Below are 42421 nucleotides of genomic sequence, written 5' to 3'. Positions count from 1 at the left end.
TTAGTCAGCCCCGTGATGGCGTGCTTGGTAACTGCATAGGCCACCGACCGTGGTCGGGGCACTTGAGCGGAAATTGATCCATTGTTGATAATTCTTCCGCCGCCATGCAGCTTCATATGCTTAAAAGCTTCGCGGGCACAATTCATCGCTCCGGTCAGGTTCACCTGGCAGACTTTCTCCCAGTCCTCCGCGCTTAGCTCATCGATGGAGACCGCGGGACCGAACGTTCCGGCATTGTTGAATAGCGTATCGAGACGACCAAAATGCTCGGTCGCCTTCGCAAATAGGCATCGAACCTCTTCGGCGGAGGAGACATCGGCTTGGACCACTAGAGCGTTGCCGTGGCCTTGTGCTGCTTCCTGCAGTGTCTGTTCGGTGCGTCCGGCCAAGACCACATTCCAGCCCTGGGCTAGTAGCAGCCGTGCGGTGGCCCGACCTATGCCGGAGCCGGCTCCGGTGATCAGGATGCTGGACGTCGGCATGTTTGCAGATGGCATATTAACTCCTTTTGGCATCTAGCCTAGTCGCAGGTGCCATGGCAGCCGCGTATGTGAATCCGCCGGAGCATGCCTGAAGTTCGGCAGGTCCAGCGAAGCCGATGCAGGTTGCCGCGGGAAGGACAACTAGGCTTGGAAAGACTCAAAAATGAACTTTGAAGGAGTCTTGTGTTCCTCGACGTGCTGTTCGGTGTCCTGCCGCTGTTCTTCGTGATGCTCATTGGCTACGCGGTCAGTTATTCACCGAAATTCCCGCCCAGCGTGGAACCGGCTCTGAACGTTTTTGTCTTTTACGTGGCACTGCCTGCATTGCTGTACAAGGTGGTTGCCCGGGCCGATGTTAGTCGGGGAGTTCCGTTCGATTTCCTGTGGGTCAGCATCGTCTCGACGTTGGCATTCGCCCTCATCTGTTGGGTCCTTTTCCGCTATGTGTTGCGCGTAGAGCGCGGGCGGAGCCTGGCTGGCATGCTCAGCACCAGCTTTGGCAACGTCTCCTATCTGGGAATTCCGGTAGTTCTCGGGGTGCTCGGCAGCCAAGCCGGTCTCGCCGCAGGCATGGGGCAGCTGGTCCACAACGTTATTTTTATGGTGGGTTTTCCCATCTTGGCCCAGCTGATGATGCCGGCAGGCCCGGGAAACAGGCATAAGCCCAGCGGTCGCCGGATCGCGTTGACGGTTCGCAATGCACTGCTTTATAGCCCGGTTACCTGGGCCATGGTGTTTGGCGGAGCAGTGGTGATGTGGGGGATCCCCATTCCAAAACCGCTTGATGACACCGTAGACCTCATTGCCGCCGCGGCAGCCCCCGGAGCCTTGTTCGTAATCGGTCTATCCTTGCGGCGCACCGTTCAGCGCACCCTGGACCGGCGGGCGGGGACGGCGCATACCAAGGTGCGTGGAGCCAAGCGAACCATGCTGGTCATGGTGGTTGGCAAGCTGGCGGCATTGCCTCTGCTGACCGTTTCGATGCTCTGGATTTTCGCGCCGGATCTCGAATCGATGTGGTTCAACACCGCGGTGCTTATGGCAGCTATGCCGACCTCCGCCACGGCCTACATCATGGCTCACAATGACACCGGTGACGGTGAGCCGACGGCGCTGGCCATCGTGATTACCTGCGCCCTGTCGGTAATCGCGCTTCCGGTATTGGCGCAGCTGGTGCTCAAGTAGATCCTCGCGGGCAGCACTTCTCTTCATGGTTGAAGCTCGCGCCGAAGCGGGTTCGTGGAACGATCCCGGTGCCAAGCACGCAGCGCAATGATCTTTCGATGCCTCCCTTGAGCCCCACGTCCGTTTGACGTGGGCCATTTAAGAACATAAAGGCCATGCTCGGCGCCTCCGGAACATGGCCTTTATGAAGTTTTGCACCCCTAGGGGTCGGCGAACTAGTTTCTGCGCAGCAGGCGGTCCAGGAAGCTCGGTGCCGAAGTGTTGATGCGTGCCCGCGGGGACATGTCAGGGTCCAGATTCTCGATTGGCTGGAACATGCCCGTCTGGAGCGCCGCGGTCGCCGAGAGGACCCGCGCTTCCTTAGGTGAGTAGTTGATGCTTGCCGACTGGTTGGCGGTCATGGCGACCCTCCTTTTGCGATAAGTTGATTCCGTAATGCGGAAGTTTATTTTTGTCCTACGAAAACAGTATGTCGGGTGAGCGCGGCTCCTGGCAAGGGTTTCGGCCTAAAAACTTCCCTGCGACCGAAATTTCCGACAATAAATCACACTTCAAAAAATCTCCCTCGAAAACCACTTGACGGAGGTAGTGTGAGTTGGCTTACAGTAGTGGAACGAAGATTCCACGATCCAAAAACATCGAGTCGAAGCCGATAGAACCATCGGTGGTAAGGGTGTTCAGCCATCGGATCGTGGTGTAAGAAAAGAGCTGATCACCCGATGGACCTGCATGTTTTTAACAACTTACCCGAGGCAGACGCTGCCGCCGTCTTGCGGCCATGCCTCGATGTGGAGCGTTGGATCAACGAGCTTGTGGCCGCACGCCCCTATGCAGACAGTGCTGCGCTAACGGCCGCAGCCCAACGCAGTGCCGCGCCCTTTGGCGAGTCAGAAATCGCTGCGGCGCTGGCGCATCACCCCCGCATCGGCGAGCGGGCTCAGGGAGATTCCGCCGAAGCTTCGCTCTCCCGGGGCGAGCAAGCAAGCCTGCGGCTCGATGACGATGTCACCTCCCGTCTGGCCGAAGCCAACCGCCGCTATGAAGCCCGCTTCAACAGGGTTTTCCTCATCCGTGCCGCGGGGCGGAGCAGCAATGAAATCCTCGCCGAATGCGAACGCCGCCTCGGCAATGACGAGGACACCGAATTGCGCGAAGTAGCCGAGCAGTTGCGTGCGATTGCGCTGCTCCGCATGTCCAGCGCGGTCAGCGGCTAAAGCCAACCCTTGAGCTAAGGAGTACTTCATGGATGAATCGACCGCAGTACGCAGTCACATCACCACCCACATTCTCGACACCGGGACCGGGAGGCCTGCCTCCGGTGTCAAGGCCACGCTGGAAGCCAACAGGGCATCCGGCTGGCAAGAAATCGGATCCGGACTCACCGATGCGGACGGCCGCATCAAGACTCTGGGGCCGGCTCAGGTTGAAGCAGGACGCTACCGGATTTCCTTCGAAACCGGCGACTACTTCGGGAAGCAGGGAACGGAAAGCTTCTTCCCCGCGGTAAGCATCGACTTTTACGTCAATGACGTCGACCAGCATTACCACGTACCTCTTCTTATCAGCCCGTTTGCATATTCCACGTACCGAGGAAGTTAGAACCATGACTACCGAAATCAATGCCCCAGCAGGAACCAAGATCGTGCTTGGATCCAACCAGTATGGCAAGGCCGAGGTCCGCCTGGTAAAAATCACCCGCGACACCGATCGCCACCAGATCCAGGATCTGAACGTCACCAGCCAGCTGCACGGCGACTTCACGGCCGCCCACATCGACGGAGACAACGCCCGAGTCGTACCCACCGACACCCAGAAGAACACCGTCTACGGATTGGCCCGCAACGGCGTGGGCGCCATCGAAGACTTCCTAGTTCAGCTGGGAAATCATTTCACCGGCGAATTCGACTGGATCACCGGTGGCCGATGGGCGGCGCAGCAGTTCTTCTGGGACCGCATCAACGACCACGACCACGCCTTCTCGCAGAACAAGTCCGAAATTCGCACGGCCGTCCTGGAAATCGGGTCCGACGGAGAAAAGAGCATCGTCGCGGGGCTGGAAGGCCTCACCGTCCTGAAGTCCACGGGCAGCGAGTTCCACGGATTCCCGGTTGATCGGTACACGACGCTGAAGGAAACCACCGACCGCATCCTGGCCACCGATGTCACCGCCCGCTGGCGCTATAACCCGGAGGCCGTGGCGGCCGGCATCGACTACGACGCCGTATACAGCTCGGTGCGTTCGCTGATGCTCACCCAGTTTGCGCAGACCCACTCGTACGCGCTGCAGCAGAGCATGTACAACATGGGCCAAGCGGTTCTTGAGGCGCATCCGGAAATTGCAGAGATCAAGATGTCCCTGCCGAACAAGCACCACTTCCGGGTGGACCTGGAAGTCTTCGGCCAGGACAACCCAAATGAAGTGTTCTTTGCCGCAGATCGGCCCTATGGACTGATCGAAGCTACCCTCTCCCGCGAGGGAACCGAGGTCAACCATCCGGTGTGGGCCAATATCCCTGCATTTATCTAACCCGATGTGAAAAGGGTGTGCCGGTGCGGACACACCGGCACACCCTTTATGGCAGCGACTGACGTAGGAGGTCAGCCTTGAGCGCTACACCTGATGAATCTATCAAAGCACTACGGCCAGAGGACGCTAAATTACCATTTGGCAAGTCACTGGCCTACGGGCTTCAGCATGTCCTGACCATGTACGGGGGAATCATCGCCCCGCCCTTGATCATCGGCGGTGCGGCGGGGCTGAGCAGCGAAGAAGTCGGATTGCTCGTGGCCAGCTGCCTGTTCATTGGCGGGCTGGCAACTATCTTGCAGACTGTAGGAATTCCCTTCTTCGGAGCTCAGCTGCCGCTGGTCCAGGGAACCTCCTTTGCCTCGGTCGCCACGATGGTTGCCATCGTCAACGGGGGAGGAGGCATCCAGGCGGTCTTCGGCGCGGTTCTCGTTGCCGCGCTCATCGGGTTCCTCATCGCGCCGTTCTTCGCGCGGGTGATTAGGTACTTCCCGCCGGTGGTCACCGGGGTGGTCATTACGATGATCGGCATCTCGCTGACTCCGGTCGCGGCGAACTGGGCCATGGGAGGAAGCGCCGAGGCTCCCGATTACGGTTCCTTGCCGAACATCGGGCTCGCCGCCGGTACGCTGCTCGCCGTGCTGCTGCTTTCCAAGGTCGGCAACGCCGCAATTTCGCGGATGTCGATCCTTTTGGCTATCGTCTTCGGCACCGTGGCCGCGGCCCTGCTCGGGATGGCAGATTTCTCCGCGGTCGGTACCGGCTCGGTCTTCGCCTTCCCGCAGCCGCTGGCCTTTGGCATGCCGGTCTTTGAGCTGGGCGGAATCATTTCCATGACCATCGTGGTCCTGGTTATCCTGACCGAAACCACCGCCGATATTCTGGCAGTCGGTGAGATCGCCGGATCCCGGGTGGATTCAAAGCGCATTGCCGACGGGCTGCGTGCCGATATGGCCTCCTCGGCCGTGGCTCCGTTGTTCAACACCTTCACGCAGTCGGCCTTCGCGCAGAATGTCGGTTTGGTGGCCATCACCGGGATCACCAGCCGCTTCGTGGTCGCGGCCGGCGGCGGCATTCTGGTGGTGCTCGGCCTGCTGCCGATCCTGGGGCGTGTGGTCGCCGCGATTCCCACCCCGGTGCTCGGCGGTGCCGGAATCGTGCTCTTCGGCACCGTGGCCGCCTCCGGAATTCGAACCCTGTCCAAGATCAAATATGACGGGATGAACCTAGTCATCGTGGCAGCATCGATCTCCTTTGGCTGCGTCCCGATCGTCAAACCTGACTTCTATGCGAGCTTCCCAAGCTGGTTCGAAACGATCTTCCACTCGGGGATCTCTTCGGCCGCGATCATGGCGGTGCTGTTGAACCTGCTATTCAACGAACTGAAATTCGGGAATTCGAAGAACTCTTCGGTGTTCTCCGCCGCCCCGCCGCGCATGGTGAAGCGCGAAGAAATCTGCGGGCTGATAGAGGGAGACCACTATGAAGGTGGAAAGCTCATCGACAAAGAGGGTTACGAGATCCCCGTGGTCACGCCGGAAGAATTCGAGCAGATCCAGACGGGGGCCATCGAGATGCCTGTACCCAGAGTTGCCAAAACCGCGGAACACTGAGGAAACGGCTGAACCTGCCCCCAGCGTCGACGAAGTGCTCGATGACGAGAAATAACCATCAGCGGATAGTGCTCGCAAACCCCGGTTTGCGAGCACTTTCATTTGTGCTCCAACTATTCTCCGGCCGCACTTGCGCGGGCGATGATGCCCGCGGCAGCGAAGATGGTCTACCAGCGGACCCCGAGGGCATTGAATTCGGGCGTTCCCATGGAAACAAGCAATGCATTGAATTCCTTGGTCGATGGGCGCAGTGAACCGATTTCCTATGGAGGCCCTGGGACGGATCCTTCCGGTGCATGCTGCACGAATTCGAACCTGGTGCGGCCACGTTCCGCTCGACGTTTTCCGCACTATGAGCAGTGGGCATGGTAAGCGAGGGAAATCTCGGAAATGGTACAAACCCCAATTCAGCCCTTAGCCGTTGGGTGTCTTCCCGGACTGCGACATCTCGCGAGCGGATGCTACCTTGTAGCCAATCATTTAACCCGGAGTTTAGACCCTGAATCGTTCGGGAGCAGCCCGCTTGGCGGGGGCGGGTCGAAATGAATCGTAGTTGGCGGTAAATAGCCTGCATGAGTCCTGAATTCGCAGGGATGCCAGATGGTGGGCAACGCGTGGAAGGTCGCGCCTGCGCGTGAACAGTCCTAGGCACCAGCGGCGCATTGGAACTGTCGGCGTTTTGCGAGGGTCTAAGCTGGATGACTGTGAGTCCAGCAAATCTTTCCATCGGCGTTGACATCGGTGGCACCAAAATCCTTGCAGCCCTCGTCGACGAAGAGGGGAACGCCTTCGGGCAGATCCGCCGCGAGACGCCCGACCATGATGTGGCGGGGACAGAACGTGCCCTGGCTGAGATGATTCGCGAGCTCTCGGAGGGCAACGAAGCGTTGCCGGTGGGTATTGGCGCTGCTGGCTGGATGGACCGCAAGGGGCAGAATGTGCTGTTCAGCCCCCACCTGTCCTGGCGAAATGAACCGGTGCGCGACCGCCTGATGAAGCTCGTTGGACACGAGGTGACTCTGGTAAATGACGCTGACGCTGCCGGCTGGGCCGAGCACCGTTTCGGCGCAGGCCGCGGTGAGAGCGATATGGTGTGCCTGACCCTCGGAACGGGAATCGGCGGGGCAGTGATCCTCGGAGGGCAGATCCACCGAGGCAAGTCCGGCATTGCTGGAGAATTCGGGCACCAGGTGATCGTTCCCGGCGGCCATCGGTGCGCGTGCGGCAACCGCGGTTGCTGGGAGCAATACGCTTCTGGCAATGCCTTGGGCCGAGAAGGAGCCGAACTTGTGCGCAGCAAATCGCCGGTGGCCTTCCGGCTGCGCGAGGCCGTGGACGATGACCCGGAGGCCGTCACCGGCGCAGAGGTAACTCGACTTGCCGCAGAGGGCGACCCGGCCTGTGCCGATCTCATTGCGGATATGGGCGAATGGCTTGGTCTGGGCATCTCGAATCTGGTCTCGGTTCTGGACCCGGGAACCGTCGTTATCGGTGGCGGTTTGGGTGCTGCGTCGAAGCAACTGGTTTCCACGGCGGAGGAGACCTATCGCCGCACCCTGCCTGGCAGGGGATACCGTCCTTTTGCGAAGATCAGCCAGGCGGAATTGGGCCCGGTGGCCGGACTGATTGGGGCTGCTGATTTAGCGCGGTTTAATCAGCAACAATAATGAATAACATTGACAGGACATTAGGACTTATCTAGGCTCGGGTTGTTACGCAACATGGGAGCGAGGTCTTGGCATGGTCCTGCGCACAAAACCAAGCCGAATCCGCGGCTGGCCCTTGACTGTCGTTTTGGGGACCTATGCGGTCGCCATGTGCGGTACCACGATGCCCACCGCGTTGTATCCGATGCTTCAGGATGAATACGGCCTAAGCACCGCCGCCTCAACGCAACTTTTTGCGATATACGCCATCGTGGTGCTCGCGGTATTGTGCATCTTCGGTTCCCTATCTGATGCCATTGGCCGAAAACCCGTCATGATCCTGGGGCTTCTCGCTTCGGCCGCCAGCGGAATACTCTATGCAATGGCCGCCGAGGCACCCATGCTGTTCATTGCCCGCGCCCTTTCCGGGGTGTGTGCCGGGCTGGTCACTGGAACGGCGACCGCCTATCTGACTGATCTGGTCTCCAGCTCCGGACGCGGTGCCAGCATTTCCAGCGTGGCCAATATGGTGGGTCTGGGCAGCGGGCCAGCCCTGGCTGCATTTCTGACCTTCTTCTTCCCATCCGTCCCGATGATTGCTTTCAGCGTTCACGCAGTACTTTCAGGTCTGTGCATCGCATTGCTTGCCATGGCCCCGGACAGCGTGATGCACCGCGGACACGGATTGAAACTCAGCCTTCCGCTGGTGCCACGCGTCGCATTGCGCGACTTCTGCGTGGGCGGGCTGATGACCTTGGGCTTCGCGGTGATGGGCGGTTGCACCGCGATGACTTCCATTTTGGTGGTCCGTGCCTTCGGCATTACGGACCTGCGATTGCTGGGGCTCATCGGATCATTGATTTTTGTCGCCACGGCGGTGGGCCAGAAGGCCGGAGGGAAGCTGGTGAGCGAAAAAATTCACCTAGGGTATGCCGGCTTGGCGATTGGTGCGGTGCTGATAGCTCTAGCACCAAGACTTGGCGGAAGCTTGGCGATGGCGATGTATCTTGCCGGCTTGATCGTTGCGGGACTGAGCCACGGCGCATTGTTCCCGGTAGGCCTGGGAATCGTGTTGCGCCGCATTGAGCCGCGACATCGAGGCAGCGCCAGCTCAGCCTTTTGGGTGCTGGGCTACGCACTGACTGCACTGGGTGCCTTAGGGCTGGGCTGGGTAGGCCAGATCAGCGGCGAATCGATGGCGGTAACCTACTTTGGTGCAGCCATCGCGCTGTGTGCGCTCGGCTGTGCCAAGCTGCATCGCCGCTGGGCCGGTCCTGGGAATCGAGTGATCTCAACTAGTTTTTAGGGCCGGATTTGGCTCGGCAGGTGCTGGCCCAGAAGCCGTGGTTCACGCTTGCCGCTGTTCTCCATGTTGCATAGAACACGCTAATAATTGGAATGAGGCGAAGCTGTTCTTAGTTGGATATCGGTAGAAGAAGACCGAGCCCGGCAGTGGCCCAATCCAGTGGCCGCGGGCCGATCCGAAAGGTATGAGTATGACTATTGCATCTGACGAAACCCAGATCGGCTCCGGCGCGATCAACTCCATCTTTGGCGACTCACGCACCGCCAACGCCTTCGCCGGCGAAGTCACCGAGGCGCAGGCCCAGGAGATCTACGAGCTGGCCAAGTTCGGCCCAACTGCCTTCAACTCCCAGCCGCTGCGCGTGACCTACGTACGGTCCGACGCAGCACGCGCGAACCTGGTCGACGCGCTGTCGCATGGCAACAGGGCCAAGACTGCCGCAGCTCCGCTGGTGGCAATCCTCAGCTATGACACCGCATGGCACGAGCAGTGGGATAACTTCCTGCCAGGCTACAACGCACCCAAGGCCATGTACGACGCCGATGCCGACTTCACTGCCTCCACCGGCAACAACAACGCCCACCTGCAGGCAGGCTACTTCATCCTGGCTGCACGCAGCCTGGGCTTCGCCGTTGGTCCCATGACCGGTGCAGACTTCTCCGCCATTGATGCTTCCTTCTTCCCAGAAGGCGACCAGAAGAGCTTCTTGGTCCTGAATATCGGCCAACCAGCCGAAGGCGAAATCGGTGCACCAAAGGACCGCTTCGACTACGAAGCAGTCGTCCGCACTGTCTAGAGGCCGCTCGACGAACTTTAGCAACGCACAAGCGAAGCCCGGAATTCATTTTCGTGAATTCCGGGCTTCGCTAGTTGTTGAGCCAGTTTGCTAGCGGGTAGCCAGCGAAGACCTCAGCGCAGCATCGGCGTCGAGAAGTACCTTGGCGGCCACCTCAAGCCCCTCAACTGCACCCAATTCGGTATCCTCGTGCTCGATATTCACCAGCATCTCTGGGTCCACTTCGTGCAGGGCACGCAGGAACTCGGTCCAGAACGCGGTCCCGTGTCCCTTGCCCAAGGCCACGAAGTCCCAGGCCGAGTTATCCGGCCATTCATTAACCCATTCGTCCCCGCCCATATTGGTGCGTGGTTCGTCCGCGCTCTTTTTGCGGAAGCTGTTGTCCAGCACCCCTTGGATAGCCGCATGCGGGTTAATGCGCACGTCTTTGGCGGCGGCATGGAAGACCCATGAGCCAAGATCCCGAACCACGGCCACGGGATCCATCTGCTGCCAGAACAGGTGCGAGGCATCGAGCTCAACGCCGATGTTGCTGGTGCCGGCGCGTTCGATGAGTTCACGGAAGCTGGCCGGATTAAAAGCAAGGTTCTGCGGGTGCAGCTCCAGGGCGACCTTGACGTTGTTGTCCTGGGCCAGGATATCCATCTCCTTCCAGAACTCGGCCGCGAGGCCGTACTGGTAATCCAACTGCTCCAGTGCTGCCGAGTTCCAAGCGTTCACCACCCAATTGACTCGGGTGGCACCCGGTTCACCGCCGGGCAAGCCGGACATGGTCACAACACGATGCTGTCCCAGGCGCTGCGCGAGCCTAATGCTGCGGCGGATATCTTCGGCGTGCCGGTCGCCAATAACCGGGTTGGGATGCAAGGGGTTGCCATTGCAGTTCAGCCCGGCAATCTGCACGCCGGCGTGGTCAAAGATCTCCAGGAAGTCGTCCCGGGCGCTATCGCTTTGCAGAATCTGGTCGAAATTGGGCACATGGACTGCTGGCAAGAATCCGCCAGTGTTCAGCTCGATGCCGGTCAGTCCCAGGTCTTTGATGATCTTGAGCGCTTCGGGCAGGGGGCGGTCGTGGAGGATTGCGTTGTATACACCGAGTTTCACAGGGCTGCCTTCTTTCCGTCGTTGCCGGCGGACTGGACGACCGCCTGCAGGATTTGCATATTGTGCACTCCCTCGTCGAATGTCGCATTCGGGGGAAGGTCGGTGTCCAGGCCGCAGACTTCGTCGAGGAAGGCACGGGCTTGATAGCTGAAGGCGTCGTTTTGGCCGAAGCCGACACCTGGTGCGTCCATGGGCAGCCCGCCGCCGAGGTAAGCATGCTCCGGACCGAGGTTCACCGTGCGATAGCCGTTGGTCGCCGAGGGCCCTTCGCTGAGCATGATTTCGATTTCCGACGGACGCAGCTGGCTGAAGCGCGCGGCGCCCTTCTCGCAAAAGACCTCGAAGGCCAGTGAGTTCGGGTGGCCGGCGGCGACACGGGAGACTTCCAGGCTGCCGGAGGCTTCGGCGAACTGGACGTTGAACGCCGCATAGTCGTCGTTCTCCACCGGTTCCGATTTATCACTTAGTTTCACCAGGTCGTGTCCGGTCACGGCGCCGGCCGGCAGGAAGCGTTCGGTGATGCTGGTGCTCAGCTGCCCGCCGCTGACCGAAACGATGTCGCCTGCCAGGAATTCGGCGATGTAAGACAGGTGGCTTCCCACATCGGCCAGTGCGCCAGAGCCGGCCTCACCCTTGAACCGCCAGCTCATTGGAGCCTGTGGATTGTGGCCGTAGTCGGTCCAATAGCGACCAGAAAAATGCAATACCTTGCCCAGGGTGCCATCGGTGATTAGGTTCCGGATCGTGGCGATACCCGGGGTGCGGCGGAAGGTGAAGCCGACGCGGGCAATGGAGTTGGCGTTGCGGGCCGCTGTGGCCATGGCCTGGGCTTCTTCTAGGGTGTCGGCCAGCGGCTTTTCGCACAATACGTGCTTGCCGGCGGCCAGCAGACCTTCAACGGCTTCGCGGTGGAAGCGGTTGGCAATCACTACCGAAACGACATCAATGTCCGGATCGTTGGCCACCTCTTGCCAGGAGCCCAGTGCCTTTTCGTAGCCGTAACGCTTGGCAACTTTGGCTGCGAGCTCGGTGTTCACATCGGCCACCGCGACGTAGCGCAGCGGTGGCAGGTTGGATTCGTAGAGGGTGGGGGCGGTGCGGTAGCCGGCGATGTGGGACAAGCCGGCCATGCCTGCGCCGATGACTGCGATTCCGATGCTTTTTGTCACGGATTCTCCTGGGTGGAAGTTATTCAGGGGGATTTTGGAGCGCTCCAAAAAAGTGTAAAGGCGAATCCAAGTGGCGGTCAAGGGGTATTGAGCGGGGATTATCTAGGCGGGGCGAACGGGGGCGCAGGTGCCGCGCTCAACCAGTGCTGGCTCCAGTGACACCTTTTGCGCAGCGCGTTCAGGGTCCGCGAGCCGGGAAAGCACCTGTTCGGCCACGTGCATGCCGAGCTCGCGGTTGCGACTGTCTACGGTGGTCAAGCGCAGCAGGTGCGTGCCGGAGAGCGGCGAGTTGTCGTAGCCGATAATCGACAGATCCTCGGGGACCGAGAGGCCGTTCTCGCGGGCCGCGGTCAGCGCGCCCATGGCCATCGAATCATTGCCGGCCAGGATGGCGGTAATTTCCGGGGTTTCGCGCAGAAGCTGATTCGTGCACTGATAGCCGCTGTCCTCGGTGGTGTGCGGGGTGAGGATGACGATGCGCTCGTCCAGGTCCGCCGCGCTCATCGCATCTTGGTATCCGTTGCGCCTGAGCATTGATGCGCCTCCGCCGCCACCGATGTGCCCGATGTGCCGATGCCCCAGTGAAATCAGGTATTCGATGGCTCGACGTGCGCCAAACCGGTCGTCGCTTGCTGAAATATCCGCTCCGGTCACCTGTGTTGCTCGATTACCTGCCACGATCACCGGGATCTGGGAGGGGAAGCGCATGGCCGGTGTAGGTTCGGTGGCCAGGACCAAGGCCTCGACGCGGGTGCTGAGAAATCCATCCAGCGGGTCCGACTCCACATGCGCGTTCAGCGTGCGGTCCGAGACGGCGATGCGCAGTCCGGCATTGCCCAGACCTTCTTGCAGCCCGCGAAGCAATTCGACAAACCAGACGTTGGTGTAGTCGTCGATCACCACGCCGACGGTCTGGCTGGTGCCACCGGCCAGTGCGGCCGCGGCTTGGCTCGGGCGGTAGTTCAGCTGCTCGATGGCAGCCAGCACCGCGGCGCGGCGTGGCTCGGAGACGCTGGGGGAGCCGCGCAGCACCAGGGATACCAGCGATTTGGAGACGCCGGCGGCTTGGGCGACATCGTAAATCGTCGCGCGGCGGCGTTCTGCTGCCATGGTGCCTCCTGGGCTTGGTCCGGGTTCTTGTTAAGAGCCTAGCGTTCCGCCTGCTTCGAATGCGGCAACGTCAGCTTCGGAGCAGGAATTCCAAACTAGTCAGGTCTTAACGTCAGGACATAGTTCTCGAGAAGACCATAAACTTTTGTCGACTTGGCCTGGTTGATATCCGCAGAATTCCACGGTTTTCCACTCGCAGTGTTACTCATGTTGTAAATATGTCAGTACAAACCTTTGACAGAGCTAGATTCATGGTGCAAAGTATTTCTTGTGGCACCGTTCACATCTTCGGCAGCTGGCCGATCCCTGAACTTCTGACTCGAAAGGACGTCGATCTGCGTGACTTACGACGTACTCACCCTCGGACGCATCAGCGTTGACGTCTACCCGAACGACATCGGCGTTTCCCTCGCCGACGTGAACTCCTTCAGCAAGTATCTCGGTGGCTCTGCCACCAACGTCGCTGTGGCAGCTGCCCGGCACGGCCGCGCGGCCGGGGTGATCACCAAAATCGGCGACGACGACTTCGGCACGTTCCTGGAACGCGAATTGGACCGCTACGGCGTGGACCGCGCACAGGTCACCCGCGATGCCAGCTTGCAGACCCCAGTCACCTTTTGCGCCATCATGCCACCAGATGACTTCCCGCTGTACTTCTACGGACGCTTCCCGATGGCACCGGACTGGAATATCAAAAGCAGCGATATCGACCTCGACACGGTCAAGAACTCCAAGATTTTCTGGAGCACCGTCACCGGCTTGAGCCGAGAGCCTTCGCGCACCGCGCAGCTGGAAGCCTACGAGGCCCGCCCGGCCGGTTCGCTGGCCCCAGGGCAGTTCACCATCCTGGACTTGGACTACCGCCCAATGTTCTGGGACTCCGTTGAGCAAGCCCGCGAGCAGGTAGCCCGGGCTCTGCCCTCGGCCACGGTGGCCATCGGCAACGATACCGAATGCTCGGTAGCCGTTGGAGAAGGAACCCCGGATGAGCAGGCCGACCGCCTGCTGGAGGCCGGAGTGCAGATCGCCGTGGTCAAGCTCGGCCCCGAAGGCGTCATGGCCAAAACCCGCACCGAACGTGTGGTTTCCGCGCCGGTTCCGGTGCAGACCGCCAACGGACTGGGCGCCGGCGACTCCTTCGGCGGCGCCTTCTGCCACGGCCTGCTCTCCGGTTGGCCGCTGGAGCAGGTCTTGGACTACGCCAATGCCGCTGGGGCGATCGTGGCCTCGAAGGTCGCTTGCTCCGATGCGATGCCGGACCCAGAAGAAGTGAACGCCCTGCTGGCCGAGCGCGGCCGCACCGTACCCGCCTCCCAGAAAGACCTGGTCTAGTTATGAAACAGGCATCCGACCTGCACGTGGACCGCGAAGACCCGCGCCGCTACGAATCCATCACCCGCCAGCGGCTAGAAGACCCGGCAGCGGTGCAGCGCGCCGCCTCGCTGCGCCAGAAGCATGCCGGCCCGGTGCTGGGCCGGCAGAACTTCATCATCGCCGCCGACCACCCGGCCCGCGGGGCGCTATCCGTAGGCAAGCGCGCCACGGCCATGGCCGACCGCCGCGAACTGCTGGACCGGCTGCGGATCGCCTTGCAGAACCCCGCCTGCGATGGGGTCCTGGCCTCGCCGGATATCCTCGATGACCTGCTGCTGCTGGGCGCACTGGAAGGCAAGCTGGTTTTCGGCTCGATGAACCGCGGCGGGCTCGCCGGCCTGGTCAACGAGATTGATGACCGCTTCACCGGGCATAGCGCTGCGGCCCTGGCCGCCTTGGGCGCAGACGGCGGCAAGATGCTCACCCGGATCAGCTACGAGGATCCGGACACCGTGAAAACCCTGGCTGCCACCGCCGATGCCGTCTCCGATTTGGCTCGGCACCAGCTGGTCGCCATGGTCGAACCGTTCATCTCCAAGCGGGCCGAGGGCAAGGTAGTCAACGACCTGCGCCCGGAGGCAGTGATCAAGTCCATGGGCATCGCCTCCGGACTGGGCGAAACCAGCGCCTACACCTGGCTGAAAATCCCCGTGGTCCAGGAAATGGAGCGGGTTATGGCCGCCACCACCCTGCCCACGGTCCTGCTCGGCGGAGATCCCGCAGGCAGTCCCGATAAGGTGTTCGCCTCCTGGCAGGATGCCCTGGCCCTGCCCGGGGTACAGGGACTGACCGTGGGCCGGACCCTGCTGTATCCCGAGGACGGGGATGTGGCCGCCGCCGTGGCCACCGCCGCATCGCTCTTGAACACCACCACTCCTGTACGCAGCTGAGAAGGACAAAGCTCGATGACTACACGCAGAATGACCGTTGCTCAGGCGGTCGTAGAATTCCTGGGACGACAGTACACGGTGGACAACATCGGTGGAGCTGCCTATCGAGAGCGCCTGATTCCAGGAATGTTCGGCATCTTCGGCCACGGCAATGTCGCCGGGGTGGGGCAGGCCCTGAAGCAATGGCAGCTCAAAGACCCGAGCCTCATGCCGTACTACCAAGGTCGCAACGAGCAGGCGCAGTCGCATCAGGCGGTGGCCTATGCCCGGCATACCCGCCGCCGCGCCACCTATGCGGTCTCCACCTCCATCGGGCCTGGCTCCTCCAACCTGCTCACCGGTGCCGCGCTGGCCACCGCTAACCGTTTGCCGGTATTGCTCTTGCCCAGCGATACCTTCGCCACCCGTGCCGCCGATCCAGTACTCCAGCAACTGGAAATGCCGCACGGCTACGACATCACCGTTAACGATGCCTTCCGCCCGCTATCCAAGTACTTTGACCGGGTCACCCGGCCGGAACAGTTGGCCAGCGCACTGCACCACGGTCTGCGCGTGCTCACCGATCCGGCCGAAACTGGCGCGGTGACCATCTCCTTGCCGCAGGACGTCCAGGCCGAGGCCTTTGATTTCCCGGAAGAGTTCTTTGCCGAACGCGACTGGAAGATCCGCCGCCCGGCCCCGGAAACCGAAGACATAGCCCAGGCTGCGCAGCTGATTCGTGCTGCCAAGCGCCCGTTGATCGTTGCCGGTGGCGGAGTGCTCTATGCCTATGCGACCGAGGAGCTTGCGGCCTTCGCTGAGGCCACCGGAATTCCGGTGGGCAATACCCAAGCCGGCGTTGGCGCCCTGCCTTGGGACTCGAAGCATTCGCTAGGAGCCATTGGTTCCACCGGTACTTCTGCGGCCAACGCGTTGGCCGCAGAAGCCGATCTGATCATCGGTATTGGTACCCGTTATGAGGACTTCACCACGGCCAGCCGTACGGCCTTCCAAAACCCCGGAGCGAAGTTCGTAAATATCAACGTTGCCGCACTTGATGCGTACAAGCACGCCACCGTGCTGCCGATCGTCGCGGATGCTCGCAAGGCGCTCATTGCCCTGCGCGAAGCGCTCACCGGGTATCGGGTGGAAGGCGCTCTTGAGGTGTTCACCGCCCAAGAGAAACAACGTTGGGATGCGACCGTGGATGAGGCATTCGCCGAAAGGCTAAGCCCGTTAGTCAGCCAGAATGCCATTATCGGCGCAACCAACCAGGCCATGGATTCCCGCGACGTTGTAGTGTGCGCGGCAGGATCTTTGCCCGGAGACCTGCATAAGATGTGGCGGGTTTCGGACCCCTTCGGATATCACGTGGAATACGGCTTCTCCTGCATGGGTTACGAAATCGCCGGTGGGCTGGGACTGAAGCGTGCGGTGCTTGCGGAGACCGCGCGCGGCGCGGAAAACCGTGACGTAGTGGTCATGGTCGGCGACGGCTCCTATCTGATGATGCACACCGAACTGGTCACCGCAGTGGCCGAGGGGATCAAACTGATCACGGTGCTCATCCAGAACCACGGTTATGCCTCCATCGGGTCGCTCTCCGAATCATTGGGATCCCAGCGCTTCGGCACCAAATACCGTGCACTGGACACCCAAACGCATTCCTTCGACGAGGGGCAAACGCTGCCAATCGATTTGGCGCTGAACGCCGAATCATTGGGAGTCAAGGTCATAAGAATCGCCCCCGGAGATCGGGCCATCGAGGACCTCTCGACCGCCATCGCCACCGCAAAGGCAGCGCCGGAAGGATCCGGCCCAATCCTCATCCATATTGAATCGGATCTCTACGCCGATGCGCCTTCCAGCCAGTCTTGGTGGGACGTGCCGGTCAGTGAAACATCCGAGCTGGATTCCACGACGAAGGCCCGTGAAGTCTACGAAAGCCACAAGGAGCGGCAGAAGCCTTATCTAGGCTGAATCGCCGCACGTTATCGCCGGCCCAACACTTTTTCGCTACTAGACGAGAGCTAATCATGAGCACAACTGCCACCGAAATTACCGACATCAAGCACTTCATCAACGGACAGCCAACCGCGGGCAGCGGAACCGCCACCCAGCCGGTTTACAACCCGGCAACCGGCGAAATTACCGGTCAGCTGCATCTGGCTAGCCCCGAAGACCTGGCCCAGACCGTGGCAGCGGCCCACGCCGCCGCCGACAGCTGGGGCGAAGTCTCCATCGTCAAGCGCACCAAGGTCATGTTCCGCTTCCAGCAACTGCTCACCGAACACACCGATGACCTGGCCCGCTTGGTAACCAGCGAGCACGGCAAGGTACTCTCGGACGCGGCCGGCGAAGTAGCCCGCGGTATCGAGGTCGTGGAATACGCCGCCGGAATCTCCCAGTCACTCAAGGGGGAATACTCGGACCAGGTATCCACCGGCATAGACGTCTTCTCATTCCGCCAGCCACTAGGCGTAGTTGCCGGAATTACCCCGTTTAACTTCCCGGTCATGGTTCCCTTGTGGATGGCGCCAGTTGCCATCGCCACCGGCAATGCCTTCATCCTCAAGCCTTCCGAGCGTGATCCGTCGGCTGCGCTGTTGATTGCGGAGCTCTTCAAGCAGGCGGGGCTTCCCGACGGAGTATTCCAGGTGCTGCATGGCGGCAAGGAAACTGTAGATGGTTTGCTGTCCCACCCAGATGTGGACGGAATTTCATTTGTCGGGTCAACACCCATTGCCAAGTACGTACACGAGACCGCAACCAAGTACGGAAAGCGCGTCCAGGCATTGGGCGGTGCCAAGAACCACGCGGTCATCATGCCGGATGCAGATATGGAGCAGGCTGCAGACCATATCAATGCTGCGGCATTCGGCTCGGCAGGCCAGCGTTGCATGGCGATCTCCGCGGCCGTGGCCGTTGGCGAGGCCGCTGACATCCTCGTGGACAAGCTAGCCGAACGAGCCCGTGGCGTGAACGTCTCCCACGGCTTTGACGAAAAAGCAGATATGGGACCGGTCATCACACCGGCATCAAAGACTCGCCTGCAGAAGATTGTTGGCGAGGCCGAACAGGCCGGTGCCGCCCTGATCTTGGATGGTCGAGACCTAGTGGTCAAGAACCATGAAAACGGGTTCTTCGTTGGCCCGACCATCTTGGACCGGGTGAACCGAGAAATGAGTGCCTACACCGAGGAAATTTTCGGCCCGGTACTCGTGGTGCTTCGCGTTGATTCCTTGGATGAAGCCATCGACGTGGTGAACGCCAACCCATATGGTAACGGCACCGCAATCTTCACCTCCTCGGGTTCGCACGCTCGCAACTACACCCGACGTATTCATGTGGGCATGGTCGGGGTAAACGTTCCGCTCCCGGTACCGGTGGCATGGCACTCATTTGGTGGTTGGAAGAATTCACTATTTGGCGAGCACCACATTTATGGACCGGACGGTGTGCGTTTCTACACCCGCGGCAAGGCAGTCACGCAGCGGTGGCCGGAGCCGGCACAGCTGTCGACCGCCTCGTACAGCTTCCCCTCAAACTAGGTTCCTGCACTGCAACTAATTTCCATCGTGCCGATGCCGGCCAGTAATCAGTCGGCATCGGCAATGAGCATCGAAAGATTCTGGTACATGCCATGGCACAGAACATCACCATTGGAACTGCCCCCGACTCCTGGGGCGTCTGGTTTGCCGATGACCCCAAGCAGACACCCTGGCAGCGCTTCCTCGACGAGGTAGCCGAGGCCGGCTACAAAACCATCGAGCTGGGTCCCTACGGGTACCTGCCTACCGACCCCGCCCAGCTGGCCGATGAGCTGGCCGCCCGCGACCTGAACGTCTGCGCCGGCACCGTCTTCACCGCCTTCCACCGCGGCATCGACGGCAGTGCCAGCGCCTGGGAGCAAGCCTGGGAGCCAGCCCGAAAGGTGGCCGAGCTGACCGCCGCCATGGGCGGGGAGCATATTGTGGTGATCCCAGCCATGTGGCGCGATGACGTCACCGGGCAAGCCGTCGAATCCGGCACACTGGATGCCGCGGCCTGGGACTCGCTGGCCCAGGGCCATGACCGGTTGGGCAAGATCCTGCAGGAAGAATTTGGCCTGAAACAGCAGTTCCACTCCCACGCCGACTCGCATGTCTGCGGCCAGAGCGATATCGAGAAGTTCCTTGAGCTCACCGACCCGCAGTTCACCACCCTGTGCCTGGATACCGGGCATGCCGAATACGGTGGAGCTTCCAGCGTGGATCTGATCCGCCGCTTCCCGGAGCGCATCGGCTACCTGCATCTGAAGCAGATCAACCCGGACATCTTGGCCACGGTGCGCGCGCAGGACCTGACCTGGGCCGCGGCCAACCTCGCCGGGGTCATGTGCGAACCACCTTCGGGCCTGCCTGACCTCAATGAGGTCTTGGCGGAAGTGGAGAAGCTGGGCCGCCCGATCTTCGGCATTGTCGAACAGGACATGTACCCGGTCGCCGACTTCACGGTGCCGCTGCCCATCGCCACCCGCACGCGCGACTACCTACTCAGCTGCGGCTCGCACACCCGCGTCTAGGCCAACTTGCCTAACTCAAACCAGGACCACCAAAAAATCTTGAAAGGACTCATCGTGCCAGAAATCCTGCGCGTCGCCGTCGTCGGAGCCGGACGCATGGGCGCCGACCACATCCAGCGCATCCACCACCGCATCTCCGGCGCCAAGCTGGCGGCCGTTGTCGATATTGACACCGACCGGGTCAACGCTGCCATCGCAGACATCCCGGGCGCCAAGGGCTACACCGACCTGCCCGCGGCGCTCGCCGACGGCGAGGTCAACGCCGTACTGCTGGCGACCCCCGGTTTCTTGCACCACGATGCGCTGCTGACGGTGCTTGCTGCCGATATTCCGGTGCTGTGCGAAAAGCCGCTGACCCCGGATGCCGCTTCCTCATGGGAGATTGTCGAGGCGGAGGCCAGACTGGGCCGCAAGCGCATCCAGGTGGGCTTCATGCGCCGCTTTGACGCCGAGTACCGGCAGCTGCGCCAGCTGATCGAGGACGAGAGCCTGGGTGAATTGCTGGTGCTGCACCACCAGCACCGCAACCCATCCACCCCGGAAGGCTTCACCAATGAGATGCTGATCAACGACTCGGTGGTCCACGAGTTCGATGCCATTCGCTACTTCACCGGCGCAGAGATCACCTCGGTGCAGGTGCGCTTGGGCAAAGCCACCCGCAATGCACCCAACGGCCAGCATGACCCACAGCATGTGCTGCTGGAAACTTCTGCCGGAGTGCTCGCCGACGTGGAGATCTACGTCAACGCGAAGTTCGGCTACGAGGTGGCGACCCAGGCATCCTTTGAAGATGGCATCGTGTCCATCGGCAATGACGCCGGACCGTATGTGCGTACCGCCGGGCAGTGGGGCGGCAAGGTCACCCCGGGCTTCGAGGAGCGTTTCGGCGCCGCCTACGACACCGAAATCCAGTCGTGGGTTGACGCCGCGCTGCGCGGGGAATTGGGCGGGCCGAGCGCCTGGGACGGCTACGCCACCGCGGCATGCTGCGAGGCTGGAGTCGAGGCCCAGCGCACCGGCGAAAAGGTGGCAGTCAAGCTGAACAGCAAGCCGGATCTCTACAGCTAGGGGCATCATGAAATACGCATTGGACCCGACCCCGTTCCATTCCACGCACTCGCTGCTCCAGTTCCCGGAACTGGCAGCGGAGCTGGGCTATGACTGCATACAGCTGACCCCGCATGCGGATATGATTCCGTTCTTCACGCACCCCAAGGCCGACGATGACCTGGTCGCGCAACTCGCGGCCCGGTGCAAGGCCGCCGGGGTGGGGATCGCTTCGGTGCTTCCGGTGCTGCGCTGGTCCTCGCCCGAGGAGAATTTGCGCCAGGCCGCGGTGCGCTATTGGAAGCGCGCCATCCAGATCGCCGTGGATTTGGGCGTGAACCAGATGAACACGGAATTCTCCGGACGGCCGGAACGCGCCGAGGAGTCCGAGGCCGCGTTCTACCGTTCCATGGAGGAGCTCGTGCCAATCATTGAGCGCGAGGGCATTAACGTGGCCATTGACCCGCATCCGGATGATTTCGTCGAAGAGGGCTTGGCAGCTTGGCGGGTAATCCGCGGGGTGAATTCGCCGAATCTGTCCTTTGTCTACGTCGCCTCTCATTCCTTCCATATGAAGGATGAACCGCTGGAAATCATGCAGACCGTGGGGGAGAGGCTGCGGGTGGTGCATGTGTCTGACACGATGAACCATCATGCCTCGCACGGGTTGCGCTACATCACCAATCCGCCGGGCAATCCGGTGCGCGTGCACCAGCACCTGAAGCTTGGTGATGGGGACGTGGACTGGGATGGATTCTTCTCCGGTCTCGTGGCCAACGGTTTTGCCGACCGCGAGGAGAGCGTCATGGTCTCCAGCGTATTTGCCGAGAACGAGAACGCCGTCGAGGTCTCCAAATTCCAGTTGGAGCAGATGCGCAGCCGTGTAGCTTCCGTCCAAGCTGCGCGTTCCTAGCAAATCAGGCAACGCCGAGTTGAGTTGCCGGATGACGAAAGCCGAACCCTTGCGGGTTCGGCTTTCGTCATCCGGCCCGGGAGTCATCCTCAGCACAGGACGGCTCGAGAAGAGCTCGCAGAATTCCAGATTGATTTGTGCGTACAGTCTCGGGAACTAGCGGTCGGCAGGGCCGGTGCGGCAAGAAAAACGGCATTTGTCAGGACTTAATAGCCAATAATGCTTGCCCGCTAAACACTGATGACGTATTGTCCTTACATAGGGGCTGTGAAGCCCATCACTTTCAGTTATCGGCAAGGAACCAGAATGATGCGAATTGGTGCCCGCCGAACCGAGTGGAGGAAGCCGGATCGCAGTCGATCCGATGGATGGCCCAAGGCCAGTAATGCTTTCACCCGGGCAATCCAAAGGAGTTCCCATGTCTAGTGCGCAGCAAGCTTCTGCAGAGTCAAGCCTGCCGCCCCTCACCGCGGGGCCTCATGTTAAGCGACTCGGTTTGATCTCCATCATCGCCTGTTTTGGCGGATTGCTTTTCGGATACGACACCGGTGTTGCCAATGGCGCCGAAGGTCCCATGGCAGCGGAACTCGGCCTGAACCTTCTGCAAGTTGGCGTGGTGATCAGCTCACTGGTCTTCGCCGCCGCGTTCGGAGCGCTCATCGGCGGACAAATTGCCGATGTATGGGGTCGGCGCAAGACCATCATCTTGCTGGCAGTCCTGTTCTTTGCCGGAACCTTGCTCGTAGTCTTCTCGCCTGCCGGCCCGGAAGCGGGAACTTTCTCACCACTGGGTTTTGGTGTTTTGATCGCCGGACGCATCATGCTCGGATTGGCCGTGGGTGGCGCATCCACGGTCGTGCCGATCTACTTGGCCGAATTGGCCCCGTATGAAATTCGCGGATCCATCACCGGTCGCAATGAGCTGGCCATTGTCTCGGGTCAGTTGGCCGCCTTCGTGATGAACGCGATCATTGGAACCGTCCTGGGTGGAACCGTGGATGGCGTCTGGCGCATCATGTTCGCAATTTGCGCACTGCCAGCGCTGGCGTTGTTCTTCGGCATGCTGCGCATGCCTGAATCTCCGCGCTGGCTCGTGGAAAAGCGCCGCTATGCCGAGGCGCTGCGAGTGCTCAAGACAGTGCGTTCGCCTGAGCGTGCACTGGCCGAAGTCCACGAGATCGAGATCGTTGCCGACGAGGAAAAGCGGAACAACAAGCCGGTGGGCATCAAGGCCGTGCTGAAAAACAAGTGGTTGCTGCGCATCGTCGCCATCGGCATCGGCGTTTCCATGACTCAGCAGCTCACCGGCATCAACTCGATCATGTACTACGGAACACGCGTGCTGGAAGAGTCCGGCATGTCAGAGCAGCAGGCAGTCCTGGCGAATATCGCCTTCGGCGTGGTTGCCGTGATTGGCGGCATCATCGCCCTGCGCAATATGGACCGTATGGACCGCCGCAAGACTTTCCTGATCGGCTTGGCGCTGACCACCACCTGCCACCTGCTGGTAGCCATCGCGGGCATGCTGCTGCCGGTCGGCAGCCCTATCCGACCAGTGGTGATCCTGATCTTGGTGGTTGCCTTCGTGATGTCCATGCAGACATTCCTCAACGTGGCTGTCTGGGTGTGGCTGGCTGAAGTCTTCCCGCTGCATATGCGCGGGCTGGGAATTGGCATCTCGGTGTTCTTCGGGTGGGCCACCAACGGTGTGCTGGCGCTGTTCTTCCCCTCTTTGGTCTCCGGTGTCGGAATTACCGGATCATTCTTCATCTTCGCAGGCATCGGTGTGCTGGCGCTGATCTTCGTGGCCACCCAGGTTCCCGAAACCCGCGGACGGTCACTGGAAGCCCTGGAAGAGGACGTCTCCACAGGAGCGATCTACCAAGTCAAGCCGGCGGTCAACGCCTAAGGCGCGACCATTCGCTGAGCTAGTGAGCCCAGCCCCGCCAATTGGCAGGGCTGGGCCCCCTGCTATGCCCGGCGCTGTCCGGTACTGCCGCGCACCACCAGCTGCGGCGCATGGGTGCTGGATGCTCCCGGGGAATTCAGGGCCGCCTGCATGGCGGCCTGGGCCAGGGCTGCGACATCTTGGCGAACGCTGGTCAGATCGGCATGCGCAAGCCTGGCGAATTCGCTGTCGTCATATCCGGCAAGGCAGATCTGCTCGGGAACCTGCAGGCCCGCAAGATCTATCGCTTGCCGGGCGCCGAGCGCCGCGCGGTCATTAAAGGCCAGTACCGCCGTGGCGCGTTCGGCCTGGGGCATTTTCTCCAGATACTCGCGCAGGACCGCAAAAGCGGTCGCCTCGTCAGGACCCGCTGGAAGGATCTGGCCGCTGGCGCTGGCGCGGGCAGCGGATTCGATGAAGGCATCTCGCCGCTGTTTCGCCGAGACGGCGGATCCGCCATCCAGATGCAGCAGCCGAGTGTGGCCGCGCTGCACCAAATGGCTGACGACTTGTTCAACGCCGGCAGCCTCGTCGGTAATGACTGAGGGGATGCCTTTGACCTTGCGCAGCAGGCTGATGACGGGAAGCTGCTTGGACACCTGGACCAGCTGCGCGGCTGGCAGTTCGGGGAACACTCCGATCACCGCTTCGACTCCGGCGTCGATGAGGGTATTGAGCACACGGCGTTCATCTCGGTGTCTGCCGGTGGCGCCTAGAATGATTTCAAATCCGCTCTGGTCCGCCTGCGCGTATAAAGCATCTGCCAGTTCCGCGTGCAGCGGCTCTCCCAGCGCCAGGGCCAGGCCAAGCGTTCTGCTGCGGCTGCTGCGCAGCGACCGTGCACGCGAGTCCGGGCGGTAGCCCAAATCCGCGGCGGCCTGCTTGACCCGGGCCCGGGATTCTCCGCTGGCGCCCTCAGCCTCGCGCAGCACGATCGAGGCCAGTGCTACCGAGACCCCTGAGGCGCGGGCGACGTCGGCCAACGTAGGGCGTTTGGCGGGGCGTGGCGCAGATGCATGCGGCATTGGCGGAACTTTCTTCTAGAACGTTATAGACACCTGCTATCCAGTGTGCCATGATTTTCCTGAACACTTTATCTAGAACGTTCTAGGAGACGCTCCATGGCTTACCAATCCCTGCCAGAAAATTCCGCACGGCCACTGCGCATTGCGGTCATCGGCACCGGGTGGATCGGCGCATTCCACGCCCGCACTGTGGCACAGCACCTGCCAGATGCACAACTGCACGTCGTGGCAGATCCGGCACCAGGCCGCGCCGCCGAACTGGCCGCAGAACTGGGTTGCACGAACTACACCGAAGACATTGCGGACGTGTTTGCCGACGAAACCGTAGACGCTGTGGTCATCGGCGCGCCTTCAAGCTTCCATGCCGGCTTGATCGCCCAGGCCGCCGCGGCGGGAAAGCACATCTTCTGCGAAAAGCCGGCAGCGCACGCGCTGTCAGATCTCGACACCGCCTTGAAAGCAGTGGAGGATTCCGGAGTGCTGCTGCAGATCGGTTTCAACCGGCGCTTCTCCCGCGACTTCGCTGCCGTGGCAGAACAGGTGTATTCCGGTGCAATCGGCACCCCTCAGCTGCTGCGGTCGCTGACCCGCGATCCAGAAGTTGCAGGCGGGTTGCCCAACGCGGCGAAGATCCGCTCGCACGTGATTTTCACCGAAACCCTGATCCACGATTTTGACACCTTGAACTGGTTGAACCCGGGTGCTGAGGTTGTAGAAGTCCATGTCATGGCGGATGCCTTGGTGGCGCCAGAGCACCGGGATTCCGGTTTGCTGGATACCGCCGTGGTGAGCCTGCGCTACTCCAACGGTGCGATCGCTGTGGCCGAGGCGAACTTCTCGGCAAGCTACGGCTACGACGTGCGCGGAGAAGTCTTTGGTTCAAAGGGCATGGTGCAGGCAGGGAATCCAGTGCAGCTGGCAGCGGCCAGCTTTGACAGCGCGGGCGCCCATGCACCAACCGAACGACTGAACATCAAGCTGTTTGCCCAGGCCTACCGCGAGCAGCTCTCGATCTTCGCTCGCAAGATCCGTGGCCTGCGCGATGGTTCGGCCGATGCGGCCCTGGAGGTCCCGACCGGCGCGGACGCACGCGCAGCGCTGCGCGTGGCACTGGCGGCCTTGGAATCCTCGGAAACCGGCCTGCCGGTGAAGCTGGAATCGGCCACCCGGCTTGCGGTGAACGCATGAGTGCGCAGCTGGCGGTCTGCGCCGAAATGGTCTTCCTGGACCTTCCGCTGATCGACCGGGTCAAGCGCCTTGACGAGGCCGGTTTTGAAATTGAACTCTGGGATATCAGAGACAAAGACCTTCCGGCTTTGGCGGCCACCGGTGCCCGCTTCGGCTCCATGACAGGCTACAGCGAAGGGAGCCTCTGCGATCCGGGCAGCGCGCACGAAGTGGTTCGCACCGCCAAGGAATTGATCCCGGCAGCCCGGCAGCTGGGCATCAACCGGCTGGTAGTGCATCCGGCTCAGCTCATTGATGGGCAGGCCGCCATCCCACGTTTTCGGGCTACCGGAGACATGTGGCTCACCGCAGCGCGAACCCTGGAGGAACTGGGCCGGATCGGCGAAGAACATCAGGTCACCTTCATGCTGGAGAACCTGAATACGATTCTGGATCACCCGGGCATCCCGCTGGGACGCGCCAAGGACACGATGTCTCTGGTCAAGGCCGTCGGTCACCCGAACGTGAAGATGATGCTTGATCTGTACCACGCCCAAATTGGCGAGGGAAACCTCATCGAACTGGTGCGTTCGGCACTGCCGCATATCGGAGAAATCCAGGTCGCAGACGTTCCCGGGCGTTGCGAGCCGGGCACCGGGGAAATCAACTACCTGGCTGTTGCCCAAGCTCTGGCGGATCTGGATTACTCTGGCCCGATCGGCATGGAAGCCTATGCCAGCGCGGATTCCAATGCTGCCATCGCAGCCTTTGCCCAGGCTTTTGAACCGCTGGCCAGGCCCGTGGCGCGCTAGGGGATCATGTACCGGGCGGAGGATTGAGAGTTAAAGCCCAGCGGCGGCAGCAGGGGATCCTGCTGCCGCCGCTGGGCTTTGCAACCCGGGTGGCTACGCGCCGGCTCCGAAGGGCAATCGCGGATCCATGCTCTGCGAATCCCAAGTCTGGCGGATCCAGCCATGGTGGGGATCATCGCTGATCAACCAATCGCGCACGCGTCCCGGGCCGGCCATGACGTTCAGATAGTAAAGGTCATAACCCGGTCCCGCCATGGCTGGACCATGCCAGCCGTAGGGGACCAAGACAACGTCCCCGGTGCGGACTTCGGCATTAACGTCAATGGGGCGTTCATCCGAGGCATAAACGCGCGCATAGCCGATGGGATCGGTGGCCGCTTCGGCGGGCATGCCCTGGGCTAGTTGCGTCTCGAAGTAGTAGATTTCCTCGAGGCTGGTCTCGCCTTCCTTCTCCTGATCATGCTTATGCGGTGGATAGGAAGACCAGTTGCCCGCCGGAGTAATGACTTCGCAGACGATGAAACGGTCTGCTTCCAGTGCGGCCGGGGTGCCGAAGTTGTGGACCTGGCGGGAGCAGTTTCCTGCTCCGCGCAGCTCCACCGGAATCTCTTCTGCCTTGATCAGGCGGGTTGGGTAGGACTGCTTGGCCGGGGCCAGCGCCACGGCGACCCGGCCCCCCTCAGCTGAGCTGATGGACAGCGCTGTGTTGATGCCGGTGTAGAGGACATCAGCTGGTCCGGCAAAGACTGATTCGCGAGCGCTGAGAACATATTCTTTGCCTGCGATAGCGACGTTGAATGATGCGCCGCTGAGCGGGACGACAATGCGTTCTTCGGCGGTGGCCGCCAGTTCGACTGTTTGACCGGGAGCCAGCTCGGCTACCTTGAGCCCGGTGTGGGCCCAGCCCTCGATGGAAGCGGTCGAGTCATGGGCGCCGAGCGAGATGCTCCAGTCTCCGTTGGCGGCGGAACCTGCAGGGTAAATCCAATCGGTCATCAGTCATTCCTTTCGATGGCGGTGCCAGGTGCCTAGCGTTGCACCAAGGTCATTTCAAAGCTGTAGGCATCAGCGCGATATACGTGGGCACCGGTCTCCACGTTGCGCCCGGTGTCATCCACGGCAGTGCGCTGCATGGTCACCAGGGCCGAACCTGCCGCCGTGTCCAAGGCCTTGGCTTGGATATCGTCGGCGGTGGTCGCCCCGATGCGCTGCTGGGCCAGCCGGAAGTTGACCCCTGCTTCACGCAGAAGCTCGTACAGGCCATGTGCTTGCAGGGACTTTTCATCCAGCTCAACAATGTCGTCGCGAACCCAGTTCTCCATCAGTGCCAGTGGGCTTCCGCTGGCAGAACGCAGCCGGGTGAAGTGGTAAACGGAAACATCCTTGGGCAGTGAGAGAAGTTCCTGGATCTCCGTTGGAGCTGGAATATGTTCAAAGCTGAGCAAGCTGGTAGAAGGCTTCTTTCCGGCGCGCTCAAGGTCATCATTCAGGCTGGATAGTTCAAGGTGCCGCCGGATCTGGCTGGAAACAACCTGCGTTCCCACACCGCGCTTGCGCACCAGAAGGCCGGACTGGACGAGGTCGTCCATGGCCTTGCGAATGGTGGGGCGTGAAAGCCGCAGTCGCTGGGCGAGCTCGATCTCATTTTCCAGTCGAGTGCCCGAGGCCAGCGAACCGTCGCGGATCGCGCCCTCGATGCCTTGCGCTACCTGGTGGTAGAGGGGAATCGGTGAAGATCGGTCGATCTTGATGCTCAGGGGTGTGCTCACAGTTGCTCCTTGCCGGCGACCTTGTCTGGATATGTCGCTTTGACAGGACAAACTCTATATGAAAGTTCATGATTTGGGCATCTCTTGGCTGGATATCTTCGCGATCCATGGATTTTTCGCTGCTTAGCGGTGAAGGCCAAACGCTTGGCCAAGCGTCGCTTTGGACCTGAAATGCGATCGCGACAAGGGAATTTGGACAATATGGTCCGTTTGTCCAATTGTCCTGACAAAAAATCTGTTGGAATTCATTGCCCAAGGCTTCGAGCGGAACATATGGTTTTTGGAACGGTCCAAGACTTGGGACAAGCCGCGGAGGCCGCAGGGAATCACGGCGTGAAGCGCCACAGACAGGAGAAAATCATGAACGAACAGCGCAGCATCGGCGTGGGGCTGATCTCGGTGGGTTGGATGGGCAAGCTGCACGCTCGCGCCTACAGCTCAGTGCCCTATGTCTATCCAGAGTTGGGAATCAAGCCAAGGCTGGTCGCAGCCGCGGATACCGAGCAGTCACGAGTCGACTTCGCGATCTCGACGCTGGGCTTTGAACGCGGAACGCTGGACTACCACCAGGTGCTCGCAGATCCCGAAGTGGATGTCGTCTCGATTTGCGCACCGAACTTCCTGCACGCCGAAATGGCGATCGCCGCAGCTGAGGCCGGTAAGCACTTCTGGATCGAAAAGCCCGCTGGTCGAAGCCTGGCCGAAACGCAGGCTATCGAGCAAGCCGCCATCCGCAACGGCGTAGTCACCTCCATCGGCTTCAACTACCGCCATGCGCCAGCTATAGAACGAGCGCGCCAGCTGGTGCGCGAGGGCCGGTTGGGATCCATCACCAATGTCCGCGCCAGCTTCCTTGCCGGATATGCGGCAGACCCCCGTGCGGCACTGTCGTGGCGCTTCAACCGGGAACTTGCCGGCAGCGGCGTGCTCGCTGACCTATTCAGCCATGCAGCAGATCTATGCAGCCATGTTGTTGGCCCCATCCGGAGCATTTCCGCATCAACCAACGTCATGATCCCATCCCGGCCGAAACTGTCCATGGGACAGGGCACGCACTTCGACCTGATCGAAGGCGGCGAACAAGGTGAAGTCGAGAATGAGGACTACGCCGCCGCGTTGCTGCGTTTCAGCCCAGAAGGCGTGGCGGACCGCGCGATCGGAACTATTGAGGCATCCCGAGTGGCCGTGGGCCCGCAGTGCGGCTATCGACTCGAAATCTACGGCACGGAAGGTTCGGTCAAGTGGGATTTTGAACGCTTGAATGAACTGGAGGTCGTGCTCGGTCGAGACAATGACGAACAGGGATTCACGACGGTCATTGGCTCGCCAAAACATGGCGAATACTCCCGGTTCCAGCCAGGCCCGGGAAATGCGATGGGCTTTGACGACCTCAAGACCATCGAGGCTAAGAAGTTCCTGCTGGCTGTCTGCGGTGGCGAGAAAGCGAACTCCACCATCGCCGATGCGGTGGCCGCGGCCGCACTGGTGGAAGCGGCCGAAGCATCTGCCGCAAGCGGCACATGGCAGGCGCTGGATGAGTCGGTGCGCGCTGCCAATGTGCAATACTGACCGCCATGCCTGACTCGCCGCGCCGCCGCCCCACGATACGAGACGTCGCCAAGCGGGCCGGGGTCTCCAAATCATTGGTGTCCCTGGTGCTCTCGGATCCGAGCAGGGTCAGTTCGCTGCGGCGTTCGCTGGTCGAGGACTCCATCCGCGAGTTGGGCTATCAGCCCAACCTGGCGGCTCGCTCGCTGGTTGCCGCGAACCGGCATGCCATTGGTGTCGTCCTAGGGGAACTGCATAATCCCTGGGTTCTGACCGTCGCGGAAGTGGTTCGCGAACAGTTGCAAGCAGTGGGGTGTGACGTGCTGTTCAGTGCGGCCGCGATCCACGATGGTCTGGGTGTTGGCCCCGCGGAATTGCAGGCCCTGCGCGATTTGCGGGTCAGTGGAATCCTCGTCGTTGGATCAGCCGATGATGCAGCCAGCTTCGAAGCCGCGTTGGGTGAGACTCCCGCTGTATTTGTGGGCAGCGGGCGTCAGGCGCAATCAAATACTGCTGCGGTTTCAGTAGATGATGAGCAGGGCTTTGGCTTGGTGATTGACCACTTGGTTCACTGCGGGAATGAGCGGATCACCCATATCGCCGGTGGCGCTGGGCCGGTTTCGGCGGTGCGCGAAGCTGCCTATCATCGGGCGATGCTGCGCCATGGGTTGCGCCAGCAAGTGCAGGTGGTGGAAGCCGGACCAACGGTTCAGGCCGGCTATGAAGCCGTGGTGCGGTTGCTGGCCTCGGGGGCACGGCCTGAAGCGCTGGCCTGTTTCAATGATCTTTCCGCATTTGGCGCGCTGCAGGCTCTTGATGAGGCTGGCTTGTCTGCGGCGGTGACTGGCTACGACAATATTTCTCTATCGTCGCTGGGGAGAATCTCGTTGACCAGCGTCGACTCGGATTCGCAAGACATCGGTCGCAGCAGCGTGCGGCTGCTTCTCCAGTTGATGCGGAATCCGGACGGAAAATTTGCACGTCAATTGATGATTCCGCCACGGCTTATCGTGCGTTCTTCATCCCTTCCGCGCCGTTGAACCAGGAGGAAGCAGCACCTGGCTTCGCCTGTTGAAGGTCGCAAAGTTCTCGTCTTCACATCCTCATGTCTTTACAAAGTCTTGACGGATCGCTTTTTGTCGCGCAGACTTTAGACATCTTGTGATTCAAGTCACGGAAATCTTGTTAAGGCGGCCCGCTCCAGGGGACTATCGGGGTGCGTCGACGTAGCCCTGAAGGGGAAAACGAATATGGGAAAGCCAACTTGGCGCAAACTCGCAATCACACTCGCCATCATTCCAGCCCTGGGATTGGCGGCTTGCTCATCAACGGGCGGGCGTGCACCAGAACCGGAAAGCAGTGCGGGCGGTGGGGCTGTTGCGGCCACCGATCGCATCAAAGTCGCAGTGATCACCCATGCGGCTCCGGGGGATACCTTCTGGGACATCATCCGCAAGGGTGCCGAAGAAGCTGCGGCCAAGGACAACGTTGACCTGCAGTACTTGAGCGACCCCGATGGCGGGCGCCAATCCCAGCTGATTGAGCAGGCCATTGACCAGGGAGTGGACGGCATTGCCGTAACCCTGGCTAAGCCGGACGCCATGGCCGGAGCGCTGAAAAAGGCCACGGACGCAGGAATTCCCATCGTCAGCCTGAACGCCGGCGAAGACCGCTTTAAGGACATCGGCGCGTTCGCCCACTTCGGGTCCAATGAGCAGCTCGCAGGCCAGGCTGCCGGCGAAAAGCTGAAGGATTCGGGCATCAAGAAGCCGATATGCGTCATCCAGGAACAGGGGCACGTTGGCCTTGAAGCCCGCTGCGCCGGCGTGAAGAAAGTTGTCCCAGGCACCGAAATCCTCTACGTGCAGGGCACTGACATGACCCAGGTCGAGTCAACAGCAACTGCCAAGCTCCAAGCGGACAAGCAAGCCGATGCAATCATCGGGCTGGGCGCGCCATTTACCATGACGCTGATCAAAGCCAAGGCTACGGCCAACTCAAAGGTCGAGGTAGCCTCCTTCGACATGAACTCGCAACTAGTCCAAGAAATCACCAAGGGCAACGTGCTGTTCACCGTTGACCAGCAGCCATGGTTGCAGGGCTACATGGCAGTTGATGCGCTGTGGCAGAACCACCGCGGTGGCTTCACGATCGGCGGTGGACAGGCGACTCTGACCGGCCCGGCCATCGTTGACAAGACCGTGGCCGAAAAGATCACCAGTTTCGCCGAAGAAGGCGTCCGCTAGCAACGATCCTCGGTGCGCGCCGAGCCTGCCGGTAGCGGCGAGCCGGCGCGCAGCCAGGACATGGAGGAAAACTCATGTCTTCAACAACAGCCTCACCCACGCATAAGAAACCATCCCTCACCCAAGACGAACGCGTTGGCAAGAAAAGCACGCTGTCAATTCTCCTGGGACGTCCGGAGATCGGTGCCCTCGTGGGCGCCGTCGCCCTGTTCATCTTCTTCGCCATCGTTGCACCGGTCTTCTTGAGTCCCGCGTCCTTGGCCACCGTCCTCTACGGCGCTTCAACCATCGGCATTATGGCCGTTGGAGTGTCCTTGCTGATGATCGGTGGCGAGTTCGACCTGTCCACAGGTGTGGCAGTGATTTCCTCGGCACTCAGCGCGTCGTTGATCAGCTGGTACTTCGGGCTCAACGTCTGGGTCGGCATCGCCCTGGCTCTGGTCGTCTCACTGCTGATCGGGTTCATCAATGGAATCATCCTGATCAAGACCAAACTGCCATCCTTCATCGTGACGCTGGCCAGTTTCTTGATGCTCACGGGCCTGAATCTGGGCCTGACGCGCGCCATTGGCGGATCGGTGTCCTCGCCATCCATTGCAGACATGGAAGGATTCCAGAGCGCCAAGGCGGTTTTCGCCTCTTCGGTGAATATCGGTGGGATCGACGTCAAGATCACCGTGTTCATTTGGCTAGCCTTGGTGATCATCGCTTCGTGGGTCTTGCTGCAAACAAAGATTGGCAACTGGATCTTTGCCATTGGCGGGGACGAGAAAGCCGCCCGCGCCGTCGGCGTCCCCGTGGTCCGCACCAAAATCGGGCTTTTCATGGCCGTCGGATTCTGTGGCTGGGTACTGGGCATGCACAACCTGTTCGCCTTCGACTCCGTGCAGTCAGGCGAAGGCATCGGCAATGAATTCCTCTACATCATTGCTGCGGTGATCGGCGGCTGCCTGCTCACTGGTGGTTACGGATCAGCCATTGGCGGGGCCATCGGGGCATTCATATTCGGCATGGCAAACAAGGGCATTGTGTACGCAGAGTGGAACCCGGACTGGTTCAAGTTCTTCCTGGGCTTGATGCTGCTGCTGGCCACGGTTGTGAACATCGTCGTGAAGAAGCGCGCGGAATCCAGTAAATAGGAAGCCAAGGACATGAACATGAAAACTCGAAAGAACAAGAAGGCCGAAGAGCTGCTGCAGAAGCTCGAACCCAAGACCAATGACAACCTGCTCACGCTCAAAGGTGTAGGCAAGCACTACGGAAGCATTATCGCGTTGCGCGGTGTTGACATGGAAGTCGATCCGGGAAGGGTCACCTGCGTACTGGGCGATAATGGTGCGGGCAAGTCCACGTTGATCAAGATCATCGCCGGTCTGCACCAGCATGATGAGGGCGAGTTCACGCTTCACGGGTCAGCCATCAAGCTCAAGAGCCCGCGAGTCGCCTTGGATGCTGGGATCGCCGCGGTATATCAGGATTTGGCGGTCGTCCCGCTGATGCCCATCTGGCGCAACTTCTTCCTTGGCTCGGAACTGACTACCGGCGTAGGTCCCTTCAAAAAGCTTGATGTGCAGCGGATGAAGCAGATCACCAAGCAGGAACTGGCCGATATGGGTATCGATCTGCGTGATGTGGAACAGCCCATCGGGCAGCTTTCCGGTGGCGAACGACAGTGCGTGGCCATCGCCAGAGCCGTGTATTTCGGTGCGAAGGTGCTGATCTTGGACGAGCCCACGGCTGCTCTGGGTGTTAAGCAGTCTGGTGTGGTGCTGCGCTACATTCTCCAGGCCAGGGACCGCGGGCTGGGGGTCATCTTCATTACGCATAACCCGCACCACGCCTATCCGGTCGGCGACTCATTCCTGCTGCTCAAGCGTGGCCGCGCTATTGGCTACTATTCCAAATCGGAAATTACCGTGGAAGAGTTGACCGCCCAGATGGCCGGCGGTGCTGAACTGGCCGAGCTGGCACATGAGCTGGAACAGCTCGGTGGCCACGACGAGGAGTTGGCCGAAGCCGAGGCAGGTGCTGGACCTCAGGTTGCTCGATAGTTGCGAGCCAATTTGCCAAGGTGGTGGCCACTTCGGTCTTGAAGTGGCCACCACCTTGTGCTCTTGCCGACGCCTTTTAATGCGTGCCTCGAGTACTTCTGGTTCTGTACAGGGGGACCGGGAAAGGCATATTTGACTAAATGTCTCAACCATTACGAGTCAAGAAACTGAAGATGCTCGAGTTGCGAGAATGAAGCATTGAACCAGATGAAACCTAGGTCTGATTCCTTCACGGAACATATATTCCTATCATAGAATATAAATTTCGATGCTCCAGTCGATCCGAGTTCAGAGAGGCTGCTCCGGCCCGCGGGTTAGTGTTTGCAATAATGACGGATGTGAATACATTCAAGCCTGAAGATGGCAACGCATCGGATCGACCGCCCTCGATGGCGGACGTGGCAGCCGTCGCCGGGGTCTCCCACCAAACCGTGTCGCGCGTATTGAATGATCACCCAAATGTCCGCGAAGGCACGCGAGTGCGAGTGCTGGAGGCCATCAAGGAGCTCGGTTATCGGCGCAATCTTGCCGCGCGCGCCCTGGCCACGGCGCAGACGCGCACCATCGGCATCCTGACCATCGGCAGCGAATTCTTTGGGCCGCAGTCCACCGTGCTCGCGGTGGAAGCCGCTGCTCGCGCACAGGGATATTTTGTCACCATGACCTCCATGGATAGTTATGACTTTGGCGGTGCGGTCACGGCCCTGAACCACCTCACCGACCAGAGCGTGGACGGCGTGGTGGTGGTCGCCCCGCATGACAAGGTCACCGCCGCGATTGACGACCTGAAGCTGAAAGTGCCGGTGGTGGTAGTAGCCGCACGGACCGATGTTCCGGCGGGGGATCCGGTGCACTACGTTTATGTCGATCAGCGCGACGGCGCCCGACAGGCGACGAAGCATTTGCTCTCCTTGGGGCACCGAAAGATCGTCCATGTTTCAGGCCCATCCGGTTGGTTTGATGCCACGGAGCGGAATATCGGTTGGCGTGAAGCCATGGCCGCAGCAGGCAATGACGCGGTGGAGTTCCCGGCGGAATCCTGGCTGGCCCCCAGCGGTTATGCCGCGGGGGTCAGCCTCGCGCCTCGGGTGAAGGCCGGGGAAATAACCGCCGTCTTTGCCTCCAACGACTATTTGGCCATCGGACTGCTGCGGGCATTCTGGGAGGCCGGCCTGAGCGTGCCGGAGGACGTATCGGTGGTTGGCTTTGATGACCTGCAGATCGCCGAGTTCTACATCCCGAAGCTCACCACGGTGCGCCAGCCCTTTGCCGACGTGGGTCGCGCCGCGCTAACCGAGTTGCTCGGTGGCGAACGAGGGCTGCAGGAGCCGCGCATGATCGCGCCCACCATGGTCGTCCGAGCCAGTACCGCCCCACCACCGCGAAACTGAGTTCAGCCCAATCGACAGGTAGCTAATCTTCGTCATGTGTTGCGCATCGCATTTTGTTAGCGCTAACATAATGTAAATGTTCCGCCCGAACCCTGTGATCTCTTCTTCCGAAGAACAGCGGTGCGGCGACGCAACGATAGCCACCTGCCGTGCGGGTGCGAGGACGGAGAATCCATGACTGGCCAGCAAGCAGGTTTGTCCGCGCCCGAGGTGATTGGTTCGGGGCAGGCAGTTCTGGGGATCGAATTTGGTTCAACGAATATCAAGGCTAGTCTCATCGGTCCCAACCACGAGCAACTCGCCACCGGCAACCACGGGTGGGAAAACCAGTTCGTGGATCGACGCTGGACCTATTCCCGCGAAGCAATGATTGCGGGTCTGCAGAGCTGCTTTGCGGATCTGCTGGTTGATACCCAGCACCAATATGGAGTGCGCCCCACTGCCTTTGCGGCCATTGGCGTCTCGGCGATGATGCACGGCTACCTCGCCTTTGATAAATCCGATGAACTGCTAGTTCCCTTCCGCACCTGGCGCAATACCTCGACCGAACAGGCCTCCAATCAGCTCAGCGAGGCCTTTGGCTACAACATCCCACTGCGTTGGTCGGTTGCGCACTACTATCAGGCGCTGCTGGATCACGAAGAACACGTAGGCGCGGTCTCAAGCTTGAATACCTTGGCCGGGTTCATCCATCATCAGCTCACCGGGCGCCGGGTGCTCGGTGCTGGTGACGCCTCGGGAATGTTCCCACTGGACAGCGCCGACCTCGGTTACGACAAGGCTTTTATAGAGACTTTTGACCGGTTGGCGAAGCCATTGGGAGTTGCAGGTTCGCTGGAGCAGCTCTTGCCGGAGGTCCTTGCCGCTGGAACCGAGGCCAGTAGCCTGACTGAGGCCGGAGCACTTTTGCTTGACCCCACCGGGCAGCTGCAGCCGGGAGCGATCTGCTGCCCGCCGGAAGGGGACGCAGGCACCGGAATGGTTGCTACCAACTCCGTAGCGCAACGCACCGCGAACGTCTCGGTGGGAACCTCCATCTTTGCGATGGTTGTCCTCGATGCCCCGTTGCGTGAAGTGCACCCCGAAATTGACATCGTCACCACTCCCACCGGAGATCCGGTGGCCATGGTGCACTGCAATAACGGTGCCAGTGAACTAGCCAGCTGGGCCGCGCTTTTCGGCCAGTTTGCCCAGGGGCTAGGACATGAAACCTCCACGGATCAGGTCTACCAGACGCTGCTTACCGCGGCACTGGACGGTGCAGCGGACGGCGGTGGACTGCTCGCCTACAACTACCTGTCTGGAGAACCGGTGACCGGGCTGCCCGAGGGGCGCCCACTGCTGGTACGCACCCCGGATTCAACGTTTAACCTCGCGAATCTGATGCGCACTCAGGTGTATTCGGTATTCGCCACGCTGAGCTTGGGCATGGAAATCCTCGCCGGCGAGGGCGTGAAAATCCATAAGCTGTTCGCCCATGGCGGCATCTTCCGGACCGCGCAGGCAGCGCAGCGGCTCCTGGCGGCGGCGCTTAATGTCCCGGTATCGGTAGGCAGCACCGCGGAACATGGCGGGGCCTGGGGGATCGCGGTGTTGGCAGCCTACCGGCACCGCGTCGCGACGAACTCGGCAGCCAGCCTCGCGGAGTACCTGGATTCGCAGGTTTTCGCGAACGCCAAATTGCAAGAGCTGGCCCCGCTGCAGCAGGACGTGGCCGGATACGCACAATACCTGCGCGCTTATCAGGCCGGTCTGGACATTGAACGCGCGGCCATCAAGGCCATCTAAAACACTTTCATCCCGGCACTTAGGAGAAACCGATGAGCCACGCTCAAACTTTAGCCAGCTACCCGAACACCATGCGTCAAGAAGTTGCCCGAGTCCGTGAGGTCGTCGCGGCCCTGCACAGAGAACTGCCTCGTTATGAGCTGGTCGTCTGGACCGCCGGCAATGTCTCGCAGCGCGTGCGGAACCCGGAGGTGCCCGACGGCAGCGCGGACCTGTTCGTGATCAAACCCTCGGGAGTCTCCTATGACGAGCTGACGGCCGAATCCATGGTGGTCTGCACGCTGGACGGTGAGCTGTTGGAGGGTACGCGCGCTCCGTCTTCGGATACCGCGGCGCATGCCTACACCTACCAACACATGCCCCACGTTGGGGGAGTGGTGCACACCCACTCGACCTACGCCACCGCCTGGGCCGCGCGCGGCGAGGAAATCCCCTGCGTGCTGACCATGATGGCCGACGAGTTCGGTGGGCCAGTCCCGGTGGGCCCGTTCGCGATCATTGGCGATGATTCCATCGGCCGCGGCATCGTCCAAACGTTGAGCGAATCGCGCAGTCCGGCCGTGCTGATGCAAAACCATGGCCCCTTCACCATCGGCAAGGACGCCCGAGCGGCGGTCAAGGCAGCGGTGATGTGCGAGGAAGTCGCCCGCACGGTCCATATTGCCCGCCAGCTCGGCGATCCACTGCCGATGCGAGGCGAAGATATTGACGCGCTCTACGCGCGCTACCAAAACGTTTACGGACAATAGCCGCTCGCTGGCGGCCAAAAACTTCAATCCGAAAGGACACCATGAGCAAGGCATATGAATCCAAGGAAATCTGGTTCTTCACCGGAAGCCAGGACCTGTATGGCGACGAAACCCTGCGACAGGTCGCCGAGCAATCGCGCGAGGTCGCCGAGGCCCTGGACGGATCCGAGCAGGTCCCGGCGAAGGTCATCTGGAAGCCGGTGCTCAAGGACGCGGAATCGATCCGCCGGGCCATGCTGGAGGCGAACTCGGATGACAACGTGCTGGGCGTCATCACCTGGATGCACACCTTCAGCCCGGCCAAGATGTGGATCTCCGGGTTGAAGGCACTGGCCAAGCCGTTGCTGCACCTGCACACCCAGGCGAATGTCGAGCTGCCGTGGGACACCATCGACTTCGACTTCATGAACCTGAACCAGGCCGCCCACGGCGACCGTGAATACGCCTACCTGGCCACCCGGATCGGGGCCACCCGCACTACCGTGGTCGGCCACGTTTCCAATCCGGCGGTTGCCGGACGCGTGGGCACCTGGGTTCGCGGTGCCGCCGGCTGGAATGCCACCCAGTCGATGAAGCTGGTCCGCTTCGGAGACAATATGCGCAACGTCGCGGTCACCGAAGGGGACAAAACCGAGGCCGAACTGCGCTTTGGCGTCTCGGTCAACACCTGGGCGGTCAACGACTTGGTCGAAGCCGTAGAAGCGGTTGCCGAAGGCGATGTGGATGAACTGGTGGCCGAATACGAGCGTGAATACGATGTCGCCGCGGAGTTGCGCGCCGGCGGAGTCCGCCACGAGTCGCTGCGCTACGCCGCACGCCAGGAATTGGCCATCGAGTCGTTCCTGCGCGCGCTGGGCGCTTGGGCTTTCACCACCAATTTCGAGGACCTTGGCGGGCTCAAGCAGCTGCCGGGCCTCGCGGTCCAGCGGCTGATGGGCAAGGGCTACGGCTTCGGCGCCGAAGGCGACTGGAAGACCGCGGTGCTGGTGCGTGCCGCGAAGGTGATGGGCGCCGGGCTGCCCGGTGGCGCTTCGCTGATGGAGGACTACACCTATGACCTGACCCCGGGCAAGGAGCTGATCCTCGGCGCCCACATGCTCGAGGTCTGCCCGTCGCTGACCACCGACAAGCCGCGTATCGAAATCCATCCGCTGGGCATTGGGGGACGCGAGGACCCGGTGCGCATGGTGTTCAACGCCGCGGCTACCATCGGCGCCGTGGTGGTTTCGATGGCCGATATGCGCGAGCGTTTCCGCTTGACCGCAAACGTGGTTGACGTGGTGACCCCGCCGCAGGATTTGCCGAACCTGCCGGTGGCGCGTGCCGTGTGGCAGCCGCGACCTGACTTCTCCACCTCGGCGGAATCCTGGCTGACCGCCGGCGGAGCCCACCATACGGTCATGTCCACGGCCGCCGGAATCGAGGCTTTCGAGGTCTTTGCCGAAATTGCCGGCACCGAGCTGCTGGTGATCGACGAGAGCACCACGCGCCGCGGCTTTGCCGAACAGGTGCGGCTGAATCAGGCGTACTACCGTTTGGCTCAAGGCCTGTAGGCGCACAGGGACCTTAGGTTGGCCAGCACCACCGGGTGCTGGCCAATGCCTATTAAGGCTTGGGCGGAAGCGAGTTTGCCTCGGCTCGGTCTCCCCGGGTCGGTGAACCCAAGCAGTGGGCGAGAGTTTGCTCGATTTGCGCGAAGCGGAAGTGGTGCGCGGCATCCAGCAGCTTCTGCGGGATCACCTGTTGATCTGCCATGGCCAATAGCTTGGCGCCTTGGGTTCCCAGCAGCAGTTTCGGGGCGGCTGCAGGCACCGGAATGATGGCCGGGCGGCGCAGTGCCTTGGCCAAGGCGCTGGTGAATTCGGCGTTGCTGACCGGGTGAGGGGACACCGCGTTCACCGGGCCGCTCAGCTGCGTGTCCCACAAAGCCCGATGGTAGATATCAATGAGATCGTCGAGGCCAACCCAGGACAGGCGCTGTTCTCCCGTGCCCAAGCGGCCACCCAAGCCGGCGGCGAAGATCGGGCGCAGCACCGCGAGCATGCCACCCGAAGGGCTGAGCACCACGCCGGTGCGGATCTGCACCCGGCGCATGCTCGTCTCGCCTTGCCCGGTTGCTTGCTCCCAGCGTTGGACCACGCCGGATAAGAAGTCCGCGCCCCCTACTTCAGGAGGCGACTGCTCATCAATCGGGGCGGCTCCGGCCGAGGCACCGTAGATGCCGATGGCCGAGGCGCTGATGAATCGGGAGACGCCGGAGCGATCCGCCAGCTCAGCCAGAGCCCGGGTGGGTTCGATGCGGCTTGCCTCGATCGCCTGCCGGTGCGAGTCGCTGAACCTGCCGAAGATGCTTGTTCCGGCGAGGTGGATGACCGCGTCGCAATCGTCTAGCAGGTCGTGCTCCGGAGCCAGCGGATCCCAACGTCGTTCGTCCGTGGATTGCGGCGCGCGGCGCACCAGCTTGATGACTCGGTGCCCGCCCGTGGACAAGAAGGCGCATAACGCGGTGCCGACCATGCCATTGCTTCCGGTGACCGCGATGGTCAACGGTTCCAGTCCGGCCTCGGACGCCCGCTCATGGGCGGCGAAATCGGCGGCGAGCTGGCGGTGGCGGTAGTCCAGCATCCGTTCGATCTGCGTTGCGGGCAGATTGGAGCTGACGCGGTCGGTGACGGTGGTGTGCCCGGATCCCGCGGGCTCGGTGAGGTGTTCATGACGCCAATGAGCCACGCGCGTGGGGGCCGCCCGCACGCCGCGAGCCTGCAGCTCGTCGACGAACCGCCGATTCTCGAGGTAGTCGGAGGGCTTGTGCTGGGCGTACCAGCGCAGGCCGCCAGGCAGCCCCAGTGCCGCGGTTCCCCCACGCAAGGAGCCGGCTTCTTCGATGACCTTGAGCGGAAGCCAGGGCGGCAGCAGCCGGCGAATCGCGCCCGGCCGGGCAAACCAGGCGGATACCTCGTCCGGGGGTGCCGGAAGAACGCTGGACCTTTGTGTAGTCATGGCCCAATACTATGTCCGGGATCCCTGCCGCCACGCGCACTGCGCGTCGACGGGCTTGCAAAGGCCATTCTCGCAGGGCTAACTGCGAGGGCTGCCGTGACAAGCATGGCCGTAGTAGCTTTACCTTGTCGTTCCTTGGGTGTTCCGAGCCTGCCATTACACACGCTGAAGGCGCTTCGGCAAGCCCCTTGGCCGCACTGCACCCGGGGGCAGTTAGGCGGTCATTCGCTCATGATCCACGTCAACATGCTGGAACCTCTAGGCTGTCTTGTCCGGTTAATATCAAATTGTTATCATCTGGGGTGGCGCAACTCACGTTGTTAGCGCTAACATGGTGTGAGCCCGGTCGCACTGCCGGGATGAATCGGAATACGCAGGAGGAAAAGATGGCACGGAATAACTGGGCTCGTCGAGCGGTAGCCACGTTTGGATCCCTCGCGCTCGTTGGCGCACTGGCAGCATGTGGCGGCAGCGGTGCCGGCGGTGGCGCGGGTGCCGAAGGCGAAAGCACGGCCCCGGAGGACATCCAGGTAGGCGTCGCAATGCCAACCGAAACCTCCGAGCGTTGGATCGCCGACGGTGAGGCCGTGAAGTCGCAGCTTGAAGAAGCCGGCTACGAGGTCTTCATGCAGTTCGCCAACGATGACATCCCGACCCAGCAGCAGCAGATCGACCAGATGATCACCAAGGGTGCAGACATCCTCGTGGTCGCTTCGATCGATGGCACCGCACTGTCCAACCAGCTGCAGGCAGCAGCAGACCAGGACATTCCGATCATCTCCTATGACCGCCTGATCAACGGCACCGAGAACGTCGACTTCTACGTCACCTTCGACAACTACAACGTCGGCGTGCAGCAGGCCACCTCGCTGCTGACCGGTCTCGGCCTGGTCGACGAGCAGGGCGAAAAGACCGGCAAGAAGGGGCCGCTGAATATCGAGCTCTTCGCCGGATCCGTGGATGACAACAACGCCCACTTCTTCTGGAAGGGCGCCATGGAAACCCTCAAGCCATTTATGGATGACGGAACCCTCGTGGTGAAGTCCAAGCAGACCAAGATCGAACAGGCAGCTACCCTGCGCTGGTCCCAGGAAGAGGCCCAGAGCCGCATGGAGGACCTGATCACCGCGCACTACGCCGGTGGCAAGACCAAGATCGACGGCATCCTCTCGCCATTCGACGGAATCTCCCGCGGCGTGCAGACCGCACTGACCAACGCCGG

Annotated in this window: 37 protein-coding genes (1 of these 37 cut by a window edge); 28 read left to right on the top strand and 9 right to left on the bottom strand. The window is 61.2% G+C overall.

Annotated elements, in window-relative coordinates; all coding sequences use genetic code 11:
* Nucleotides 1–497: SDR family oxidoreductase (locus ACT3UQ_RS12190; RefSeq protein WP_444637180.1), on the bottom strand; the 497-nt coding region annotated here is incomplete at its 3' end.
* A gap of 168 nt (nucleotides 498–665) precedes the next feature.
* On the opposite strand from ACT3UQ_RS12190, the gene ACT3UQ_RS12185 reads away from it, so the two are divergent.
* On the top strand, nucleotides 666–1667 hold the full coding sequence (locus ACT3UQ_RS12185) for an AEC family transporter (protein WP_105554014.1): 1002 nt from the start codon (nucleotides 666–668) through the stop codon (nucleotides 1665–1667).
* Between the two features lie 215 nt (nucleotides 1668–1882).
* Here ACT3UQ_RS12185 and ACT3UQ_RS12180 read toward each other — a convergent pair whose 3' ends face one another.
* Nucleotides 1883–2068, bottom strand: a complete 186-nt coding sequence (locus ACT3UQ_RS12180; protein WP_096282807.1) for a hypothetical protein — start codon at nucleotides 2066–2068, stop codon at nucleotides 1883–1885.
* A 318-nt stretch (nucleotides 2069–2386) separates the two neighbouring features.
* Between ACT3UQ_RS12180 and uraD the strand changes: the two genes are divergently transcribed.
* The 7 genes from uraD to ACT3UQ_RS12145 all read left to right on the top strand — a co-directional run bounded on the left by uraD (nucleotide 2387) and on the right by ACT3UQ_RS12145 (nucleotide 9555).
* Nucleotides 2387–2881 carry a 2-oxo-4-hydroxy-4-carboxy-5-ureidoimidazoline decarboxylase gene (gene uraD / locus ACT3UQ_RS12175; RefSeq protein WP_105554013.1) on the top strand — a complete coding sequence of 165 codons (495 nt, stop codon included), beginning with the start codon at nucleotides 2387–2389 and terminating at the stop codon, nucleotides 2879–2881.
* A gap of 28 nt (nucleotides 2882–2909) precedes the next feature.
* On the top strand, nucleotides 2910–3266 hold the full coding sequence (gene uraH, locus ACT3UQ_RS12170; protein ID WP_105554012.1) for a hydroxyisourate hydrolase: 357 nt from the start codon (nucleotides 2910–2912) through the stop codon (nucleotides 3264–3266).
* 4 nt (nucleotides 3267–3270) lie between these two features.
* Nucleotides 3271–4194 (top strand): factor-independent urate hydroxylase, encoded by a 924-nt coding sequence (pucL, locus tag ACT3UQ_RS12165; protein ID WP_105569345.1) that lies wholly within the window; start codon nucleotides 3271–3273, stop codon nucleotides 4192–4194.
* 77 nt (nucleotides 4195–4271) lie between these two features.
* Complete coding sequence (locus ACT3UQ_RS12160) at nucleotides 4272–5807, top strand: nucleobase:cation symporter-2 family protein (protein ID WP_176484040.1); 1536 nt, start codon at nucleotides 4272–4274, stop codon at nucleotides 5805–5807.
* A 704-nt stretch (nucleotides 5808–6511) separates the two neighbouring features.
* Nucleotides 6512–7474, top strand: a complete 963-nt coding sequence (locus ACT3UQ_RS12155) for an ROK family protein (protein ID WP_258133620.1) — start codon at nucleotides 6512–6514, stop codon at nucleotides 7472–7474.
* 73 nt (nucleotides 7475–7547) lie between these two features.
* On the top strand, nucleotides 7548–8759 hold the full coding sequence (locus ACT3UQ_RS12150) for an MFS transporter (protein WP_444637179.1): 1212 nt from the start codon (nucleotides 7548–7550) through the stop codon (nucleotides 8757–8759).
* Between the two features lie 190 nt (nucleotides 8760–8949).
* Nucleotides 8950–9555, top strand: coding sequence for a malonic semialdehyde reductase (locus ACT3UQ_RS12145; RefSeq protein WP_096282795.1), 606 nt, complete (start codon nucleotides 8950–8952; stop codon nucleotides 9553–9555).
* Nucleotides 9556–9645: 90 nt separating this feature from the next.
* Here the strand turns inward: ACT3UQ_RS12145 and ACT3UQ_RS12140 are convergent, their stop codons facing one another.
* From ACT3UQ_RS12140 to ACT3UQ_RS12130, 3 genes are all read right to left on the bottom strand, one after another.
* Entirely contained in the window at nucleotides 9646–10659 is a 1014-nt protein-coding gene (locus ACT3UQ_RS12140) for a sugar phosphate isomerase/epimerase family protein (RefSeq protein WP_105569348.1), read from the bottom strand.
* Entirely contained in the window at nucleotides 10656–11828 is a 1173-nt protein-coding gene (locus tag ACT3UQ_RS12135; RefSeq protein ID WP_181148324.1) for a Gfo/Idh/MocA family protein, read from the bottom strand. The genes ACT3UQ_RS12140 and ACT3UQ_RS12135 overlap by 4 nt, the downstream gene beginning before the upstream one ends.
* A 102-nt stretch (nucleotides 11829–11930) precedes the next feature.
* Nucleotides 11931–12938, bottom strand: a complete 1008-nt coding sequence (locus ACT3UQ_RS12130) for a LacI family DNA-binding transcriptional regulator (RefSeq protein ID WP_444637178.1) — start codon at nucleotides 12936–12938, stop codon at nucleotides 11931–11933.
* 339 nt (nucleotides 12939–13277) lie between these two features.
* Here ACT3UQ_RS12130 and iolC point away from each other — a divergent pair, with 339 nt between their 5' ends.
* The 8 genes from iolC to ACT3UQ_RS12090 all read left to right on the top strand — a co-directional run bounded on the left by iolC (nucleotide 13278) and on the right by ACT3UQ_RS12090 (nucleotide 23614).
* Entirely contained in the window at nucleotides 13278–14270 is a 993-nt protein-coding gene (iolC, locus tag ACT3UQ_RS12125; protein ID WP_105554007.1) for a 5-dehydro-2-deoxygluconokinase, read from the top strand.
* Nucleotides 14271–14272: 2 nt separating this feature from the next.
* Nucleotides 14273–15202, top strand: a complete 930-nt coding sequence (locus ACT3UQ_RS12120) for a Cgl0159 family (beta/alpha)8-fold protein (RefSeq protein ID WP_096282787.1) — start codon at nucleotides 14273–14275, stop codon at nucleotides 15200–15202.
* 30 nt (nucleotides 15203–15232) lie between these two features.
* On the top strand, nucleotides 15233–17161 hold the full coding sequence (gene iolD / locus ACT3UQ_RS12115; RefSeq protein ID WP_105554006.1) for a 3D-(3,5/4)-trihydroxycyclohexane-1,2-dione acylhydrolase (decyclizing): 1929 nt from the start codon (nucleotides 15233–15235) through the stop codon (nucleotides 17159–17161).
* Nucleotides 17162–17217: 56 nt separating this feature from the next.
* A complete protein-coding gene (locus tag ACT3UQ_RS12110; RefSeq protein ID WP_444637176.1) occupies nucleotides 17218–18732 on the top strand; it encodes a CoA-acylating methylmalonate-semialdehyde dehydrogenase in 1515 nt (504 codons plus the stop codon).
* Nucleotides 18733–18824: 92 nt separating this feature from the next.
* Nucleotides 18825–19745 carry a sugar phosphate isomerase/epimerase family protein gene (locus tag ACT3UQ_RS12105; protein ID WP_105554004.1) on the top strand — a complete coding sequence of 307 codons (921 nt, stop codon included), beginning with the start codon at nucleotides 18825–18827 and terminating at the stop codon, nucleotides 19743–19745.
* Nucleotides 19746–19799: 54 nt separating this feature from the next.
* Entirely contained in the window at nucleotides 19800–20813 is a 1014-nt protein-coding gene (locus tag ACT3UQ_RS12100) for a Gfo/Idh/MocA family protein (RefSeq protein WP_096282780.1), read from the top strand.
* 7 nt (nucleotides 20814–20820) lie between these two features.
* On the top strand, nucleotides 20821–21705 hold the full coding sequence (locus tag ACT3UQ_RS12095) for a sugar phosphate isomerase/epimerase family protein (protein WP_105554003.1): 885 nt from the start codon (nucleotides 20821–20823) through the stop codon (nucleotides 21703–21705).
* 418 nt (nucleotides 21706–22123) lie between these two features.
* On the top strand, nucleotides 22124–23614 hold the full coding sequence (locus tag ACT3UQ_RS12090; RefSeq protein ID WP_105554002.1) for a sugar porter family MFS transporter: 1491 nt from the start codon (nucleotides 22124–22126) through the stop codon (nucleotides 23612–23614).
* Nucleotides 23615–23676: 62 nt separating this feature from the next.
* Here the strand turns inward: ACT3UQ_RS12090 and ACT3UQ_RS12085 are convergent, their stop codons facing one another.
* The gene (locus ACT3UQ_RS12085; protein ID WP_105554001.1) at nucleotides 23677–24678 is read right to left on the bottom strand and encodes a LacI family DNA-binding transcriptional regulator; all 1002 of its coding nucleotides are present in this window, start codon (nucleotides 24676–24678) and stop codon (nucleotides 23677–23679) included.
* A 96-nt stretch (nucleotides 24679–24774) separates the two neighbouring features.
* On the opposite strand from ACT3UQ_RS12085, the gene ACT3UQ_RS12080 reads away from it, so the two are divergent.
* Together ACT3UQ_RS12080 and ACT3UQ_RS12075 are read left to right on the top strand one after the other, a co-directional pair.
* Nucleotides 24775–25866 carry a Gfo/Idh/MocA family oxidoreductase gene (locus tag ACT3UQ_RS12080; RefSeq protein ID WP_105554000.1) on the top strand — a complete coding sequence of 364 codons (1092 nt, stop codon included), beginning with the start codon at nucleotides 24775–24777 and terminating at the stop codon, nucleotides 25864–25866.
* Nucleotides 25863–26657, top strand: coding sequence for a TIM barrel protein (locus ACT3UQ_RS12075; protein ID WP_444637175.1), 795 nt, complete (start codon nucleotides 25863–25865; stop codon nucleotides 26655–26657). Before ACT3UQ_RS12080 ends, ACT3UQ_RS12075 begins: the two co-directional genes overlap by 4 nt.
* Before the next feature lie 93 nt (nucleotides 26658–26750).
* Here ACT3UQ_RS12075 and iolB read toward each other — a convergent pair whose 3' ends face one another.
* Nucleotides 26751–27653 (bottom strand): 5-deoxy-glucuronate isomerase, encoded by a 903-nt coding sequence (iolB, locus tag ACT3UQ_RS12070; protein WP_444637174.1) that lies wholly within the window; start codon nucleotides 27651–27653, stop codon nucleotides 26751–26753.
* A gap of 32 nt (nucleotides 27654–27685) precedes the next feature.
* On the bottom strand, nucleotides 27686–28426 hold the full coding sequence (locus ACT3UQ_RS12065) for a GntR family transcriptional regulator (protein ID WP_096282766.1): 741 nt from the start codon (nucleotides 28424–28426) through the stop codon (nucleotides 27686–27688).
* 360 nt (nucleotides 28427–28786) lie between these two features.
* On the opposite strand from ACT3UQ_RS12065, the gene ACT3UQ_RS12060 reads away from it, so the two are divergent.
* The 9 genes from ACT3UQ_RS12060 (at nucleotide 28787) to araA (ending at nucleotide 39752) form a co-directional block, all read left to right on the top strand.
* Nucleotides 28787–29995, top strand: a complete 1209-nt coding sequence (locus ACT3UQ_RS12060) for a Gfo/Idh/MocA family protein (protein ID WP_444637173.1) — start codon at nucleotides 28787–28789, stop codon at nucleotides 29993–29995.
* A gap of 5 nt (nucleotides 29996–30000) precedes the next feature.
* On the top strand, nucleotides 30001–31014 hold the full coding sequence (locus ACT3UQ_RS12055; RefSeq protein ID WP_444615346.1) for a LacI family DNA-binding transcriptional regulator: 1014 nt from the start codon (nucleotides 30001–30003) through the stop codon (nucleotides 31012–31014).
* 210 nt (nucleotides 31015–31224) lie between these two features.
* Nucleotides 31225–32220 carry a substrate-binding domain-containing protein gene (locus ACT3UQ_RS12050; RefSeq protein ID WP_105553996.1) on the top strand — a complete coding sequence of 332 codons (996 nt, stop codon included), beginning with the start codon at nucleotides 31225–31227 and terminating at the stop codon, nucleotides 32218–32220.
* Between the two features lie 74 nt (nucleotides 32221–32294).
* On the top strand, nucleotides 32295–33359 hold the full coding sequence (locus tag ACT3UQ_RS12045; protein WP_096282761.1) for an ABC transporter permease: 1065 nt from the start codon (nucleotides 32295–32297) through the stop codon (nucleotides 33357–33359).
* A gap of 18 nt (nucleotides 33360–33377) precedes the next feature.
* Entirely contained in the window at nucleotides 33378–34271 is an 894-nt protein-coding gene (locus tag ACT3UQ_RS12040; protein WP_096282994.1) for an ATP-binding cassette domain-containing protein, read from the top strand.
* Nucleotides 34272–34600: 329 nt separating this feature from the next.
* Complete coding sequence (locus ACT3UQ_RS12035) at nucleotides 34601–35662, top strand: LacI family DNA-binding transcriptional regulator (RefSeq protein ID WP_444637172.1); 1062 nt, start codon at nucleotides 34601–34603, stop codon at nucleotides 35660–35662.
* A 174-nt stretch (nucleotides 35663–35836) separates the two neighbouring features.
* Nucleotides 35837–37450: a xylulokinase gene (locus tag ACT3UQ_RS12030; RefSeq protein WP_444637171.1), complete on the top strand. Its 1614-nt coding sequence runs from the start codon at nucleotides 35837–35839 to the stop codon at nucleotides 37448–37450.
* A gap of 32 nt (nucleotides 37451–37482) precedes the next feature.
* Nucleotides 37483–38199: an L-ribulose-5-phosphate 4-epimerase gene (locus tag ACT3UQ_RS12025; protein WP_444637170.1), complete on the top strand. Its 717-nt coding sequence runs from the start codon at nucleotides 37483–37485 to the stop codon at nucleotides 38197–38199.
* A gap of 41 nt (nucleotides 38200–38240) precedes the next feature.
* Nucleotides 38241–39752, top strand: a complete 1512-nt coding sequence (gene araA, locus ACT3UQ_RS12020; protein ID WP_444637169.1) for an L-arabinose isomerase — start codon at nucleotides 38241–38243, stop codon at nucleotides 39750–39752.
* Between the two features lie 52 nt (nucleotides 39753–39804).
* Here araA and ACT3UQ_RS12015 read toward each other — a convergent pair whose 3' ends face one another.
* Complete coding sequence (locus tag ACT3UQ_RS12015) at nucleotides 39805–41199, bottom strand: TIGR01777 family oxidoreductase (protein WP_444637168.1); 1395 nt, start codon at nucleotides 41197–41199, stop codon at nucleotides 39805–39807.
* A gap of 386 nt (nucleotides 41200–41585) precedes the next feature.
* On the opposite strand from ACT3UQ_RS12015, the gene chvE reads away from it, so the two are divergent.
* Nucleotides 41586–42421: the 5' portion of a multiple monosaccharide ABC transporter substrate-binding protein gene (gene chvE, locus ACT3UQ_RS12010; protein ID WP_105553990.1), read on the top strand. Its footprint extends 331 nt past the window's final position; only the first 836 of its 1167 coding nucleotides appear in the window; the start codon lies at nucleotides 41586–41588; its stop codon lies beyond the right edge, outside the window.

Origin of the sequence: Glutamicibacter sp. AOP12-B1-11 (assembly GCF_052379245.1) — a bacterium.
Lineage (GTDB): Bacteria > Actinomycetota > Actinomycetes > Actinomycetales > Micrococcaceae > Glutamicibacter.
The sequence above is the reverse complement of the archived record's forward strand: the minus strand, read 5'-3'. Positions and strand labels throughout refer to the sequence as shown.

What these genes read in the sequence shown, in the direction of transcription:
- ACT3UQ_RS12030 (WP_444637171.1), top strand. Translation starts at nt 35,837, where the DNA reads ATGACTGGCCAGCAAGCAGGTTTGTCCGCGCCCGAGGTGATTGGTTCG.
- araA (WP_444637169.1), top strand. Translation starts at nt 38,241, where the DNA reads ATGAGCAAGGCATATGAATCCAAGGAAATCTGGTTCTTCACCGGAAGC.
- ACT3UQ_RS12120 (WP_096282787.1), top strand. Translation starts at nt 14,273, where the DNA reads ATGAAACAGGCATCCGACCTGCACGTGGACCGCGAAGACCCGCGCCGC.
- iolD (WP_105554006.1), top strand. Translation starts at nt 15,233, where the DNA reads ATGACCGTTGCTCAGGCGGTCGTAGAATTCCTGGGACGACAGTACACG.
- ACT3UQ_RS12130 (WP_444637178.1), bottom strand. Translation starts at nt 12,938, where the DNA reads ATGGCAGCAGAACGCCGCCGCGCGACGATTTACGATGTCGCCCAAGCC.
- ACT3UQ_RS12015 (WP_444637168.1), bottom strand. Translation starts at nt 41,199, where the DNA reads ATGACTACACAAAGGTCCAGCGTTCTTCCGGCACCCCCGGACGAGGTA.
- ACT3UQ_RS12075 (WP_444637175.1), top strand. Translation starts at nt 25,863, where the DNA reads ATGAGTGCGCAGCTGGCGGTCTGCGCCGAAATGGTCTTCCTGGACCTT.
- uraD (WP_105554013.1), top strand. Translation starts at nt 2,387, where the DNA reads ATGGACCTGCATGTTTTTAACAACTTACCCGAGGCAGACGCTGCCGCC.
- ACT3UQ_RS12035 (WP_444637172.1), top strand. Translation starts at nt 34,601, where the DNA reads ATGACGGATGTGAATACATTCAAGCCTGAAGATGGCAACGCATCGGAT.
- ACT3UQ_RS12145 (WP_096282795.1), top strand. Translation starts at nt 8,950, where the DNA reads ATGACTATTGCATCTGACGAAACCCAGATCGGCTCCGGCGCGATCAAC.
- ACT3UQ_RS12045 (WP_096282761.1), top strand. Translation starts at nt 32,295, where the DNA reads ATGTCTTCAACAACAGCCTCACCCACGCATAAGAAACCATCCCTCACC.
- ACT3UQ_RS12080 (WP_105554000.1), top strand. Translation starts at nt 24,775, where the DNA reads ATGGCTTACCAATCCCTGCCAGAAAATTCCGCACGGCCACTGCGCATT.
- ACT3UQ_RS12060 (WP_444637173.1), top strand. Translation starts at nt 28,787, where the DNA reads ATGAACGAACAGCGCAGCATCGGCGTGGGGCTGATCTCGGTGGGTTGG.
- ACT3UQ_RS12055 (WP_444615346.1), top strand. Translation starts at nt 30,001, where the DNA reads ATGCCTGACTCGCCGCGCCGCCGCCCCACGATACGAGACGTCGCCAAG.
- uraH (WP_105554012.1), top strand. Translation starts at nt 2,910, where the DNA reads ATGGATGAATCGACCGCAGTACGCAGTCACATCACCACCCACATTCTC.
- ACT3UQ_RS12105 (WP_105554004.1), top strand. Translation starts at nt 18,825, where the DNA reads ATGGCACAGAACATCACCATTGGAACTGCCCCCGACTCCTGGGGCGTC.
- ACT3UQ_RS12095 (WP_105554003.1), top strand. Translation starts at nt 20,821, where the DNA reads ATGAAATACGCATTGGACCCGACCCCGTTCCATTCCACGCACTCGCTG.
- ACT3UQ_RS12110 (WP_444637176.1), top strand. Translation starts at nt 17,218, where the DNA reads ATGAGCACAACTGCCACCGAAATTACCGACATCAAGCACTTCATCAAC.
- ACT3UQ_RS12025 (WP_444637170.1), top strand. Translation starts at nt 37,483, where the DNA reads ATGAGCCACGCTCAAACTTTAGCCAGCTACCCGAACACCATGCGTCAA.
- ACT3UQ_RS12150 (WP_444637179.1), top strand. Translation starts at nt 7,548, where the DNA reads ATGGTCCTGCGCACAAAACCAAGCCGAATCCGCGGCTGGCCCTTGACT.
- ACT3UQ_RS12040 (WP_096282994.1), top strand. Translation starts at nt 33,378, where the DNA reads ATGAAAACTCGAAAGAACAAGAAGGCCGAAGAGCTGCTGCAGAAGCTC.
- ACT3UQ_RS12180 (WP_096282807.1), bottom strand. Translation starts at nt 2,068, where the DNA reads ATGACCGCCAACCAGTCGGCAAGCATCAACTACTCACCTAAGGAAGCG.
- pucL (WP_105569345.1), top strand. Translation starts at nt 3,271, where the DNA reads ATGACTACCGAAATCAATGCCCCAGCAGGAACCAAGATCGTGCTTGGA.
- ACT3UQ_RS12085 (WP_105554001.1), bottom strand. Translation starts at nt 24,678, where the DNA reads ATGCCGCATGCATCTGCGCCACGCCCCGCCAAACGCCCTACGTTGGCC.
- ACT3UQ_RS12090 (WP_105554002.1), top strand. Translation starts at nt 22,124, where the DNA reads ATGTCTAGTGCGCAGCAAGCTTCTGCAGAGTCAAGCCTGCCGCCCCTC.
- ACT3UQ_RS12050 (WP_105553996.1), top strand. Translation starts at nt 31,225, where the DNA reads ATGGGAAAGCCAACTTGGCGCAAACTCGCAATCACACTCGCCATCATT.
- iolB (WP_444637174.1), bottom strand. Translation starts at nt 27,653, where the DNA reads ATGACCGATTGGATTTACCCTGCAGGTTCCGCCGCCAACGGAGACTGG.